52 protein-coding genes, 1 tRNA gene, 1 pseudogene and 1 riboswitch (2 of these 55 running past the window's edge) are annotated in these 56511 nt (G+C 69.2%); of the genes and pseudogenes, 31 read left to right on the top strand and 23 right to left on the bottom strand.

What is annotated here, in order from left to right:
- A protein-coding gene (locus tag AB0J71_RS35140; protein WP_352320014.1) for a VOC family protein crosses the window boundary here: on the bottom strand, window positions 1-162 show its 5' portion. Its footprint begins 228 nt before the window's first position; only the first 162 of its 390 coding nucleotides appear in the window; its start codon is at window positions 160-162; its stop codon lies off the left edge, out of view.
- Between the two features lie 64 nt (window positions 163-226).
- On the opposite strand from AB0J71_RS35140, the gene AB0J71_RS35135 reads away from it, so the two are divergent.
- From AB0J71_RS35135 to AB0J71_RS35105, 7 genes are all read left to right on the top strand, one after another.
- Window positions 227-655 carry a MarR family winged helix-turn-helix transcriptional regulator gene (locus tag AB0J71_RS35135; protein WP_352320012.1) on the top strand — a complete coding sequence of 143 codons (429 nt, stop codon included), beginning with the start codon at window positions 227-229 and terminating at the stop codon, window positions 653-655.
- 116 nt (window positions 656-771) lie between these two features.
- The gene (locus AB0J71_RS35130; protein WP_364418209.1) at window positions 772-1863 is read left to right on the top strand and encodes an ABC transporter ATP-binding protein; all 1092 of its coding nucleotides are present in this window, start codon (window positions 772-774) and stop codon (window positions 1861-1863) included.
- Window positions 1856-2950 (top strand): ABC transporter ATP-binding protein, encoded by a 1095-nt coding sequence (locus tag AB0J71_RS35125; protein WP_364418207.1) that lies wholly within the window; start codon window positions 1856-1858, stop codon window positions 2948-2950. Before AB0J71_RS35130 ends, AB0J71_RS35125 begins: the two co-directional genes overlap by 8 nt.
- Window positions 2947-3918, top strand: a complete 972-nt coding sequence (locus AB0J71_RS35120) for a sugar ABC transporter permease (protein WP_352320006.1) — start codon at window positions 2947-2949, stop codon at window positions 3916-3918. Before AB0J71_RS35125 ends, AB0J71_RS35120 begins: the two co-directional genes overlap by 4 nt.
- 62 nt (window positions 3919-3980) lie before the next feature.
- Window positions 3981-4733, top strand: coding sequence for a carbohydrate ABC transporter permease (locus AB0J71_RS35115; protein WP_364326154.1), 753 nt, complete (start codon window positions 3981-3983; stop codon window positions 4731-4733).
- Between the two features lie 11 nt (window positions 4734-4744).
- On the top strand, window positions 4745-5008 hold the full coding sequence (locus AB0J71_RS35110; RefSeq protein ID WP_352319691.1) for a DUF2160 family membrane protein: 264 nt from the start codon (window positions 4745-4747) through the stop codon (window positions 5006-5008).
- A 19-nt stretch (window positions 5009-5027) separates the two neighbouring features.
- Window positions 5028-6809, top strand: coding sequence for an ABC transporter substrate-binding protein (locus tag AB0J71_RS35105; protein ID WP_352319686.1), 1782 nt, complete (start codon window positions 5028-5030; stop codon window positions 6807-6809).
- Here the strand turns inward: AB0J71_RS35105 and AB0J71_RS35100 are convergent.
- The 6 genes from AB0J71_RS35100 to AB0J71_RS35075 all read right to left on the bottom strand — a co-directional run bounded on the left by AB0J71_RS35100 (window position 6781) and on the right by AB0J71_RS35075 (window position 13448).
- Window positions 6781-7869, bottom strand: a complete 1089-nt coding sequence (locus AB0J71_RS35100; protein ID WP_352319684.1) for a hypothetical protein — start codon at window positions 7867-7869, stop codon at window positions 6781-6783. The genes AB0J71_RS35105 and AB0J71_RS35100 overlap by 29 nt on opposite strands.
- Entirely contained in the window at window positions 7862-9142 is a 1281-nt protein-coding gene (locus AB0J71_RS35095; protein ID WP_352319682.1) for a Gfo/Idh/MocA family oxidoreductase, read from the bottom strand. The genes AB0J71_RS35100 and AB0J71_RS35095 overlap by 8 nt, the downstream gene beginning before the upstream one ends.
- A gap of 10 nt (window positions 9143-9152) precedes the next feature.
- On the bottom strand, window positions 9153-10433 hold the full coding sequence (locus AB0J71_RS35090) for an extracellular solute-binding protein (protein ID WP_364418205.1): 1281 nt from the start codon (window positions 10431-10433) through the stop codon (window positions 9153-9155).
- Window positions 10434-10478: 45 nt separating this feature from the next.
- Window positions 10479-11345 carry a carbohydrate ABC transporter permease gene (locus AB0J71_RS35085; RefSeq protein WP_352319678.1) on the bottom strand — a complete coding sequence of 289 codons (867 nt, stop codon included), beginning with the start codon at window positions 11343-11345 and terminating at the stop codon, window positions 10479-10481.
- Window positions 11329-12300, bottom strand: coding sequence for a sugar ABC transporter permease (locus tag AB0J71_RS35080; RefSeq protein WP_364418203.1), 972 nt, complete (start codon window positions 12298-12300; stop codon window positions 11329-11331). The genes AB0J71_RS35085 and AB0J71_RS35080 overlap by 17 nt, the downstream gene beginning before the upstream one ends.
- A gap of 194 nt (window positions 12301-12494) precedes the next feature.
- Window positions 12495-13448: a LacI family DNA-binding transcriptional regulator gene (locus AB0J71_RS35075; protein ID WP_364418201.1), complete on the bottom strand. Its 954-nt coding sequence runs from the start codon at window positions 13446-13448 to the stop codon at window positions 12495-12497.
- A gap of 192 nt (window positions 13449-13640) precedes the next feature.
- Between AB0J71_RS35075 and AB0J71_RS35070 the strand changes: the two genes are divergently transcribed.
- From AB0J71_RS35070 to AB0J71_RS35050, 5 genes are all read left to right on the top strand, one after another.
- Window positions 13641-14531 carry an NAD(P)-dependent oxidoreductase gene (locus tag AB0J71_RS35070; protein ID WP_352319673.1) on the top strand — a complete coding sequence of 297 codons (891 nt, stop codon included), beginning with the start codon at window positions 13641-13643 and terminating at the stop codon, window positions 14529-14531.
- Window positions 14528-15400, top strand: a complete 873-nt coding sequence (locus tag AB0J71_RS35065) for a 5-dehydro-4-deoxyglucarate dehydratase (protein ID WP_364418199.1) — start codon at window positions 14528-14530, stop codon at window positions 15398-15400. Before AB0J71_RS35070 ends, AB0J71_RS35065 begins: the two co-directional genes overlap by 4 nt.
- Window positions 15397-16446: a mandelate racemase/muconate lactonizing enzyme family protein gene (locus AB0J71_RS35060; RefSeq protein ID WP_352319670.1), complete on the top strand. Its 1050-nt coding sequence runs from the start codon at window positions 15397-15399 to the stop codon at window positions 16444-16446. Before AB0J71_RS35065 ends, AB0J71_RS35060 begins: the two co-directional genes overlap by 4 nt.
- The gene (locus AB0J71_RS35055; RefSeq protein WP_364418197.1) at window positions 16437-18440 is read left to right on the top strand and encodes a DUF6807 family protein; all 2004 of its coding nucleotides are present in this window, start codon (window positions 16437-16439) and stop codon (window positions 18438-18440) included. The genes AB0J71_RS35060 and AB0J71_RS35055 overlap by 10 nt, the downstream gene beginning before the upstream one ends.
- Window positions 18441-18513: 73 nt before the next feature.
- The gene (locus AB0J71_RS35050) at window positions 18514-19509 is read left to right on the top strand and encodes an acyltransferase family protein (RefSeq protein WP_364418195.1); all 996 of its coding nucleotides are present in this window, start codon (window positions 18514-18516) and stop codon (window positions 19507-19509) included.
- 447 nt (window positions 19510-19956) lie between these two features.
- On the opposite strand, the pseudogene AB0J71_RS35045 reads toward AB0J71_RS35050, so the two are convergent.
- A pseudogene (locus AB0J71_RS35045) lies at window positions 19957-20133 on the bottom strand (TetR family transcriptional regulator); the annotation flags it as partial.
- A 68-nt stretch (window positions 20134-20201) separates the two neighbouring features.
- Between AB0J71_RS35045 and AB0J71_RS35040 the strand changes: the two are divergent.
- Window positions 20202-21425, top strand: a complete 1224-nt coding sequence (locus AB0J71_RS35040; protein ID WP_352319665.1) for an acyl-CoA dehydrogenase family protein — start codon at window positions 20202-20204, stop codon at window positions 21423-21425.
- Here the strand turns inward: AB0J71_RS35040 and AB0J71_RS35035 are convergent.
- The 5 genes from AB0J71_RS35035 to AB0J71_RS35015 form a co-directional block, all read right to left on the bottom strand.
- Entirely contained in the window at window positions 21420-22181 is a 762-nt protein-coding gene (locus tag AB0J71_RS35035; RefSeq protein WP_364418193.1) for a polyphosphate polymerase domain-containing protein, read from the bottom strand. The two genes, AB0J71_RS35040 and AB0J71_RS35035, sit on opposite strands and share 6 nt — an antisense overlap.
- The gene (locus AB0J71_RS35030) at window positions 22178-22708 is read right to left on the bottom strand and encodes a DUF4956 domain-containing protein (RefSeq protein WP_352319689.1); all 531 of its coding nucleotides are present in this window, start codon (window positions 22706-22708) and stop codon (window positions 22178-22180) included. The genes AB0J71_RS35035 and AB0J71_RS35030 overlap by 4 nt, the downstream gene beginning before the upstream one ends.
- Window positions 22709-22795: 87 nt before the next feature.
- A complete protein-coding gene (locus tag AB0J71_RS35025) occupies window positions 22796-23458 on the bottom strand; it encodes a response regulator transcription factor (protein ID WP_352319662.1) in 663 nt (220 codons plus the stop codon).
- On the bottom strand, window positions 23455-24852 hold the full coding sequence (locus tag AB0J71_RS35020) for a HAMP domain-containing sensor histidine kinase (protein WP_364418191.1): 1398 nt from the start codon (window positions 24850-24852) through the stop codon (window positions 23455-23457). The genes AB0J71_RS35025 and AB0J71_RS35020 overlap by 4 nt, the downstream gene beginning before the upstream one ends.
- Window positions 24853-24864: 12 nt before the next feature.
- Entirely contained in the window at window positions 24865-25194 is a 330-nt protein-coding gene (locus AB0J71_RS35015; protein WP_352319658.1) for a hypothetical protein, read from the bottom strand.
- Between the two features lie 129 nt (window positions 25195-25323).
- On the opposite strand from AB0J71_RS35015, the gene AB0J71_RS35010 reads away from it, so the two are divergent.
- From AB0J71_RS35010 to AB0J71_RS34995, 4 genes are all read left to right on the top strand, one after another.
- Entirely contained in the window at window positions 25324-26121 is a 798-nt protein-coding gene (locus AB0J71_RS35010; RefSeq protein ID WP_364418189.1) for an SDR family oxidoreductase, read from the top strand.
- Window positions 26122-26221: 100 nt separating this feature from the next.
- A complete protein-coding gene (locus AB0J71_RS35005; RefSeq protein WP_364418187.1) occupies window positions 26222-27055 on the top strand; it encodes a hypothetical protein in 834 nt (277 codons plus the stop codon).
- Window positions 27056-27146: 91 nt separating this feature from the next.
- A complete protein-coding gene (locus tag AB0J71_RS35000) occupies window positions 27147-30236 on the top strand; it encodes a DUF3427 domain-containing protein (RefSeq protein ID WP_364418185.1) in 3090 nt (1029 codons plus the stop codon).
- 79 nt (window positions 30237-30315) lie between these two features.
- On the top strand, window positions 30316-31167 hold the full coding sequence (locus AB0J71_RS34995) for an SDR family oxidoreductase (protein ID WP_364418183.1): 852 nt from the start codon (window positions 30316-30318) through the stop codon (window positions 31165-31167).
- A 32-nt stretch (window positions 31168-31199) separates the two neighbouring features.
- On the opposite strand, the gene thiC is transcribed toward AB0J71_RS34995, so the two are convergent.
- Complete coding sequence (gene thiC, locus AB0J71_RS34990; RefSeq protein ID WP_352319650.1) at window positions 31200-32678, bottom strand: phosphomethylpyrimidine synthase ThiC; 1479 nt, start codon at window positions 32676-32678, stop codon at window positions 31200-31202.
- Window positions 32671-32783: riboswitch (TPP riboswitch) on the bottom strand. Its footprint overlaps the gene before it by 8 nt.
- Window positions 32784-32818: 35 nt before the next feature.
- Here thiC and AB0J71_RS34985 point away from each other — a divergent pair.
- Window positions 32819-33439: a class I SAM-dependent methyltransferase gene (locus tag AB0J71_RS34985; RefSeq protein ID WP_364418181.1), complete on the top strand. Its 621-nt coding sequence runs from the start codon at window positions 32819-32821 to the stop codon at window positions 33437-33439.
- A gap of 249 nt (window positions 33440-33688) precedes the next feature.
- Here the strand turns inward: AB0J71_RS34985 and AB0J71_RS34980 are convergent, their stop codons facing one another.
- Window positions 33689-34039 (bottom strand): glycoside hydrolase N-terminal domain-containing protein, encoded by a 351-nt coding sequence (locus AB0J71_RS34980; protein WP_364418179.1) that lies wholly within the window; start codon window positions 34037-34039, stop codon window positions 33689-33691.
- A 59-nt stretch (window positions 34040-34098) separates the two neighbouring features.
- On the opposite strand from AB0J71_RS34980, the gene AB0J71_RS34975 reads away from it, so the two are divergent.
- Both AB0J71_RS34975 and AB0J71_RS34970 read left to right on the top strand, forming a co-directional pair.
- The gene (locus AB0J71_RS34975; RefSeq protein ID WP_352319645.1) at window positions 34099-34449 is read left to right on the top strand and encodes a hypothetical protein; all 351 of its coding nucleotides are present in this window, start codon (window positions 34099-34101) and stop codon (window positions 34447-34449) included.
- A 2-nt stretch (window positions 34450-34451) separates the two neighbouring features.
- Complete coding sequence (locus tag AB0J71_RS34970) at window positions 34452-35288, top strand: universal stress protein (protein ID WP_364418177.1); 837 nt, start codon at window positions 34452-34454, stop codon at window positions 35286-35288.
- Between the two features lie 118 nt (window positions 35289-35406).
- On the opposite strand, the gene AB0J71_RS34965 is transcribed toward AB0J71_RS34970, so the two are convergent.
- The 4 genes from AB0J71_RS34965 to AB0J71_RS34950 form a co-directional block, all read right to left on the bottom strand.
- On the bottom strand, window positions 35407-36009 hold the full coding sequence (locus tag AB0J71_RS34965; protein ID WP_352319642.1) for a YbaK/prolyl-tRNA synthetase associated domain-containing protein: 603 nt from the start codon (window positions 36007-36009) through the stop codon (window positions 35407-35409).
- A complete protein-coding gene (locus AB0J71_RS34960; protein WP_364418221.1) occupies window positions 35999-36292 on the bottom strand; it encodes a winged helix-turn-helix domain-containing protein in 294 nt (97 codons plus the stop codon). The genes AB0J71_RS34965 and AB0J71_RS34960 overlap by 11 nt, the downstream gene beginning before the upstream one ends.
- A gap of 71 nt (window positions 36293-36363) precedes the next feature.
- A complete protein-coding gene (locus AB0J71_RS34955) occupies window positions 36364-37026 on the bottom strand; it encodes an AIM24 family protein (RefSeq protein ID WP_352319638.1) in 663 nt (220 codons plus the stop codon).
- Window positions 37027-37150: 124 nt separating this feature from the next.
- Entirely contained in the window at window positions 37151-37537 is a 387-nt protein-coding gene (locus tag AB0J71_RS34950) for a response regulator (protein ID WP_352319636.1), read from the bottom strand.
- Between the two features lie 114 nt (window positions 37538-37651).
- On the opposite strand from AB0J71_RS34950, the gene AB0J71_RS34945 reads away from it, so the two are divergent.
- Window positions 37652-37723: transfer RNA gene (locus AB0J71_RS34945), tRNA-Arg, on the top strand.
- Between the two features lie 874 nt (window positions 37724-38597).
- A complete protein-coding gene (locus tag AB0J71_RS34940) occupies window positions 38598-38990 on the top strand; it encodes a hypothetical protein (protein WP_364418175.1) in 393 nt (130 codons plus the stop codon).
- Window positions 38991-39026: 36 nt separating this feature from the next.
- Here the strand turns inward: AB0J71_RS34940 and AB0J71_RS34935 are convergent, their stop codons facing one another.
- Entirely contained in the window at window positions 39027-39851 is an 825-nt protein-coding gene (locus tag AB0J71_RS34935; RefSeq protein ID WP_364418173.1) for a hypothetical protein, read from the bottom strand.
- 194 nt (window positions 39852-40045) lie between these two features.
- Between AB0J71_RS34935 and AB0J71_RS34930 the strand changes: the two genes are divergently transcribed.
- Entirely contained in the window at window positions 40046-42061 is a 2016-nt protein-coding gene (locus AB0J71_RS34930) for a CehA/McbA family metallohydrolase (protein ID WP_364418171.1), read from the top strand.
- Between the two features lie 221 nt (window positions 42062-42282).
- Here AB0J71_RS34930 and AB0J71_RS34925 read toward each other — a convergent pair whose 3' ends face one another.
- Window positions 42283-43110 (bottom strand): class I SAM-dependent methyltransferase, encoded by an 828-nt coding sequence (locus tag AB0J71_RS34925; RefSeq protein WP_364418169.1) that lies wholly within the window; start codon window positions 43108-43110, stop codon window positions 42283-42285.
- Window positions 43111-43738: 628 nt separating this feature from the next.
- Between AB0J71_RS34925 and AB0J71_RS34920 the strand changes: the two genes are divergently transcribed.
- The 4 genes from AB0J71_RS34920 to AB0J71_RS34905 are packed head-to-tail and all read left to right on the top strand — an operon-like array spanning window position 43739 to window position 48118.
- On the top strand, window positions 43739-44443 hold the full coding sequence (locus tag AB0J71_RS34920) for a Crp/Fnr family transcriptional regulator (RefSeq protein WP_352319627.1): 705 nt from the start codon (window positions 43739-43741) through the stop codon (window positions 44441-44443).
- Between the two features lie 57 nt (window positions 44444-44500).
- Window positions 44501-45259, top strand: a complete 759-nt coding sequence (locus tag AB0J71_RS34915; protein ID WP_364418167.1) for a hypothetical protein — start codon at window positions 44501-44503, stop codon at window positions 45257-45259.
- Window positions 45256-47343 (top strand): hypothetical protein, encoded by a 2088-nt coding sequence (locus AB0J71_RS34910; protein WP_352319624.1) that lies wholly within the window; start codon window positions 45256-45258, stop codon window positions 47341-47343. Before AB0J71_RS34915 ends, AB0J71_RS34910 begins: the two co-directional genes overlap by 4 nt.
- A 4-nt stretch (window positions 47344-47347) precedes the next feature.
- Complete coding sequence (locus AB0J71_RS34905; RefSeq protein WP_352319622.1) at window positions 47348-48118, top strand: hypothetical protein; 771 nt, start codon at window positions 47348-47350, stop codon at window positions 48116-48118.
- A gap of 35 nt (window positions 48119-48153) precedes the next feature.
- On the opposite strand, the gene AB0J71_RS34900 is transcribed toward AB0J71_RS34905, so the two are convergent.
- Window positions 48154-48726, bottom strand: a complete 573-nt coding sequence (locus AB0J71_RS34900; RefSeq protein WP_352319621.1) for a Pycsar system effector family protein — start codon at window positions 48724-48726, stop codon at window positions 48154-48156.
- Between the two features lie 87 nt (window positions 48727-48813).
- On the opposite strand from AB0J71_RS34900, the gene AB0J71_RS34895 reads away from it, so the two are divergent.
- Window positions 48814-49347 carry a DUF4262 domain-containing protein gene (locus tag AB0J71_RS34895; protein ID WP_364418165.1) on the top strand — a complete coding sequence of 178 codons (534 nt, stop codon included), beginning with the start codon at window positions 48814-48816 and terminating at the stop codon, window positions 49345-49347.
- 545 nt (window positions 49348-49892) lie between these two features.
- Window positions 49893-52451: a tetratricopeptide repeat protein gene (locus tag AB0J71_RS34890; protein WP_364418163.1), complete on the top strand. Its 2559-nt coding sequence runs from the start codon at window positions 49893-49895 to the stop codon at window positions 52449-52451.
- Window positions 52452-52619: 168 nt separating this feature from the next.
- Here AB0J71_RS34890 and AB0J71_RS34885 read toward each other — a convergent pair whose 3' ends face one another.
- A complete protein-coding gene (locus AB0J71_RS34885) occupies window positions 52620-53972 on the bottom strand; it encodes a serine/threonine-protein kinase (RefSeq protein WP_352319615.1) in 1353 nt (450 codons plus the stop codon).
- Between AB0J71_RS34885 and AB0J71_RS34880 the strand changes: the two genes are divergently transcribed.
- Together AB0J71_RS34880 and AB0J71_RS34875 are read left to right on the top strand one after the other, a co-directional pair.
- Window positions 53962-55797: a PD-(D/E)XK nuclease family protein gene (locus AB0J71_RS34880; protein WP_352319613.1), complete on the top strand. Its 1836-nt coding sequence runs from the start codon at window positions 53962-53964 to the stop codon at window positions 55795-55797. The two genes, AB0J71_RS34885 and AB0J71_RS34880, sit on opposite strands and share 11 nt — an antisense overlap.
- A protein-coding gene (locus tag AB0J71_RS34875) for a hypothetical protein (RefSeq protein ID WP_352319611.1) crosses the window boundary here: on the top strand, window positions 55787-56511 show its 5' portion. The gene runs 190 nt beyond the window's last position; the window shows 725 of its 915 coding nt (coding positions 1-725); it begins with the start codon at window positions 55787-55789; its stop codon lies beyond the right edge, outside the window. The genes AB0J71_RS34880 and AB0J71_RS34875 overlap by 11 nt, the downstream gene beginning before the upstream one ends.

The following is a 56511-nucleotide window of genomic DNA, read 5'->3' as shown; positions in this document are numbered from 1 at the left end:
GTCGCGGCCGAAGAGCACGAGCCCGGCCTGGCCGTCGATGTCCCAGTTGGCGTACGCAGCCTCGGTCAGCACCTTCACCGGCTCCAGCCCGAGGGCGGCCCGGTAGAAGGCGACGCTCGCCGGGAAGTCGCGCACCAGCAGCCGAGGGTAGAGGGCGTCCATCCTGATCCTCCGAAATTAGTGGGTAGTCACCAACTGTTGGGAACAACCTACACTTCTCGATGAGATGGAACTGCCGCCCACCCTGCTCGGGACGACCACCTTCGTGCTGCACAAGGTCGGCGTCGCGGGCCGGCGCGCCCTGGCCGCGCGGCTCACCGCCGAAACGGGGCTGAGCCTGTGGGAGTTCGCGGCGCTGGCGACGCTCGACGACTTCGGCCCGGCCGCCCAGCGGGAGGTCGGCGACCGGCTGGGCCTCGACCCGAGCGACATGGTCCGCCTGATGGACGCCCTCATGGCCGAGGGGCTGGCCGCCCGGGAACGCGACCCCGCCGACCGCCGCCGCTACCGGATCTCGCTGGCCGCCGCCGGCCGGGACGCCCTGGAACGGGCCCGCGCGGTGGTGGCGGACGTCGAACGCGAGACCCTAGCCCCACTGACGGACGCCGAGCGCCGGGACCTCCACAGCCTGGTGACGAAACTCTTCTCACCCTGACAAATTGCATAACTCACGTCAACTGACGAACAACTGTCACAACAACTGCCCTCTTTGCACAAAGAATCAGATCATGTTAGATGGAGGGCAAGCTCCGGGAGAGAGGACCGGGCATTGTGACGCTGATCCTCGATGGCGTCCGCGTACGGCAGCGCGGGGAGACCTGGCTCGACGACATCCACCTGGAACTACCTCACGGACTGACCACCCTCGTCGGCCCGCTGAACTCGGGAAAGACCACGCTCATGCGGGTCGCCGCCGGATTGCGGCCACCCGATTCCGGGCGGGTGCTGGTCAACGGAAATGACGTCACCTCGATTTCCGTGCGAAAGCGCTCGGTCGCCTTCGTCTATCAGCAATTCATCAATTACCCGTCCCTCACCGTTTACGAGAACATCGCCTCGCCGTTGCGGCTGGACCGGTCGTACCGCAAGGACGGCATCGACCGGCGGGTGCGGGAGGTGGCCGCGGTCATGGGCCTCGGCGATCTGCTGGGCCGCAGGCCCGCGGAGCTGTCGGGCGGCCAGCAGCAGCGCACGGCGATCGCCCGCGCGCTGGCCAGGCCCGTGGACGTGCTGCTGCTCGACGAGCCGCTGGCCAACCTCGACTTCAAGCTCCGGGAGCAGTTGCGCGAGGACCTCAAGCGCATGTTCACCGGCTCGCCGGGCGTCGTCCTCTACTCCACCGCCGACCCCAACGAGGCCCTGGCCTTCGCCGCGCCCGCCGTGGTGCTCGGCGAGGGCCGGGTGCGGCACGTCGGCGACCCGGCCGCCATGTACGCCGAGCCGCCCACGCTCGCCGTCGCCGCCACGCTCAGCGACCCGCCGCTGAACCTGCTGCCCGGCACGGTCAGGGACGGCCGGATCGAGGTGATGGGCGCCTCCTTCCCCGCGCCGGACGCCGCCGCCGCCGGTCAGGATGTCGTGCTCGGCATCCGCCCCCACCAGGTGACGATCACCAGGACCGGCCCCGGCCTGCTGGAGCTGCCCGCCGAGATCAGGCTGGCCGAGGTGACCGGCGGCGCGACGTTCCTGCACCTGCTGCTGGCGGGACGCCGGCACCTGGTCGCCCATCTGCCGGGCACCCGCCCGTTCACGCCGGGCCAGGCGGCCACCGCGTACGTGGACCCGCGGCACGTCTTCGTGTTCGACGAGGCCGGGGGCCGATTACCGGTCGCCCCGGCGGCGGGGGCGGGACGGCATGGCTGACATCCGCCTGGAGGGCGTGGGCCACAGCTACGACGGCGGCCGCACGTGGGCGCTCAGGCCGACGACCTGGACCTGGCGCGGCGGCCGGGCCTACGCCCTGCTCGGCCCGAGCGGCTGCGGCAAGACGACGCTGCTGAACATCGTCTCGGGGCTGCTCACGCCCACGGCGGGCCGGATCTGGTTCGGCGACCGCGAGGTCACCGGGGTCCCCACGGCCGGTCGCAACATCGCGCAGGTCTTCCAGTTCCCCGTGCTGTACGAGGAGATGTCGGTCTACGACAACCTGGCCTTCCCGCTGCGCAACAGGAAGGTCCCGGCCGAGGAGATCCGGCGGCGGGTGCTGCGGGTCTCGGCCATGCTCGGCCTGGACGACGTGCTGCGCCGCCGGGCCCGCCGGCTCGACCCGGGCCGCAAGCAGATCGTCAGCCTGGGCCGCGGCCTGGTGCGCGAGCAGGTGGCGGCCGTGCTGCTCGACGAGCCGCTGACCGTGGTGGACCCGGCGCTGAAGTGGACGTTGCGCAGCAAGCTCAAGGAGATCCACCGCGACACCGGCCACACCCTGGTCTACGTCACCCACGACCAGACCGAGGCGCTGACCTTCGCCGACGAGGTGGTCGTGCTCAACGACGGCGAGATCGTGCAGGCCGGGGAGCCGGCCGAGCTGTTCCTGTCGCCCGCGCACGAATTCGTCGGCCACTTCATCGGCTCGCCCGGCATGAACGTGCTGCCCGCCGAGATCGACGGCGACGTGGTCAGGATCGGGGACTCGGAGGTCGGCGCCGTGGCCGGCGCGCTGCCGCCGGGGCCGGTGCGGATCGGCGTGCGGCCCGAGTTCGTCCGGGTCGGCGGGCCGTCCGACGGGCCGGGCGTGGCGGCCAGGGTGACCGGGATCGACCGCATGGGCTCGCACGACCTGGTGCGCGCCGAGGTCGGCGGCCATCCGGTGATCGCCAGGACCGAGGCGGGCTCGTCCTGGACGCCGGGCACGGTCGAGTTCCTGCATTTCCCCGCGGACCGGACGTTCCTGTTCCGCGACGAGGTCAGGTGCGGCTCGCTCGCACCCCTGGACGGAAGGGGGCAGGCGTGAGCGACCGGACCGCCGTCGCGGGCAGCCAGGCGGACGGCGAGGTCGTACCGGCCGCCGCCGATGCCGCCGCCGCAGAGGCCTCCGGAGCCGCCGGGCCGCGCGCCGATCCCCGCCCGCGCGACAACCGGGCCTGGCTGCTGGTGCTGCCGGTCGTGGTGTCGGTGGCCTTCACCGCGGTGATCCCGCTGATGACCGTCGTGAACTTCTCCGTCCAGGACGTCTTCAGCCCGGTGGACCGGGTGTTCGTCGGCCTGGACTGGTTCCGGCAGATCGCCCGCGACCCCGAGGTGCGCGCCGCGCTCGTGCGCACGCTGCTGTTCTCGGCGCAGGTGCTGCTGGTGGAGGTCCCGCTCGGGGTGGCCATCGCGGTCTGCATGCCGCGCCGCGGGTTCTGGGTGTCGGTGGCGCTGGTGCTGGTGGCGCTGCCGCTGCTCATCCCGTGGAACGTCGTGGGCACGATCTGGCAGATCTTCGCCCGCGGCGACATCGGGCTCGGCGGCTGGGTGGTCAACAACGTGCTGCGGGTCAACTTCAACTACACGCTCGACTCGGCCGACGCCTGGATCACCGTCCTGGTCATGGACGTGTGGCACTGGACGCCGCTGGTGGCGCTGCTGGCCTACGCGGGGCTGCGGTCGATCCCGGAGCCGTACTTCCAGGCGGCGCAGATCGACGGCGCGTCGGCGTGGGCGACGTTCCGGCACATCCAGCTCCCGAGGCTGCGCGGGGTGCTGACGATCGCGATCCTGCTGCGGTTCATGGACAGCTTCATGATCTACACCGAGCCGTTCGTGGTGACCGGGGGCGGGCCGGGGAACGCGACCTCGTTCCTGAGCATCCTGCTGTCGAAGATCGCCGTCGGCCAGTTCGACCTGGGCCCGGCGGGCGCGTTCTCGCTGCTGTACTTCCTGCTCGTGCAGATCGCCTGTTACGTCTTCTTCACCGTGCTGACCAGGTCGGGGAGGTGAGTTCCACGCGCCACCGGCTGCCGTGGGCGCGCACGGTCTTCTGGCTGTACGCCGCCACGCTGATGTTGCCGCTGCTGTGGATGTTCGGCATGTCCATCCGCCCGAACGAGGACATCCTGGGCAGCTTCTCGCTGATCCCGCAGCGGGTGACCTTCGACAACTACGTCACGTTCTTCACCGACCCGTCGTGGTATTCGAGCTACCTCAACTCGATCGTCTACACCTCGATGAACGCGGTCATGTCGCTCGTCGTGGCGCTGCCGGCGGCGTACGCGTTCTCGCGCTTCCGCTTCGCCGGGGACAAGCACCTGTTCTTCTGGCTGCTGACGAACCGGATGGCGCCGCCGGCGGTGTTCCTGCTGCCGTTCTTCCAGATCTACCAGGCGGTCGGGCTGTTCGACACGCATCTGGGCGTGGCGATCGCGCACATGCTGTTCAACGTGCCGCTGGCGGTCTGGATCCTGGAAGGCTTCATGTCGGGGATCCCCCGGGAGATCGACGAGACCGCGGCGATCGACGGCTATTCGCTGCCGCGCTTCTTCGTCCGGATCTTCCTGCCGATGATCCGGTCCGCGCTCGGCGTCACCGCGTTCTTCTGCTTCATGTTCAGCTGGGTCGAGCTGCTGATCGCCAGGACGATCACGTCGGTGGACGCCAAGCCCATCGCGGCCACCATGACGCGCACGGTGAGCGCGGCGGGCGTGGACTGGGGGCTGCTGGCCGCGGCCGGCGTGCTGACCATCGTCCCGGGGGCCGTCGTCATCTGGTTCGTGCGCAACTACATCGCCAAGGGGTTCGCCCTGGGGAGGGTCTGACCGTGCAGTGGATGGTGTGGACCGCCCCCACGGCCCTGGTGTTCGCCGGGCTGGCGCTGCTCCTGTGCGTGATGGCCGTCTGGGGGCGGCTCTCGCCGCCCGTGGCCAGGCGCGGGTTCCTGCGGATCGAGACCGACCGGGGCGACCGGCTGTACATCGGCCTGATCAGCGCGGCCGTCGTGCTGGCCCTGTGGATTGCAGTCACCGACCTGTCCATGTGGGCGGCGCTCGGCGTCGCGCTGCTGGTCATGGTCGTGATCGGGATATGGGGCTGAGAGGAAGAGGAGCCAGGCGATGAGGCATGCGGTGGGTGTCGCGGCGGCGGTCGCGGCGGCGCTGGCGCTGGTGGCGGCCGGTTGCACGGGCGGGGAGGAGAAGCCGAAGAGCGACTTCAAGGAGGCCGACGGCAGGGCCGCGGCGCAGCGGTGGGTGTCGGCGGAGTTCACGCCGAGCACCCTGTCCAAGGACCGGCAACTGGCGGAGATGGACTGGTTCATCAAGGCGGCGGCGCCGTACCGGGGCATGCAGATCAACGTGGTGTCCGAGACGATCACCACGCACGAGTACGAGTCCCAGAAGCTGGCCAGGGCGTTCACCGAGATCACCGGGATCAGGGTCAAGCACGACCTGATCCAGGAGGGCGACGTCATCGAGAAGCTCCAGACGCAGATCCAGGGCGACCAGAACATCTACGACGCCTACGTCAACGACTCCGACCTCATCGGCACCCACTCGCGCGGCACGTACGTGTTCCCGCTGTCGGACTACATGGCCGGAGAGGGCAGGAACGTCACCTCCCCCACCCTCGACCTGGACGACTTCATCGGCATCAGCTTCACCACCGGCCCCGACAAGAAGATCTACCAGCTCCCCGACCAGCAGTTCGCGAACCTCTACTGGTTCCGCTACGACTGGTTCACCGACCCGGCGATCAAGAAGCAGTTCAAGGACGCCTACGGCTACGACCTGGGCGTGCCGGTCAACTGGGCGGCCTACGAGGACATCGCCGACTTCTTCAGCAACAAGGTCAACGGCAACGGCACCGTCGAGGGCCGGAAGGTCTACGGCCACATGGACTACGGCCGCAAGGACCCCTCGCTGGGCTGGCGCTTCACCGACGCCTGGTTGTCCATGGCGGGCAACGGCGACCCCGGCATCCCCAACGGCCTGCCGGTGGACGACTGGGGCATCCGGGTGGAGAACTGCCGTCCGGTGGGCTCGTCGGTGACCCGCGGCGGCGACACCAACGGCCCGGCCTCGGTGTACGCGCTCACCAAGTACGTGGACTGGCTGAAGAAGTACGCGCCCCGCGAGGCCGCCGGCATGAACTTCAGCGAGGCGGGCCCGGTCCCGGCGCAGGGCAACATCGCCCAGCAGATCTTCTGGTACACCACGTTCACGGCCGACATGACCAAGAAGGGCCTGCCGGTCGTCAACGACGACGGCACCCCCAAGTGGCGCATCGCGCCCAGCCCGCACGGCGTCTACTGGAAGGACGGCAACAAGCTCGGCTACCAGGACGCGGGCTCGTGGACGCTGCTCAACAACACCCCGAAGGACCGCAGGGCCGCCGCCTGGCTCTACGCCCAGTTCGTCACGTCCAAGACGGTGTCGCTGAAGAAGTCGATCACCGGGCTGACGTTCATCCGCGACTCCGACATCAAGAGCGACTACTTCAAGGACAACGCCGCCAAGTACGGCGGCCTGATCGAGTTCTACAACTCCCCCGCCCGCAAGCAGTGGACCCCGACCGGCACGAACGTCCCCGACTATCCCAAGCTGGCCCAGCTCTGGTGGCAGAACGTGGCCACCGCCGTCACCGGCGAGACCACCCCGCAGCAGTCGATGGACAACCTGGCCAGGCAGCAGGACGAGATCCTGGCCCGGCTGGAACGCCTGTCGCGCGAACGCCAGGGCTACGGCGGCCAGTGCGCGCCCAAGCTGAACCCCGAGCGTCCGGCGCAGTACTGGTTCGACCAGCCGGGCGCGCCCGCGCCGAAGCTGGCCGACGAGCGCGGCGAGCCGGCCACGCTCGACTACGACAAGCTCATCGCCCGCTGGAAGGCGGGCGGCTGACCAGCTCCCGCGCCAGCCAGTCGAAGGCGCGCTCCTGCATGGGCACGTCGAAGCAGTGCGGGGACGGCGCGAACACGGCCTCGTAGCGGCCGGGGGCGTCGCGGTAGCGCTCGCCGATGCGGGCGTGCGCGCGGCGCATCCCGGCCCGCGGGAACAGGTCGTCGCGCAGGGCGTACTGGACCATGAGGGGGGCGGGGGCGCGGGCGGCCACCAGGTCGGGCCAGTCGCCCAGCCGTGACAGGCCCGGCGGGTAGAACATCCAGGTGTGCCGCTCGACGTGGCCGCCGGCCAGCAGGTCCGGGTAGGTCGAGGTCATCGCGGCGACCACGACCGCGCGCACCTCCGGGTCGAAGGCGCCGAGCAGCGCGGCCCGCAGCCCGCCGCCCGACACGCCGGCGCAGCCGACCTCGCCGACGTCCGGCCTGGAGCGCAGGTACGCCGCGGCGGCCAGGTCCTCGCCCGCCACCACCCCGGCGAAGGAGGTGCCGAGCAGGGCGCAGTGCTTGGCCACGACGTGCTCGTGCCGGGCCGCCGCGCGGTCGTACCGGTCAGGGAGGCCGCCCTCGCCCTCCGGGACGTCGAGCGCGAAGCGGCGGCTGCCCCAGGTGAGCACGTCGTGGGCGAGCACGGCGAACCCGCGGCGGGCCAGCTCGCCGGCGAACGCGCGGCCGCCGTAGACGTCCCGCCGCAGCCGCCGCACCTCGGGCGACGGCCCTTCCGGACCGTCGGCGATCTTCTCCTTGCCCGCCCACTTCATGCCCGCGTGGCAGTGCAGCGCCACCACCCCGGGCAGCGGGCCGCCCCGGTCGCGCGGTCTCAGCAGGTACGCCCTGGTCCGCGGCCCGAACCCGACCGTCCACGACAGTTCCTCGCCGTGCAGGTCGCCGTCGGTCCACGTGCGCTCGACCCGCACGTCCGCGGCGGTCAGGTCGGGCACCCCGATCGCCTGCCGGGCCGCCGCCCGCAGCCGCGGCCCCGGCAGGGACGGGAACAGCTCCCACTGCCCGCCGACGACCTCGGCCAGCTCCCCGAAGACCGCCGGGGCGGACCCGTCAGGCAAGTCGGGTGCCGGCGTCTGCCAGGTGCACGGGGGCGCCCGAGGCGGCCGACAGGTTGGCCGCGACACCGGTCAGGACGCTGCGGATGCCGTCCAGGTAGCCCGCCTGCCGGGCCAGCGGGTCGCCGGAAGGGCCGCGGAACACGTCGTCCAGCAGCAGCCGGTCGCCGCCGCCGTGGCCGCCCGCGCCCGCCTCGATCGGCACCTCGCGCGGCTCGGCCCAGTGGGGGCGCAGGGTGAGCCGCTCCCATGCCCCGGCGGCGTGCTCCTTGGACGCGGCGCTCGGGTCGATCGCCGCGTGCGGCGGCGTCCAGGCCCGCTCGACCACCTCCAGCTCCAGCCGTCCCGCCGTGCCGTTGAAGGCCACCCGGTAGCCCTCGAAGGGCGCGTGGGCGTTCAGCGAGTACGTCAGCAGCGCCCCGCTGTCGTACCGGACCAGCACCGCCATGTTGTCGTCGATGGTCACGCCGTCGCCGAAGACGTCCTGGTCGCGGACGTAGCCGTCCTCGTGCTCGGCGTCCAGGTAGAGGCGCTTGAGCCGGGGATCGGCGGCGATGTCCAGGATGAACGGGTCGCTGCCGAGGCCGGGCGCGCCCTGGCCGCGTTCGGGACGGTCGGCCAGCCCCCGCGACCGCGCGTTGGCCGAGCCGTAGAACCGCAGCGAGGTCTGCGCGAAGACGGTCTCCGGCGCCGCCCCGAGCCACCAGTTGACCAGGTCGAAGTGGTGGGTGGACTTGTGCACGAGCAGGCCGCCGGAGCTGGCCCGGTCGCGGTGCCAGCGGCGGAAGTAGTCCGCGCCGTGGATGGTGTCGAGCGTCCACTCGAAGTGCGCGGACGTCACCTCGCCGATCGCGCCGTCCATGAGCAGGCGGCGCACGGCCGAGTTGCGCGGCGAGTACCGGTAGTTGAAGGTGACGATCAGCCTTCCGGTGCTGCGCCGCGCCGACTCGGCGATGGCCGCGCAGCTCCCGGCGTCCACGGTGAGCGGTTTCTCCACGATGACGTCGCGGCCCGCGTCCAGGGCCGCGCACACGTAGCGGGCGTGCGCGGCGTCCACGGTCGCGACCACGACCGCGTCGGCGAGTTCGAGCACCTTGCCGAACTCGGCGGGGGCGAAGCACGGCACCTCGTGGCCGATCCGCTCGGCGTAGTAGTCCATGCGGGTCCGGTTGGTGTCGCACAGGGCGACGACGGCGCCGGTGTCGCGCCACTCGCCGAGCAGCGCGTCGACGTACAGCTGCGCGCGGTGCCCGAGCCCGACGAACGCGTACCTCATGGTCGTCCTCTCAGCCGCCGAGGGCGGCGTTGGCCTCGGTCAGGAACTTCTGGGCGGCGACGTCGGGGGCCATCCGGCCGAAGAGGACCTCCTCGGTGTACCGCTTGAGCATGTCCTCCAGGGCGCTGGCGCCCTTCGGCGGCGCGGCGGGCGGGTCGGCCAGCTCGCCCTTGATGGACTCGACGAACTGCAGCGTCTTCTGGTCCGCGGGCGGCAGCTTGTCCTTGACGGCGGCCAGTACCTTCGAGCTGGCGGGCAGGCCGCGGTCGCTGAGGATGATCCCGCCGACCTCGGCGTCGTTGATCATGAAGTCGATGAACTTGGCGGCCTCGGCGGCGTGCTCGCTCTTGGCGGAGGCGGTGTAGAACATCGCCGGCTGGAGGAACATGCCGCCGGTGGTGGCGCCCTCCGCCTTGGGCAGGCGCAGCAGGCTCATCTCCTTGCCCGACGCCTTGGCGACCGCGCCGAGCTGGTTGCTCCACCACATGCCGGACGCGCCGGTGTTGGTGGCCAGCAGCGACTGGTCCACGCTGGTCGCGCCGACCTCGGCGGTCTTGGCGGCGTCGGGGCTGCCCTTGGCCTTGATCGTGTCCAGCATGACCTGCCACCAGGCCACGATCGTCCCGGGCGTGACGGCGATCTTGTTGCCCTGGTAGAAGGGCTCGCCGCGCTGGGCGGCGAAGATCTGCAGGAAGGCGGGGTTCCAGTTCAGCTGGGTGCCGTAGACCGTGCCGCCGCCCTTGGCGGTGATCTTCGAGCTGAGGTCGACGTAGTCCTTCCACGTCCACTTCGTGTCGTCGGGCACCTTCTGCCCGGCCGACTGCACCAGGGCCGGGTTGAGCACCACCGAGAAGACGTTCGCGCCGGTGGGGACGGCGAACTGCTTGCCGTCGATGCTGCCGGTGCCGAGCAGCTTGGGGTCGATGTCGGCGGTCTGCACCTTGCCGGTCAGGTCGGCCAGCGTGCCGCGGTCGGCGTACTCGCGCAGGCCGCGGATCTCCAGGGTGATGACGTCCGGGGCGTCGCTCGCGGCGACCTTCGTGGACAGCGTCTCGTAGTAGCTGGCGAAGTCGGAGAACTCGCCCTCGACGTCGATGCCCGGGTTCTTGGCCTCGAACTTCTTGATGGCCTCCTCGGTCATCTTCTGCCGCGCGTCGCTGCCCCAGTAGGAGAAGCGCAGCCTGACCTTCCCGCCGGCGCCGTCGTCGCCGCCGCTGCCGCAGGCCGCGGTGACCGCCAGCACGGCGGTGGCGAGCAGGGCCGCCGACCACGTCTTCTTGCCAGAGCTCACGGCTCTACCTCCTGTGGGATTCGTCTGTGTCGGGGGGTGGGGGAACTACTTCAGTCCCGTGGTGGCCACACCACGGATCAGGTACTTCTGGCCGGCCAGGAAGAAGCCGAAGATGGGCCCGAGCGCGACGATCGACATGGCGAACATCGGGCCCCACGACGAGTCGCTGCTGGCGTCGAGGAAGGTGCGCAGTGCCACCGGAGCGGTGAAGTTGTCCGGGTTGTTGAGGTAGAGGAGCTGGCTGAGGAAGTCGTTCCACGTCCAGATGAAGGTGAAGATCGCCGTCGTGGCCAGCGCCGGGGTGCAGAGCGGGATGATCACCCTGATGAACGTGCGCCAGTAGCCGGCGCCGTCGATCTCGGCGGCCTCGTCCAGCTCCCTGGGGAGCGAGCGGATGAACTGCACCATCAGGAACACGAAGAACGCGTCCGTGGCCAGCACCTTGGGCATGACCAGCGGCCAGATCGTGTTGATCAGCCCGAGCTTGGAGAACATGACGTACTGCGGCACGATCAGCACGTGGTGCGGCAGCATGATCGTGCCCAGCATGAGGGTGAACCACAGCTTCTTGAGCGGGAAGTTCAGCCGGGCGAAGGCGTAGGCGGCCAGCGAGCAGGCCACCAGGTTCGCCACCACCGACAGCACGGTGATGACCGCGGAGTTCCACAGGTAGTAGCCGAAGGGGTGCTTCAGCGCGGTCCAGCCCTCGGTGTAGTTCTCCAGCGTGACCTCGCTCGGCCACAGGCCGGGCTGCCGGAAGATCAGCTCCTCGGGCTTGAGCGAGCTGGAGATCATCCACAGCAGTGGATAGAGCATGACCAGGCCGAACCCGATCAGCAGCACGTGCTTGACCACCCGGCCGCCCCTGAGCGGGCGGAACAGGACGGGCAGCGGCCTACTTGGTGTCGCCATAGAAGACCCAATACTTGGACGCGAGGAAGTTCACCCCGGTGAGACCGGCGATGATGAGCAGCAGGACCCACGCCATGGCGGCCGCGTAGCCCATGTCGAAGCTCTTGAAGCCCTTGAGGTAGAGGTAGAGCGTGTTGAACATCGTGGAGTCGGCCGGCCCGCCCGAGCCGCCGCTGACGATGAACGACTGCGTGAACGACTGGAACGACTTGATGATCTCCAGCACCAGGTTGAAGAAGATGATCGGCGTCAGCAGCGGCAGCGTGATCGAGCGGAACTGGCGGAACACGCCGGCGCCGTCCACCGCGGCGGCCTCGTAGTAGCTGGCGGGGATCTGCCGCAGCCCGGCGAGGAAGATGATCATCGGGGCGCCGAACGTCCAGACGTGCAGGATGATCAGCGTGCCGAGGGCGGTGTCGGGGTCGCTGACCCAGCCGGGCCCCTCGATCCCGAAGACCGCCAGCACGGCGTTGACCAGGCCCTCGGCCCCGAAGACCTTCCGCCACAGGATCGCGATCGCCACGCTGCCGCCCAGCAGCGAGGGCAGGTAGAAGATCGACCGGTAGAGCGACAGGCCGCGCAGCCCGCGGTCGAGCACCAGGGCCAGCGCGAGCGCGAAGGCCAGTTGCAGCGGCACGGAGACGACCACGTAGATCGTCGTCACCTTCAGCGAGTTCAGGTAACGGGGATCCTCGGTGAACATCTTGACGTAGTTGTCGAACCCGACCCACGTGGCCTCCTCCAGGAGGTTGTAGTCGGTGAACGACAGGTAGAGCGAGGCGACGATGGGACCGATCGTGATGACGAGCAGACCGGCGAACCAGGGCGCCAGGAACAGGTAGGCGGCCCGCGCCTCGCGGCGGGAACGTCTGGACGCGCGAGGCTCTCCCCGCTCGGGCGGGGTCGCGGCGTCCGGGAGTCGCACCGCCACCGAGTCAGCCATGACGGAACTCATTCGTCATCACGGACCTTCCGGCGAGATGTGAATGGATAGCGCTTTCCTATAGCTGCGGGGAAAGTTCCGTCAACCCTTTGCAGGCGTTACATCGCCGTTATCGATATATCGACACCGTGTTTTCCCTGGTGACAAGCGCTTACCACGTAGAGGTAGGACGAATATTGCTGTCATTTAGTACAACCGTTTGCAGGTCATCGAGGCGGTGCCGTCGACTCCCGCACGACCAGCCGGGTCTCCAGCGAGGTCGTGGCGCTCAGCTCCTGGATCAGCAGGTCGACCGCCAGCCGCCCGGCCGCCGCGGTGGGCATGGCGACCGTGGTGAGCTTGGGACGGTTGAGCCGCCCCGGCACGATGTCGTCGATGCCCACCACGCTGACGTCCGCCGGCACGCTCAGCCCGAGCTCGCCCAGCCCCTCGACCAGGCCGATCGCCATGAGGTCGTTGTAGGCCAGCACCCCGGTCACCCCGGCCTCGCGCACCGCGGACGCGGCGGCCAGGCCGCCCTGCTCGGTCGGCGCGTTCGGCCCGAGGACGACCAGCTCGACGCCCGGCACCCGCTCGGCGGCCGTCCGGATCTCGCCGCTCGTCCAGGAGCCCGGCGGGCCGGACAGCAGCGCCACGCGGCGGTGCCCGAGCCCGGCCAGGTGCTCGACCGCCAGCCGCGCGCCGTGCCCGACGTCCATCAGCACCGTGGCGGCGCCGCGCAGCCGCCGGTTGACCACCACGAGCGGCACCCGCTCGGCCAGCCGCTCCAGCACCTTGTTCGACGAGCGCGGGCTGCACAGCACCACGCCGTCCACCTGCTTGGAGAACGCCTGGATCAGCTCCTCCTCGGCGGCCGGCTCCTCGTCGGTGTCGGCCACGAACAGGTGGTAGTCGCGCTGCCGGGCCGCGGCGTGCGCGGCCTTGATCAGCGGCGGGAAGAACGGGTTGGCGATGTCGGCCACGATCAGGCCCAGGTTGTGGGTGCGCCCGGTCGTGAGCGCCCTGGCCGCCCTGTTGGGCCGGTACCCCAGCTCCTCGGCCACCGTCAGCACTCTGGTGCGGGTGGCGGCGTTCACCATGTGTGGTGCGGAGAACGTCCGCGACACGGTCGATACGTGCACACCGGAAGCGCGGGCCACATCACGAATCGTCACTGTCACAACCACCCACCCTAACGCAACCGCTTGCAGGCACCTGAGCAACGGTGAAAGCGCTTGCCGCTCGGGTCGACATCTGAACGTCACGCATATCCGCAGCTAGACGCCCTGATCGAAAATCGGCTCTTGACGCCTCGCCCTGCCTGGCCCATAGGTTTGGTGCAACTGTTTGCAGTCCTGAAGGAGTCCCCCACGGTGAGCAGAGTGCTCGTCACCGGCAGCGCCGGACGCCTCGGCCGCAGCGTCGTCACCACGCTCGCCGCCGCCGGGCACGAGGTGATCGGCGTGGACCAGGCCCCCGGCACGCCGGTCGAGGCCGCCGCGACCTCACCGGCCGACCTCACCGACACCGGCCAGGCGTACGAGGTCGTCGCCCGGTTCCGGCCGGAGTCGGTGATCCATCTGGCGGCCATCGCGACGCCGTTCAGCCGGCCGGAGTCAGTGATCTTCCAGGTGAACACCCGGCTCGCGTTCAACGTCTGCGCGGCCTCGGTGGAGCTGGGCGTGTCCGGCGTCGTGGTGGCCAGCAGCCCCACGGTGATCGGGTACGGCGCGCCGGGCGGCTGGCGGCCGTCGTACCTGCCGATCGACGAGGAGCACCCGGCGCTGCCCTGGAACGCCTACAACCTGTCCAAACTGGTGGCCGAGCAGACCATGCGCACGTTCGCGCGGGCGGGCCGGACGAGGATGGCGGCCGTCCGGCCGTGCTTCGTCATCCCGCCCGAGGAGTGGGCGGGCGCGCCCACGCAGTCGGGGCACACCGTCAGGGAGCGGCTCGACCAGCCGGAGATCGGCGGCGTCTCGCTGTTCAACTACATCGACGCGCGCGACGCCGGCGAGCTGTTCGCCGTGCTGGTCGCGGCGTTGCCCGAGCTGCCGGCCGGCGAGGTCTTCTTCGCCGGCGCGGCCGACGCCCTGGCCAGGAAGCCGCTGGCCGACCTGCTCCCGCAGGCCGTGCCGGGCACCGAGGAGCTGGCGGCGGCCCTCACCGGCACCGCTCCCGCCTTCTCCACGGACAAGGCCCGCCGCCTGCTCGGCTGGGAGCCCAAGCGAAGCTGGCGAACCGAACTCAAGGAATCCGAATGAATCTCAGCGGTGTGCTGTTCTTCCCCGTCACCCCCTTCGACGCCGGCGGCGCGCTCGCCGAGCAGGTGCTGGCCGAGCACATCCGGCGCGGCATGGCGCACGGCCCCGGCGGCGTGTTCGTGGCCTGCGGCACCGGCGAGTTCTCCGCGCTGTCGGAGGCGGAGCACGCGCGGGCCGTCCGGGTCGCGGCCGAGGTGGTGGGCGGGCGGGTGCCGGTGTTCGCCGGGGCGGGCGGCCCGATCGGCGCGGCGCTGAACCAGGCGCGGGCGGCCCGCGCGGCCGGCGCCGACGGCCTGCTGCTCATGCCTCCCTACCTGACGCAGGGGCCGGCGCGCGGCTTCGCCGCGTACGTGGCCGCCGTCGCCGCCGAGCTGCCGGTGATCGTCTACCAGCGCGGCCCGGTCGTGCTCGCCCCGGACGCCGCGGTGGAGCTGGCCGGCGTCCCCGGCGTGATCGGGCTCAAGGACGGGCTCGGCGACATCGACCGCATGCAGCGGACCGTCCTCGCGGTCCGCGAGCAGCACCCGGACTTCCTGTTCTTCAACGGCCTGCCGACCGCCGAGCTGACCATGCCCGCCTACCGCGGCATCGGCGTCGACCTGTACTCCAGCGCGGTCTTCGCCTTCGCCCCCGAGATCGCCGTGGCGTACCTGAACGGCGACGAGCGGCTGCTGACCGAGTTCTACGCGCCGCTGGTCCGGCTGCGCGACCAGGTGCCCGGCTACCCGGTGGCCCTGGTCAAGGCCGGCGTACGGCTGCGCGGCCTCGACGTCGGCCCGGTGCGCCCGCCGCTGGTCGACGTGGCCGAGGGCCACCTCGCCGAGCTCGACGCGCTGATCAGGTCCGGGCTCGCCCTGGCGGCCTCGTGATCACCGGCCTGCGGACCGAGCTGCGCACGGTCCCCCTGCCCCGCCCGTGGGGCCCGGACGTGCCCGCCAACCACGTGATCGTCTGCCACGTGACGCTGGCGGACGGCCGCACCGGCACCGGGTTCTCCTGGACGCCCCAGATCGGCGCGCACGCCGTCCATGCCCTGCTGGAGCACGACCTGCGCGCGGCGTTGATCGGCCTGCCCGCCCGTCCCGAGCTGGTGTGGGACCGGTTGTGGCGGCACCTGCGCGAGGCCGGCCCCGGCGGGATCACCACGGTCGCGCTGGCCGGCATCGACCTGGCGCTGTGGGACCTGCGCTGCGGCACGGCCGGGCTGGCCGACGTGCTGGGCCGGCGCCGGGACCGGGTCCCGGCCTACGGCAGCGGCGTCAACCTGCACTACTCCCTGGAGGAGCTGACCGAACAGGCGCGGCGCTGGGTGGCCGCCGGGTACCGCGGCGTCAAGATCAAGGTCGGCCGTCCCGACCTGGCCGAGGACGTGGCCCGGGTGGCCGCCGTCCGGGAGGTGATCGGGCCCGACCGGCTGCTGATGATCGACGCGAACCAGCGGTGGGACCTCCACCGGGCCCGGCGCGCCCTGTCCGCGCTGCGCGAGTTCGACCTCCACTGGATCGAGGAGCCGCTGCCCGCCGACGACGTGGCCGCGCACGTCGAGCTGCGCCGCTCGACCGACGTGCCGGTCGCGGTGGGCGAGAACGTCTACACCGTCTACGGCTTCCGCGACCTGCTCACCGCGGGGGCCTGCGACGTCGTCCAGCCGAACGTGGTGCGCGTCGGCGGCGTCACGCCGTTCCTGCGGATCGCCGAGCTGGCCAGGGCGTTCGACGTGCCGGTCCATCCGCACCTGCTGGGCGAGGTGTCCGGGCAGCTCGCCCTGGCGCTGCCGCTGCCGCCGCTGGCCGAGGACGTCGAGGACGCCTCGTTCGCCCGGCTGGGGCTGCTGGCCGAGCCGTACCCGGTGCGGGTCGAGGACGGCGTGCTGCGCGTGGGCGGCCACGCGGGACTGGGGTTGCGATGGGCGTGAGGACGGACCCGGTGAAGGTCGTCCTGGCCGGGGCGACCGGGCACGGGCGGCACCACCTGGACAACCTGCGCAGGCTCGCGGCCACCGGGCTGGTCGAGCCCGCCGGGATCTGCGACGTGCGGCCGGTGGAGCTCGACGTGGAGCTGGGCGTGGAGCTCGGCGGCCCCCTGCCGCAGTCGGCGGACCTGGGCGAGCTCGTCGCCGCCACCGGCGCGGAGATCACGATCGTCTGCACGCCGATCCACACGCACGCCGACCTCGCGGTCACGGCGTTGCGCGCCGGATCGCACGTGCTGCTGGAGAAGCCGCCCGCGGCCAGCCCCGAGGCGCACGCGCGGATCGCCGCGGCGGTGGCCGAGACCGGGCTGGCCTGCCAGGTCGGCTTCCAGAGCCTCGGCTCGCGGGCGGTGCCCGCGCTGCGGGAGCTGATGGCGAGCGGCGCGCTCGGCCGTATCCGCGGCATCGGCGGCGCGGGCGCGTGGGAGCGGCCCTCGTCGTACTTCACCCGCTCGGCCTGGGCCGGACGGCGCAGGCTGAACGGCGCGGACGTGGTGGACGGCGCGCTCACCAACCCCTTCGCGCACGCCGTCGCGACCGCGCTGGCCCTGGTGGACGGCCCGGTCGAGGCGGTCGAGACCGAGCTGTACCACGCCCATCCGATCGAGGCCGACGACACCTCCTGCCTGCGGGTCCGGATCGCGGGCGGGCCGGTCATCACGATCGCGGTGTCGTTGTGCGCGACCGGCCGCAGCGAGCCGTACCTGGTGGTGCACGGGGAGGCGGGGCGGGCGACGCTCACGTACACGCTGGACGAGCTGCGGGTCGAGCGGGCCGACGGCTCGGTGGAGACCACCGTGCACGAGCGCGACGGGCTGCTGGAGAACCTGGTCGCGCACATCCGCACGGGGGCCGAGCTGCTCGTCCCGCTCTCCCGCACCGAGACGTTCACCCAGGTCCTGGACGCGGTGCGGCTGGCCCCCGAGCCGCTGCCCATCGCCGAACGGCACCAGGTCGTGGAGCGCGACGGCGACGGCGAGGTCACTCACCGGTTCCTGCCCGGCATCGCCGAGCTGACCGCGCGCAGCGCCGCGGAGCTGGCGCTCTACTCCGAACTCGGCGCGCCCTGGACGGAGGTCGAGCTGCGGGTGGCGGGCACGCCGGTCGCGGCCTACGAGTGGCGGCCCGACCTGCCCGCCGCCGACTCGCCGCGGCCGTACCTGCATCCGGTGCGCACGCTGGGCGGCGTCACCGTCACCGAGGTGCGCCCCGACGACCACGTGCACCACCTCGGCGCCGGCGTGGCGATCGCCGACCTGGGCGGCGCGAACTTCTGGGGCGGCCGCACCTACGTCAGAGGCCGGGGACCGGCCTGGCTGGACGACCACGGCAGGCAACGGCACGTCGCGTTCACCCGGCTGGCCGACGACGGCTTCACCGAGGAGCTGGAGTGGATCGGCCCCGGCGACCGGCTGATCGCCCGCGAGCGGCGCACGGTCACCGCCCGGCCGGTCGGCGGCGCGTGGGCCCTCGACCTCGCGTTCACGCTGACCAACCTCACCGGCTCGCCGCTGGAGGTCAACAGCTCGGCCACCAAGGGCCGGGCGGGCGCGGGCTACGGCGGGTTCTTCTGGCGCGCGCCCGGCGCCTCGACCGGCCGGACGGCCTTCCCCGGGGACGAGGAGGCCGTGCACGGCAGCCGGGGCCGCTGGGTGGCCATGGCCGGGACCGGCCCGGACGGGCGGGACTGGACGCTGGTGTTCGTGCAGGCCGGCGACGACCCCTGGTTCGTGCGGGTGGCGGAGTATCCCGGGGTCGGTCAGGCGCTCGCGTGGGACCGTCCGCTCGTCGTAACGGACACGCTGACCAGGCGGGTCGTCACGGTCGTGGCCGACGGGCGGCTCGACGGGCCGTCGGTCTCGGCGCTGGCCGCCGCCGCGGAGGCGACGATCGCGGAGGCGACGATCGGGGAGGCGACGATCGGGGAGCGCGCGTGACACCCGCTCTTCGGTGAGCCCTCATTCCCGGTTTCCCGGCGGTTCGGCGGGCCGCGGCTAGGGTGCGGAGTCTGTGAACGCACCCGTCATCGCCCGGCCCGCCACCGCCAGGGACCCGTTCTTCGACCACGCGAAGTACCTGGCCATCGTGCTGGTCGTGTGCGGTCACCTGATCGAGGACCAGCGCGACGCGCCGCTCGCCCACGCCTTGTACTTCTACGTGTACGTCTTCCACATGCCGCTGTTCATCGTACTAAGTGGCTATTTGTCCCGAAATTTCACTTTTTCGGGGGGCAAGGCGCGCAAACTCCTTTCCACCCTCGCCGTCCCCTACCTGATCTTCGAGCTGGCCTACTCGCTCCCCCGCCCGATCCTGTACGGCACGTTCGAGCTGAGCCTGCTCGACCCGTACTACCTCACCTGGTTCCTGCTCTCGCTGTTCCTGTGGCGGCTGTCCACGCCGGTGTGGCAGCAGCTCAAGTGGCCGCTCGCGGTCGCGGTCGCGCTGTCCCTGCTGACCGGGCTCGACCGGTTGCCCGGCGAGCTGGCCATGAACCGCACGTTCGCGCTGCTGCCGTTCTACGTGCTCGGCCTGATGGTGCGGCCCGAGCACTTCGCCCTGCTGCGGCGGCCCTCCGTGCGGCTGGCCGGGTTCTGCGTGCTGGGGCTGGGGCTTTCGGTCGCGCTGCTCGTGCACGAGCGGGTGCCGACCGAGTGGATCAGGTGGCGGCACTCCAACGCGGCCATCGGCGTGGACGACCTCACCGGCACCGCGATCAGGCTGGGACTGCTGACGGCGGGGGCGGTGCTGGTGGCGGCGTTCCTGGCGGTCACCCCGGCCCGGCGCACCTGGTTCAGCGGGCTGGGCTCGGCCACCATGTACGCGTACCTGCTGCACGGGTTCGTGGTGAAGGGCGCCGAGCGGCTCGGCCTCGGGCTGCCGCTGTCACTCCTGCTGGGCGTCCTGACCGCCACCCTGCTGTGCACGCCCTGGGTGCGCCGGCTCTTCCGCTGGGCCGTCGAGCCCCGCATGACCTGGGCCTTCACCCCGCTCCGCCGCCCCGCCTGAGTCGTGCCTGAGCAGCCGCAGCGCGCCCCTGGACAGCGCGACCAGGATGTCGGCGCACTCGTCCAGGTCGGGGTAGCGGCCTTCGAGGTGGCCGATGGCCAGGGCGTTCGTGGCCGCGTTGACGCCCTCGGCGATCATCTCGAGGCGGCGCCGGTCCCGTTCGTCCCCGGCCGTGTAGCCGAGCGCGGCCAGGTCGGCCGCGTGGTGCTCGCGGTAGGCCGCGGCCGTACGGGCGGCGAAGTCGCGCAGCGAGGAGGACGGGTCGTGCCGCGCGCGCAGCTGGATGCGCAGCAGCTCGGGGTGGCGGCAGATCGCCTCCAGCGGGATGCGGAAGGTGTCGCGGTGGCGTTCGAGGTCGCCGGGCGCCTCGCGGGCCCTGCGCCGGGCCTCCCGCATCTCGCCGCGCAGCCGGTCGCCGCTCTCCTCGGCGAGCACCCGCAGCAGCTCCTGCATGTCCTTGAAGTGCACGTAGAAGCTCGACTGGGCGATGCCGGCGGCCTTGGCGACCTTGCCCGTGGTCAGGCCGGTCTCGCCCTCCTCGTCGAGGATGGTCAGGGCCGCCCCGAGCAGCCTGCGCCGGGTCAGGTCCTTCGCCTCGCTCCTGCTGAGCGGTGTGCTGGTCACGATCGCCTCACGGGACTTGTGCCTGATTTCACCGATAGTACTATCGGTGAAATCGCCGAAGGAGAGTCATGGCCATCGATTTCACTCTCGCCCCCGAGCACGAGGAGATCCGCAAGCGGGTCAGGTCCTTCGTCCAGGAGACCGTGATCCCCGCGATGTCCGGCGTGGAGGAGGGCGACCGGGACGCCTACCTCCGCACGATCTTCGAGCTGCGCCGCCGGGCCAGGGCCGAGGGCCTGTGGCTGCCGCACATGCCGAAGGAGTGGGGCGGCATGGGCCTCGGCCACGTCGAGCTGGCCATGGTGCAGTCGGAGGCGGCCAAGACCCGCATCGGCCCGTGGGTGCTCAACTGCCAGGCCCCCGACGAGGGCAACATGCACACGCTGCTCCACTGGGCGGACGACGAGCAGAAGGAGAAGTACCTGCGGCCGCTGCTGGACGGCGTCCAGATGTCGTGCTTCGCGATGACCGAGCCCGAGGTCGCCGGGTCCGACCCGACCCTGATCCGCACCGAGGCGGTCAAGGACGGCGACGAGTGGGTGATCAACGGCCACAAGTGGTTCATCTCCAACGCCCGCCGGGCGAGCTTCGCCATCCTCATCGCGCGCACCGAGCAGGACGTGCCCGAGGGCTCGCGCGGCGCGAACACGGCCTTCCTGGTGGACCTGCCCAACCCGGGCTGGAAGGACGTGCGCGAGGTCGAGACGATGCACGGCTCGACCGGCCACAGCGAGATCGTGATCGAGGACCTGCGGGTGCCCGACAGCGCGATCCTCGGCGGCCGGGGCAACGGCCACCGGCTGGGCCAGTACCGGCTGGGCCCGGCGCGGCTCGCCCACTGCATGCGGTGGATCTCGCAGGCCGAGACGGCGCTGGACATGATGGTGGACCGGGCGCTCAACCGCTACAGCCACGGCTCGCTGCTGGCCGAGAAGCAGGGCGTGCAGTGGCTGATCGCCGACTCGGCCATGGAGCTCTACCAGTGCAAGCTCATGGTCCTGCACGCCGCCTCCAAGATCGACCGGGGCGAGGACTTCCGTACGGAGGTGTCGATGGCCAAGCATTTCGTGGCCAACAGCCTCAACCGCATCGTCGACCGGGCGATCCAGGTGCACGGCGCGCTCGGCTACTCCACCGACACGCCGCTGGCGAGCATGTTCCAGCACGCCCGCTGGGCCCGCTTCGCCGACGGCGCCGACGAGATCCACCAGATGCGCATCGCCGAGCGCACGATCGCGGCCTACCAGGCGACCGGTTCGACGAGCGCGGCGACCGGCGGCCTGCCGCTATAGCGCAAGATATCCCCGTATGACGGGCTGCCAGCGGTTGGCCGGGACGCCCCGGAGCGCGGCCACCGCCAGGCAGTACTTGCTCACGCTGACCGGCCGCACCCCCAGCCCGCGCAGCACCCGGTCCACCAGCGCCCGCCCGTCGGCCGACTTCGACTCCAGCAGCACCCGGTCGCGGCGGGCGGGCACCCGGCGGCCGCCGTCGTGGCAGAGCAGGCCGGTGTCGCAGGTCAGCCGGGCCTGCCCGGCCCGGTCGACGAGCGTGACCCGCCGGTAGTCGGTGGACAGCACGGGCCCGAGCGCGTCGGGCACGACGACGCTCAGCTCGCTGCTCAGCGTGTCGCCGACGAACTCCATGGCCTCGCGGGTCAGCTCGCCGGCCGGTGCGGCGTCGTACGGGATGCGGTGTTTGTCGGTGTTGCCGCGGGTGCCGTTCAGTTTCAGCTCCAGCCACCGCCCGCCCCCGTCCAGGTACGTACGGGTGCGCAGCTTGAAGCGGCGCCGCCGGTCCTGCCGGTGCTGGCGGAAGGTCAGCAGGTCGGGCGTGTCGAAGTAGGTCGAGGTGTAGCGGAACTGGCGCAACGCCCCGATCCGCAGCACCGACAACCGGTCACCGAGCACGGCCACCAGCTCGGCCATGGCCGGGACGCTGACCACGTACTTGCGGTCCACCCGCCTCATCAGCTCCGGCACGTCGTCCAGCCCGACCGGCGGCAGCCCGGCCGCGACGCCCGCCATCAGCGCGCCCGCGTCCCTCATGGGGCCACCTCGGCGATCTGGAAGCGCACGTCCACGACGGTCACGTCGCGCACGTAGTCCACCTGGGTGACGACGCAGTGCAGGACGCGGCCCCGCAACCGGCTCTCCAGGTCGGCCCTGAGCAGCTCGGGGTCGGCGTGCACGACGTCCAGCGTCACCACCTGCTGCCTGGTGCGGCCCAGCAGGCGGGGATGGTCGGCGACGTGCACGACGGCCAGCAGCACGCCGTCCAGGAGCAGCGCGGTCAGCGGCAGCTGGGAGGCGATGCCGTTCACCAGCCCGAGGACGATGGCCACGAAGTAGTAGGCGATCTCCTGCTGGGTGATCTCGCTGGACCGCAGCCGGATGATCGACAACACCCCGAACAGCCCGAACCCGACCGCCAGGTCCACCCGCTGGACCAGCAGCAGGGAGACCACCGCGAAGATGCCCACGTTCAGCGCCACGTAGGCGAACAGCAGGTCGCGCCGGTGGTGCCGCCGGTAGTACAGGCCGTAGGCGAGGACGGTGATCGCCGCCAGGTCCATCGCCAGTCCGGCCGTCACGGTGTCTTGCCCCTCGTTCTCATGTCCACCAGCCTGCGGCCCGCCGGTGAGGGAGCCGTGAGGCGCCCATTAGGCGGCTCTCATCCGGTAGCCGGTGCCGCGCACGGTCTCGATCCGGTCGGGGCCGATCTTCCTGCGCAGGTAGCGGACGTAGACGTCCACGACGTTCGAGCCGGGGTCGAAGTCGAAGCCCCAGACGTGGCTGAGCAGCTGCTCACGGGTCAGCACCTGGTCGGGATGCCGGCAGAAGATCTCCGCCAGCGCGAACTCCCTGGTGGACAGGTCCACCACGCGGTCGCCGACGTGCGCCCGCCGGGTCCGCAGGTCGAGCGCCAGGTCCCCGACCCGCAACACGGTCGGCTCGGGCGTGCGGTCGGCCCGCAGCCGCAGTCTGACCCGGGCCAACAGCTCCTCGAAGGCGAACGGCTTGGCGATGTAGTCGTCGGCGCCCCCTTCGAGCCCGGCGACCGTGTCGGTCACGCCGCCCCGGGCGGTCAGGATGATCACCGGGATGGCCACCTTCGCCTCCCGCAGCCGCCGCAGCACGGTGAACCCGTCGCTGAGCGGCAGCCCGATGTCCAGCAGTAACAGGTCGAACCCGCCCGAACCGGCCAGGTCGTAGGCCGCGACGCCGTCCGTGACCACGGCCGTGACGAAGCCGTTCCCGCGCAGGCCCTTCTCCAGGAAGGCCGCGATCCTGCTCTCGTCCTCGGCGATCAGGATCCGGTTCATGTCCTGGCCAGCGGCAACGTCATCACGAAACAAGCGCCCCCCGCCGGGACGTCCGCCACTCTCACACCGCCTCCGTGCGCCTCGGCGATCGACCTGACGATCGCCAGCCCCAGTCCTGCCCCGTCGTGCCCGCCCGTACGTCCCGCGCCCCTGACGAACCGGCGGAAGATGCGCTCCCGGTCGGCGGGCGCGACGCCCGGCCCGCTGTCGCGCACCCACAACTCGGCCCGCCCGTCCCGCACGGCCGACCCGACCGCGATGAGGTCGTCGTCCATGGTGTGGCGGACGGCGTTCACCACCAGCTGCATGAGCGCCTGCGTGAGCCGTTGCCGGTCGGCCGGGATCCGGGCCTCGGCCACCTGGTCGACCCGCCACCGCCGGTCGCCCAGCGGCCGGGCCTTGGCCACCACGCTCACCGTCAGGTCGGCCAGCTCGACCTCCTCGACCGCGAGAAAGCCGGGCTGCTCGGCCTTGGCCAGGGTGAGGAGGTCGTCCACGATCCGGTTCATCCGGTCCAGCTCGTCGGTGACCAGGGCGAGGGTCTCCGCCCGTTCGGCCGGGTCGTCCCCCATCAGCTCCAGATGCCCGCGGATGACCGTGATGGGGGTGCGCAGCTCGTGCCCCGCGTCGTCCACGAACGTGCGCTGGACGGCGAAGGAACGTTCCAAGCGGTCGAGCATGTGGTTGAACGTGGCGGCCAGCGCGGCCACGTCGTCGTCGCCGGTCACCTTGAGCCTGCGGGTGAGGTCGGCCGAGTCGCTGATCTGCTCGGCCGTCTGGCTCACCAGCCGCACCGGGGCCAGCACCCGCCCCGCCACGAACCATCCCGCCGCCCCCGCCAGAGCCAGCGCGGCCAGCGCCGACAGCCCGAGCACGCCGACCGCGTCCACGATCTCGCCCCGGTGGCGGTCGTAGAAGACGGCGGCGACGAAATGGCCGGGACGGGGGTCGGCCGCCACCCTGACCGGGATGACGGCGTACCTGACCGTGCCCTCGACGCTCTCGGTGTCGCCGTAGGCGGGCCTGGTGGCCGCAGCCAGCGCCTTGACCAGCTTCTCGTCGGTGTCGAGCCGGGCCGGGGGCGTGACGGCGGTGATGCGGTCGGCCCGGCCGCCCACCATGGTGAAGAAGGTCTCCCAGCGGTCGGGCGCGTTGATCGCCAGGTAGCCGGTGAGCAGTTCCCGCACGTCGGAGACCGGCCGGCCGGTACGGGGATCGTGGGCGGTGGCGGCGTACCTGCGCAGTTTCTCGGCCTCGTTGGTGAACTCCAGGTTCATCCGGTCGTCGAGGCGGGCGAGCAGGACGGTCCAGGTCGCGAAGATCGAGACCGCGAGGGCCAGGCCGACGACGGCGAGCATCCAGCCCACGATCCGGGCGCGGGCACTCACCCGCATCCGGCTCCCCGCTCAGTCGTCGTCATCGTCGTCGTCGCGGTCGTCATCGTCATCGTCGTCTTCGCGATCGTCATCGTCGGCGTCTCCGCCCGCCCAGGCGCGATGGTGGTCGTCATCGCCATCATCATCGCCGCCTCCGGGCTTCGGCGCGGGCGGCTTGACGGGTTCCGCCTCGGTTCCCGGCGACGTGAACGGCCGTGCGTCGCCGGCCGACGTCCCCGGCGAGGTCGAGACCGTGACGGACTCCCCCAGATCGGGCCCGTCGCCGGCAGCCCGTACCCAGCCGGCCGAGAGGAACCCCGCCGCCGTCAGCGCTACGAGAATGAGCATCACGCGTTTCATGAGGTAGAGCGTCTGCCGCGCCGAGGAGACCACCCTGAGGCCAGGATGAGGAACTTCTCATCCCTTCCCATCCGGCCCGTCGTCATTAGAATCATGTTCTGATACCGGCTGGTCGGTCAGGAGGTTCTCATGCGGGTGCGGGACAAGGTGATCGTCGTGACGGGCGCCGCCGGCGGCATCGGACGGGCGATGGCCCTGCGCTTCGCCGCCGAGGGAGCCGCCGGCATCGTCCTGGCCGACCTGGACGAAGCCGGCGCGAGGGCCGTGGCCGACGAGATCGGCGAGCGGGCGGTGGCCGTCCGCGCGGACGTCTCCGTCGAGTCCGACGTGGCCGCGCTGGCCGAGCCCACCCCGTTCGGCCCGGTGGACGTCTTCTGCTCCAACGCCGGCATCATCGGCGGCTCCGGCCTCGACGCCCCCCTCCGGGAATGGACCTCCCTGTACGCGGTCAACGTCCTGGCCCACGTGCACGCCGCCCGCGCCGTCATCCCCGGCATGATCGCCCGCGGCGGCGGCTACCTGCTGAACACCTGCTCGGCGGCCGGCCTGGTGAGCTGCCCCGGCGACGCGCCGTATGCCGTCACCAAGGCCGCGGCCATCGCCTTCGCCGAGTGGGTGGCCATCCACTACGCCGCGCACGGCATCAAGGTCAGCGTGCTGTGCCCGCAGGGCGTGCGCACCGGGATGCTGGAACGCGGCGTCGAGGAGGACCATCTGACCGCGCGCGCCGTGGGGGCGTCGGGCGCGATCCTCGACCCCGCCGACGTGGCGACCGCCGTGATCGACGGCCTGGCCGCCGAACGTTTCCACATCCTGCCCCACCCCGAGGTGGCCGACTTCTACCGCCGCAAGGCCGAAGCCCCGGACAGATGGCTAGCCGGAATGTCCGCCTTCATCACCACCCTCCAATCCCCTCCGACCACCTGACCACGGCCGAACTCCTCCACCTCCCGCACCCCGCACCCGGCAAGCGCTCCCACCAGGGGCTCCCCCTCGCCGTCGCCCTTCGCGAAAGGCCCGCCCGACCATGGACCAGCACCTCGCCCGGACCGCCCGCCAAGCCTGGCGCCGCCTGGAACCCGTCCACGGGATGATCTACTTCGTCCCCGAGGCCACCACCCGGTACGCCGCCCTCGGCCTCACCGGTATGTCCGGATATTTCACCTCACGCTCCGCCCCCTTGGGCCTCGCCCCCGCCGACCTCGTCATCGCCACGTTCTACAACTTCAACCCCGACCTCGTACGCCGCTCCCTCCCCTGGGACAAGGTCACCCCCGCCCAGGTCCTGCAGGCCCGCCTCGAAGCCGCCGGAGAAGCCCTCCGCCGGGCCGCCGTGCACGAACTGCCCGACCTCGTCCCCGTACTGACCCTGGCCAGGCGCGCCGCCGAGGCCGCCTGCGACCACCCCCAGGGCCGCCCCCTGTTCGCCGCCCACGCCGCCCTCCCCTGGCCCGACGACCCCGTCCTCCAGCTCTGGCACGCCCAGACCCTCCTGCGCGAGTTCCGCGGCGACGGCCACGTGGCGACACTGCTGGCCGAGGGCATCACCGGCCTCGAAGCCCTCGTCCTGCACGCGGCCAGCGGCGAGGTCGCCAAGCCGTTCCTCACCATGAGCCGCGCCTGGCCCCCGGACCAGTGGGCCCACGCCGAGACCGCCCTCCGCACCCGCGGCCTCCTGACCCCCGACAACGACCTGACCCCCGAAGGCAAGTCCCTGCGCCACCACCTCGAAACCCGCACCGACACCCTGGCCATGCCCGCGTACGGCGCCCTGGGCGAGCCCGGCTGCGAACGCCTCGCCGAACTCGCCCGCCCCTTCGGCCGCCGAGTGGTGGACGCCGGCCTCCTCAAGCTCACCTGATCACCTGCGCCCCGGCCGGCGCCCGATCTACGCTGATCCTCCCGATCCAGGATCCAAGGTCCAGGCGCCAGGAATCAGGAGGCAGCGACCCGTGCCCGACACCCCCGTCCCCGGCCTGTACGACTCGCTGCTCACCCGCGGACTCCAGGAGCGCGCGGCCGCGTGGCGGGACGCGGATCACCTCGTCGAGATCTCCCCCGTCGACAAGGAGGAGGTCAGCCACCTGCTGGGCCGGTTCCTGGGCGAGACGGCCACCCGGGCGTTCGCCGCGCTCAAGGACCCCGACGACCAGGTGCGGCTGGCCAACCGGCTGCTCGGCCTGCTCGCGGACGCCGAGGTGGAGGTCGTCTCCGACGGGCCCGCCCGCCTGCTGTCCGTCGTCAGGAACGAGCCCGGCGCGACCGCCCCCGCCAGGCCGCTGACGTCGCTCTCCGAGGCCGCCCTGCTCACCAACGCCCGCGAGGACCCCAACCTGGCCCACGAGCTGGCCACCGAGCTGGCCAGCGCCGACCGGGTCGACCTGCTGTGCGCGTTCGTCAAGTGGTCGGGGCTGCGCATCCTCGAACGTGCGCTGGCCGAGCTGGGGCGGCGCGGCGTGCCGGTGCGGGTCATCACCACGACCTACATGGGCGCGACCGAACGCCAGGCGCTCGACCGGCTGGTCCGCGACTTCGGCGCCGAGGTCCGTGTCAGTTACGAGCAGAACTCGACCCGGCTGCACGCCAAGGCGTGGCTGCTGCGCCGCCGTACGGGCTTCGACACCGCGTACGTCGGCAGCTCGAACCTGTCCCGCGCGGCCCTGCTGGACGGGCTGGAATGGAACGTGCGCCTGTCGTCGGTCACGACGCCCCGGCTGCTGGACAAGTTCGAGGCGACCTTCGACTCCTACTGGAACCGTCCCGAGTTCGAGCCGTACGACCCGGAGACGGACGGCGGCCGGCTGGCCGAGGCGCTGTCCCGGTCGCGGAGCGGTGAACGGATCTTCGACATCCCGGCCCTGGTCCCGCATCCCTTCCCGCACCAGCGGGAGATGCTGGAGGACCTCGACGTCGAACGGACCGTCCACGACCGGCACCGGAACCTGCTCGTGGCCGCGACCGGCACGGGCAAGACCGTCGTCGCCGCGTTCGACTACCGCAACCTGCAACGGCGTCTCGGCCGCCGGCCGAGCCTGCTGTTCGTGGCGCACCGCAGGGAGATCCTGGCCCAGGCCATGCACACCTACCGGCAGGTGCTGGCCGTCCCGGACTTCGGCGAGCTGCACGTCGGCGACGAACGATCCCGGCACTGGCAGCACGTCTTCGCCTCGGTCCAGTCCCTCAGCAGGATCATCGACACCTTCGCCCCCGACCGTTTCGACGTGGTCGTCATCGACGAGTTCCACCATGCGGCCGCCCGCACGTACCGCCAGATCATCGGCCGTCTCCGGCCCAGGGAGCTCCTCGGCCTGACCGCCACTCCCGAACGCGCGGACGGCACCTGGGTGCAGGACGAGTTCTTCGACGGCCGCATCGCCTCGGAGCTGCGCCTGTGGGACGCCCTCGACGCCGACCTGCTCTGCCCGTTCCACTATTTCGGCATCAACGACGAGACCGACCTCAGCACGGTGAAGTGGTCGCGCGGCTCCTACGACCTGGCGTCGCTGGACAACGTCCTCACCGGCGACACCGCGCGGGCGCGGCTGGTGTTCAACGCGCTCCTGGACAAGGTCAGCGACGTGGCGGCGGTGCGTGGGCTCGGATTCTGCGTCTCGGTGGGACACGCGCGTTTCATGGCCGACTTATTCACCAAGGCGGGGCTGCCCTCCCGGGCGGTGGACAGCGGCACCGACGACCTGTCGCGCAAGGACGCGCTGAAGGCCCTGCGCGAGGGGAAGGTCACCTTCCTGTTCGCCGTGGACCTGTTCAACGAGGGCCTCGACGTGCCCGACGTCAACACCCTGCTCCTGCTGCGTCCGACCGAGAGCGCCACCGTCTTCCTGCAGCAGCTCGGCCGCGGCCTGCGCCGCACGCCCGACAAGGACGTGCTGACCGTCCTCGACTTCGTCGGCCAGCACCGCAAGGAGTACCGCTTCGGCAACCGCTTCCAGGCGCTCACCGGCTTCGTCCGAGGGCGGCTGGAGACGCAGGTCAGGAACGACTTCCCGCTGCTGCCGTCGGGCTCGCAGATCGTCCTGGACCGGGTCACCAAAGACCGCCTGCTCGACGAGCTGCGGATCCATCTGAGCGCGACGGTCACCATGGTCACGCAGGAGATCCGGTCGCTCGCCGAGACGTCGCTCGTGAAGTACCTGGAGGCGAGCGGCCGCGACATCGACGACCTGTACCGCAACCGCCGCTACTGGACCGACCTGCTGCGCCGGTCCGGCCTGCTCACCGCCCCCGCCTCCCCGCTGGAGAACGCCCTGGGCCGCCGGGTCCGCGCACTGCTCCACGTCGACGACCGCCCGCGGGCCGCGGCCTACGCCGGCCTGCTGCGTCCCGACGGGCCCCGCTACGACGACTGCCCGCCGATCACGCAGGCGTTCGCCCGCATGTTGTTCTTCTCCTTCTGGCGGGACGGCGGCGGCTTCGCCACCTACGACGAGGGTCTGGACCGGTTGCGGGCCGAGCCGGACCTGTGCGCGGAGATCCTGGACGTCCTCGCCTACGGCGTGGAGCGCCCGCGCCACGTGACCAAGCCGCTCCCCGCGACGCTCGCCGGCGTGCCGCTGGTCCTCAACGGCCACTACTCGGCCGACGAGGTCCTGGCCGCTCTGGGCTGGGCGAGCCTCGGCGGTTCGGTGCCCGCCACCATGCGGGAGGGCGTGGCGTGGTGCCCGGCCACCCGCTGCGACGCCCTCTTCGTCACCCTGCGCAAGAACGAGAAGGAGTTCTCCCCGCAGACCATGTACCGCGACTACGCCCTGACCCCGGAGCTGTTCCACTGGGAGTCCCAGAACCGGACCGGTGCGGGGTCGGCCACCGGCCTGCGCTACCAGAGGCACGAGCGCACCGGCAGCCACGTCCTGCTGTTCACCAGGGAACGCACGGAGAACGACCACCGTCACCCCGAGCCGTACGTCTTCCACGGCACGGCCCGCTACGTCGAGCACAAGGGCGAACGCCCGATGGCCGTCACCTGGAGGCTGGACGAGGAGATGCCCGCGGACCTGTTCCGGCGCGCGGCCATCGCCGGCTGACCGCCCCAGCCCTTCCAGAAGGGGTGATCTGGGCAAAGCATGACGTTACCGATACCCCGTCGAGGGAAGATCGCCGGACATGTCGGAGACACCACCACCCCAGACCCAGCCGTACCCGGGCCGTACGGACGAGATGTCCCCCGAGCCGCGCGACGAGATGCGCGGCTACGAGGGCAGGAACCTGCTGGCGGGCAAGAAGGCGCTGATCACCGGCGGTGACTCGGGCATCGGCCGGGCGGTCGCGGTGGCGTTCGCCAAGGAGGGCGCGGACGTCGCCATCGCTTACCTCGACGAGCACGACGACGCCAACCACACCCGCGGCCTGGTCGAGCAGGAGGGGCGGCGCTGCGTGCTGCTGCCCGGCGACCTGGGCGACCGCGACCACTGCGCGACGGTCGTGGAGCAGGCGGTCGCCGAGCTGGGCGGCCTGGACGTCCTGGTCAACAACGTGGCCTACCAGGCGCCGGTCGACTCCCTGGAGGAGCTGACGGACGAGCAGTGGGAGCACACGTTCGCGGTCAACATCCACAGCTACTACCGCGTCACCAAGGCCGCGCTGCCGCACCTGCGGGAGGGCAGCGCGATCGTGAACACCTCCTCGATCAACGGCCTGCGCGGCAACAAGACCCTCATCGACTACGCCGCGACGAAGGGCGCGATCAACGCCTTCACCTACTCCATGGCCCAGAACCTGGTCGAGCGCGGCATCAGGATCAACGCCGTCGCCCCCGGCCCGGTCTGGACGCCGCTGATCCCGGCCACGATGCCGGAGGAGAAGGTGGAGAAGTTCGGCGCGCAGGTGCCCATGAAGCGGGCCGCCGACCCCGACGAGATCGCCCCTTCGTACGTGTTCTTCGCCGCCGACCGGCTGTCCTCGTACTACACGGGCGAGGTGCTGGCCCCGATCGGCGGCGAGACGCTCCCGGGCTGACCGCGCGGGCCGGCCCCCGGGCTTCACGAAAATCAGAGGTAGATCGAGCCGCCCTTCCCGAGGAACTCGGCCGCCTTGTCCGCCATGCCCGCCCGCACCTCGTGGCTGAGCTTCATCGAGCAGAACTTCGGGCCGCACATCGAGCAGAAGTGCGCGGTCTTGGCGGGTGCGGCCGGCAGGGTCTCGTCGTGGAAGGCGCGGGCGGTGTCCGGGTCGAGCGACAGGTCGAACTGGTCCTCCCAGCGGAACTCGAACCGGGCGTCCGACAGGGCGTCGTCCCACGCCTGGGCCTGCGGGTGCCCCTTGGCCAGGTCCGCCGCGTGCGCCGCGATCTTGTACGTGATCACGCCGGTCTTGACGTCGTCGCGGTTGGGCAGGCCGAGGTGCTCCTTGGGGGTGACGTAGCAGAGCATGGCGGTGCCGTACCAGGCGATCATGGCGGCGCCGATGCCCGAGGTGATGTGGTCGTAGCCGGGGGCGATGTCGGTGACGAGCGGGCCGAGGGTGTAGAAGGGCACGTCGTCGCAGAGCTCGCGCTGCAGGTCGACGTTCTCCTTGATCTTGTGCATGGGCACGTGGCCGGGGCCCTCGATCATCACCTGCACGTCGTGCGCATGTGCGATCTTGGTCAGCTCGCCCAGGGTGCGCAGCTCGGCGAACTGGGCCTCGTCGTTGGCGTCCGCGATCGACCCGGGGCGCAGCCCGTCGCCCAGCGAGAACGTCACGTCGTAGCGGGCCAGCAGGGCGCACATCTCGTCGAAGTGCTCGTACAGGAAGCTCTCGCGGTGGTGGGCCAGGCACCAGGCGGCCATGATCGAGCCCCCGCGCGAGACGATCCCGGTCTTGCGGCGGGCGGTCAGCGGGACGTGCGCCAGCCGCACGCCCGCGTGCACCGTCACGTAGTCGACGCCCTGCTCGCACTGCTCGATCAGGGTGTCGCGGTAGACCTCCCACGACAGCGCCTCCGGACGCCCGCCCACCTTCTCCAGCGCCTGGTAGACGGGCACGGTCCCGACCGGGACGGGCGAGCTGCGGATGATCTGCTCGCGGGTCTCGTGGATGTTCGGCCCGGTGGACAGGTCCATGACGGTGTCGGCGCCCCACCGGGTGGCCCACGTCATCTTCTCGACCTCCTCCTCGATCGAGGAGGTGACGGCGGAGTTGCCGATGTTGGCGTTGATCTTTACCAGGAAGTTCCGGCCGATCGCCATCGGCTCGGACTCGGGATGGTTGACGTTGGCGGGGATGACCGCCCGCCCGGCCGCGACCTCCTGCCGGACGAACTCGGGGGTCATACCCTCCCGGACGGCCACGAACTCCATCTCCTTGGTCACCAAGCCGCGCCGCGCGGCGCCGAGCTGGGTGACCGGCGACCCCCACGCCGAGCGGTCGGTGCGCGACGGCCCCGAGGTGTCGTAGAGCCGCACCGACGTGCCGTTCGACAGCCTGACCTCGCGCATCGGCACCTGAAGGTCACCGATGTGGATCTTGGAAAAGCGCGCGTCGCTCATCGCGCAAACTCCCTTCGCCGGCATTATCCGGAGCAGGTTCTGGCGGTCGGCGGCTGACAGCCGTCCTCTCAGCCCGGTCCGCACCGGGCTCCCGCGTTGGTCACCGCGATCATAACCCCGCGCGTGGCAGGATCAAGGGGATGTCTGATCCCATTGCGCACACGACCGCCACCTACGACCGCATCGCGCGCCAGTACGACGAGCAGGTCGCCGATCCGTCACCCTCCGTCGCGGGCTTCCGCGACCGGTTCGTCTCAGCCCTGCCCGCCGGAGCCACGGTCGCCGACCTGGGATGCGGCCCGGGGCGCGAGTCGGCCTGGTTCGCCGGACGCGGCCTGACCACCGTGGCCGTGGACCTGTCGCTCGAGATGGCCAGGCTCGCCACCGGGCGCGGCGTGCCCACCGTCCTGGGCGATCTGCGGCGGCCGCCGCTGTCGCCGGCGTCCCTGGACGGCGTCTGGTCGGCCGCGGCCCTCGTGCACGTGCCGTCCGAGCAGACCAAGGCGACGCTGCGCGCCTGGCACGCGGCGCTGCGCCCCGGCGGGGTGCTCGCGCTGATCACCGCCCTGGGCGACAACGAGGGCTGGGAGCCGGTGCCGTACCGGACGGAGTACGAGCGCTGGTTCGTCCACCGCGACGCGGGCGACCTGCTCGCGGTGCTGGACGCGGCCGGGTTCGCGGTCGCCTGGCACGAGACGAACGTCACCCACCGCACGTGGTTCAGCGTGCTGGCGACAGCGCGCAGCTCCCCCCTGCCCTAGTCCCAGGTCGAGCTCTCCCCTGGCCTGGTCTCCAGGTCGAGCTTTCCTCTGGCCTGGTCTCCAGGGCGAGTGCGAACCCGGGGCCGCGCAGCCGCGCGGTCCCGCCGCGCGCCGACACCGGCCTGACCTCGACTGGCACGCCGTCCGCCCAGGTCAGCCGTCCGGCCTCGGCCGTCATCTCGTCCTCACCGCCGTCATGCGCAATGCCAATGCGCAACATGAACCCCACCGGTCCCGGAAGTCGCGCCGTCAGCCTGCCGACGATGGCGTGCGCCGGGTAGGAGGCGAAATTCCCCGTGCTGTAGGACGGGTTTCCCAGGATCGCGGCCACCTCGCGGCCACCTCCTCCGGCGCCATCGAACCCCGCTCGTCGATGACCCGCCGCACGCCGCCCGGAGCGCCGGGACGGTCCGTCGGCCAGTTGCCGGATCCGCCGGGCTCCGCGCTGCCCGGACCGCCGGTCCGCAACGGCTTCTCGTCGAGCTGGACGCGCTCGGTCGCAAGCGCCCCGAACACGCACGCGCCGAGCGCTCTGTTGCCGATCGGCAGGACGTGTCCTTCCCAACCGGGGGCGGGCTCGTCGCACCGGAGCGTCAGCATGGCGATCACCCCAAGGTTTGGCGATCGCCCCTGGCGGTACGGACTCCCTCAGGGGAACTATGATGAAGATCGCCGCTGTGGCCGCGATCGTGGCTCTCACCACGATCGGACCGGCTGCCGCCTCTGGGGACGGCATCGAGCAGCAGGAAGTGAGCAAGCAGCAATACCGGACGCTGACCGCCCAGTGCCGCTACGCCGACACACAGGCCCTGCGCCAGAAGTGCAGGCAGGCGGTCAAGGACAACTACCGTATCGGCCGGCGCAACCGTTCACTCGACTGCCGGACGTACTCCGGCGTGACGGTCTGCGGCGAACTGCTCCTCAGCAAGGCCGAGCGCGCGTGCATCGACGAGTCCACCAGACAGGGCTTGGCCTATCGCCGCGCCGAAGTGGAATGTTACGTGGCCTGACCATGATCGTCGCAGGTGTCGACGGCTCGCCGACCGGACTGCTGTCCGTCGACTGGGCCGCCAAGGAGGCAGTGCTGCGCGGGGTGTCGCTGACCGTGGCCCACGTGGTGCCCGACTGGGTCTGCCGCCCCATCTCCGGCCGGTACGCGGAGGTGGGCAAGTGGATGCGCGACGGCGCCAAGGAGGTGCTCGCGGCCGCCGAACGGCGGGCCCGCGAACTGGGCGCCGAGGTGACCACGGAACTCGTGCCCGGCGATCCCCGCGCCGCGCTGATCAAGACCGCCGAAGAGGCCGACCTGCTCGTCGTCGGCAGTCGTGGCCTGGGCGGCGTACGCGGGCTGCTGCTCGGCTCGGTCGCCCACGGGGTGGCCGCGCACGCCCAGACGGACGTCGTCCTGGTCCGCGACCCGCCGACCGTTCCGCGCGGTGAGCTGGTGGTCGGCGTCGACCGTTCCGAGGGCAGCCTGCGCGCGCTGAAGTTCGCCTTCGCCGAGGCCGAGCTGCGCGGCGCCAGGCTGCGCGCGGTGGAGGCCTTCGCCTGGCCGCGCCCCTCGGGTTTCGGGCCCGCCGATCCGGAGGCCGAACGCGAGACCCGCGAGGCCCTGCGGACCTTCCTCGCCATACCTCGGCAATGCCATCCCGGCGTGGAGGTGATCGAGGACGTCGTGCACGGCCACCCCGTCGAGGTGTTGCGCGAGGTGGCGGCCGGGGCCGACCTGCTGGTCGTCGGCAGCCGAGGCCACGGCACGCTGAAGGGCATGCTCATCGGCTCGGTCAGCCAGGCCATGCTGCACCACGCGCCCGGCCCGCTCGCGATCGTGAAGGCCACCTCCGCCTAGGGGACGTTCCCCCAGGTCACGGCCTTCGCCGTCTCCTCCGCCCGCTCCCGTCCTCCTGGACCGCCCCCCTCACCTGCACCTGCATGTGCCCCCGGTCGCCCCGGGCGTCCGCCGGCGGCTAACCGGCGGACGGCACCGCCGCCGCCACGATGCCGGCCACGCGGGGCGCGGCCAGCCGTACGTAGTCGTCGGTGGCGAGCGCCAGGGAGCGGTCGAGGCGCGCGGCGTTGAAGTAGATCTCCGGCAGCTCCAGCAGCGAAGGATCGACCACCAGCTCAAGACGGGGGTCGTAGCTGAACGGCAACACCGTCCCGCTGACGCTGCCCGCCAGCTCCTCGGCCCGGTCCTTGTCGGCGAAGGCCACGTACGTGCCCTCCAGCAGCCCCTTGACCGCCTGCAGATCCAGCCGCGCGTCCCCCGGCACGACGGCCAGCACGTGCCGGGTGCGCTTCTTGCCGATCTTGACCATCACGATCAGGCACTTGGCCGCCTGCTCGACACCGTGCCCGCGCAGGGCGCTCACCTGCTCGGTGCGCCCCTCCGCCGGATGATCGATCACCCGGTACCGCGCCCCGCCGGCATCGAGCTCGGCGATCAGACGCTCATAGGCGTCCGGCCGCCGGTCGCCCTCAGGGCCTTCGGCGACCTCGAAACCTCTGGCGGCATCGGGACCTCCGTCGGCGTCGGGACGTTCGTAGGCGTCAGCCGCGTCACCAGTCACTGCTCAACATCTCCTTGGCCTCGGCGATCCGGCCCTCGTCGCGCTGGTAGAACACCCACTGCTTGATCTTCGTGCCCCGGATCAGCCCCGCCTGGGCCAGCACCTTGAGATGCTCGCCGCACGTGGGCCGGCTCACGCCCAGCTTCTCGGCGATGAACAACGAACAGACGCCGTCGCGTACGAGATCGCCGTCACGCTGCGGACCGAAGTGCCGCTCGGGGTCGCGCAGCCACTCAAGGATGAGCAGCCGTTTCTCACTGGCCAGCGCCTTGACCAGATCCATATCCACCGAGCCAGTATGGCAATAAGCTAATTACCTGTCCACGCCCGGCGAGCCCCCTGAGCCGTACGGCCTCAGGACGTCTGCACCACCGGCGCCCCTTCGCTGGCCTGCACCAGGACGAACCCCTGCCCCCGGAACGCCAGCTGCATGGCCTCGCCGCTCCCCCGCCCGATCAACGCCCCGACCTTCATCGTGCGGTTGACCCCGACCTGCAACCCCGTGCTCCAGCACACCGCCGCCTGCCCGTCCACGAACGTCGGCATCCGCGCCACGTCCAGCAGCACCGGCGTGCCGTGCGTGGTCACCGCCACCCAGCCCGTGCCCGTCACCGTGGTGTTGAACAGCCCGCCGGCCGCGACCCCGGCCCCCTGCACCCGCTGGATGTCCCATCTGAGCTCCGGCCCGAACGCCAGCAGGTTCCGCCCGTTGACCGTCAGCCCCTCGTTCTCCAGGTAGAAGAGGTGGATGTCGTCGGCGTTGTCGGCCAGATAGAGCTGCCCCTGGCCGCGTACCCGCATCAGGGAGGCACCCTCCCCCGTCACGGCCTTCTTCAGCAGCCTGCCGAGCCCGCCGCCCTCGTAGTCGAAGTCCATCTGCCCCTGGAAGGCGACCATGGACCCCTGCTTGGCGAGCACCTCGTGCGGCAACTGGACCCGCAGCATCTTGTGGTTCTCCAGCGCGAACCCGCCGGGAAGCGGCTGGCCGGCCAGGTTGCCGAAGATCGAACTACGCACGTCGTGCCTCTCACGTCGATGGTCGTGGCCGCCGACGTGCATCCGGAGCCGGCCCGAGCGGCGTCACCTCTGCCGCTCCCCCGCCACCTCCGGCACACCACCCCGGCGCCGTTCTACAAACCCATCAACTCTGCGCCCCGGAAGCGAGTTCCCGCACCACCTGAATGAGCTCGGCCGGATCGAACGGCTTTGTCAGGTACGCGTCGACCCCGATCCCCAGCCCCCGCCTCCGGTCGTCGTCCTGCGCCCGCGCCGTGATCAGGACGACCTTGATGTGACGGGTCGCCTCCTCCGTACGCAACTTCTCCGCCGTCGCCCACCCGTCCAGGCAGGGCATCATCACGTCCAGCGTGATCACATCCGGCATGACGTCCATCACGCGATCCAGACAGTCCTGCCCATCGGTGGCGGTCGACACCTCGAACCCCTCAAGGTTCAGGTTGACCGCGATGAGCTGCCGGATGACCTCGTCGTCATCCACGACCAGTACTTTGCCAAGAACGTCGCTCACGGGCGCAAAGCTAGCCCGTAGCGGGCCGGTCACGTGGGGTTTTCGCGGGATGCGTTCAAGGAGCGTTATCTGGTGCCGAGTGGTCCCCGGATGCTGATAGCCTTATCACTCGTCGCCCCCTTAGCTCAGGGGATAGAGCACCGGCCTCCGGAGCCGGGTGCGTAGGTTCGAATCCTACAGGGGGCACAAGATCTTGATCAGCGGTTCAGGCCGCTGACCAGGGAAAATAGCGTACGAACGGGCGGGCCTCCAGTCTCACGGAGTCCCGCCCGTTCTCGTTGAAGTTCACCGACCGTGAATCGATCGGCGTCGGGAAGCGGTCGCGACCGCCCCGAGGAAGACCCCATGCCCTGCGGGTGAGCTTGGGCAGCCGCGGCCGCCACCAGGTGGCGGAGGCCGGCAGGCCGGGGCTCACTCTGACCCCCGGCCGCAGCGGCATCGCTTGGCGGCCCACGAACTCCGGCTCACCTGCAAATCTCACCTCATCTCGTGCCGAGGTCACCAAGGGCGCCGGAATTTCCGGGGGACGGAAACGGTGCCGCGAATTGGTTCACGTTTCCCGGGACGCGGATCCGGAAGACGCGTCGCTTCCCAGATTCCGCGCAATAAGCAGAAGGAGCGCCCGACGAGGACGTTCGCCGCGCTTTCTCTCCGGAGTACGACCCGGCACTCCATCGCCTTGCTTCTTGAGCGCATCATCACAGCAACCGAGCGCGGCCACAGAGTATGCCAGCTATTCCGGCGGACCTCGCCGATGAAGAGAGCCTTCCCAGGTGGGCAGGCACTGTCAGCCGTGGGGCCGTTTACTCCAGCCACAAGGAATGCAGTCTCGACGAGGCGCTGAAGCTGTACCACTTGCAGGACAACGGCAAGAAAACGGCCGACGTCGGCTACAATTGATCACCTTTGCCGCGAAACTCGTGCGGCGAGTTCTTCCAAGCGGCCGAAGACCCTGCCCGACAATGAGGTACGGAAAAGAGGGCCCATGCGGTACGCCGGCGCCGGTTCGACGGAGGCGCGGGCGCATTTTCGCCGGACCCTCGGTTGCGGGGGTGTTCTGGTGGCGGTCGTGCTGCTCGCCGCCGCGGTCGCGTGGGCGGACAGCCGGCTCGTCGACAGCGCGCTCTCGTACTGTTTCGGCGATCTCGACGGAGGCCAAGCGCTGGCCGGGCTGATTCTTCTCGGCGGCAGGTGGCTGCTTTTCATGGCCGTCTTCCTGTGCGGCGCGCTTCTCCTCGCCGGGTTCCGCGCGCTCGTGAGGCGGGCCGACGGCAGAGCCGCCGTCGTGGCCTTCCGGGTGGGCTTCTGGGTCACCGCCCCGCTGCTGGTGGTCGTCCCGGCCGGCCTGATCCTCTACGATTTCGCGACGACCGGCACGCCTACCGGCGCGACAGGGCTCAATTGCGGCGTGGGCAACGTGCCTCCCTGGTGGCCGGACTGGCTGCCGTCCTGAGGGCGGCCGGTGATTGCCGGGAAGCGCGGCGTGTTCTCAACTCGGAAGACGCCAGTGGCAGACCTCGCCGTTGATGCACAACTCAGTTGTCGTGTCGCGAGGGTTCGGCGGCTTGACGGACACCTTTTCACCCCACCCCTGGTACTGGGTGTCGGCGGAGAAGGTTCTGCCCACCAATTCATCAAGGCCGCCGGCGAGGGTGTACCTGCTCCGCACTCTGCTGATCGATCCCGTCGGGGTCAGCGTGAGGGTGTAGGAGACTTTCGTACCGACGAGGCCCCATGAACCCTGGGTGGAATGGCGGAACCAGACGGAGCGAGCCTTGCCGAGCTGCTTGAAGGTGATCACGCCGGTGACGCTGTTCCCGTTCCTGTGGCCGTTCTTCAGCAGGGCCGCCACGGTGGCCGGCTCTGTCGGATTGAGAAGCTGCTCATCGTATCCGAGCAGCTCGGTGTGCCAGAGGTACAACTGGTGAGAGTTCTCCCACCAGACCTTGCCGTCTTTCAGCCACTTCCCGATGAGCCCACCGGATTGGTAGCTGGTGCCGCCGGGCTCGTGATTGAAACCAATGCCGCGTTCGGTTCCATGAGCGCCTCCGGTCGTGGTGACGTCCAACGCCTTGACGCCTCCGTTGAGCGCGTTGAACTCGAAGGTGCCTTCACGTCGGCGTTCAGTGACTTTCTTCGTGCCCTTCGAGACGATGGCAGTTTCGGTGAAACGCACGCCGTGTCCGCTTGCCAGAACGCTTTTCAGTGCCTGGACAGGCTCTTGGGATACTTCTCGCTCCGAGGAAGCCTGGGCTGGAGCAATCCCTGCCAGCAGAGCACCGCAGGCCACCAACGTCATGAGCGTGTTTCTCATGATGAAGAGAATGCCTCCATCAGGACACGCGCGGAACACGGACCGGATGCGACTGCCGAAACACGACGGGGAGGCCGGTGGACGTGCTGGGTTCGGGGCGCCGATCGCCTTGAGGTCTTGCCCTTCTCCGCAAAGCGGGACACAGCGGGAGGTCCATGTCAGTATGACCATGGGTCCCCTCCGAGGAGTGTCCGATGTGTGACGATGCGTTGCTTCCTGGCCCTGTATCCGCTGCCCTGGCTGACTACCGCGCGCTCCGTGACGCGCACGGTCCCTGTTGGGGCGAACCGTCTCTGTCCTACGTCGTCCAGGCATGGGCGACCGTCTTCCTCGACCGCCGCTACGACTTCTACAACACCGGGCTGCGCCAGCTGGCCGGACGCCACCCCGACCTGCCCGCCGCCGAACTGGAGGATCACCTCGGCGAGGTGGACCCCGACCGGGTGGTGCGTGACGCGCTCGCCGGCGACGTCGTGGACAACCTGCCCGTGCTGCGCCTGACGCCCGGCGGCTGCGCGGTGGAGGCCGTCACGCGCACCGTGCTGGAGGGCGAGCCGTTCCGTACGGCGTTGTTGCTCGACTCCAGCAGGGACGAACCGGTCACCGTGCTCGTGGACGGCACCTGGTGCACGGTGGAGGCGCGCGGGGCCAAGGTGGTCGAGGTCGCCGAGTCCGTCGTCGTCGACGGGCGGCCGGTCGACCTGGCGCCGCTGAGCAGGCGGGTGGCGGCGGCCGGCTTGCGGTTGCGCGCGGGGTTCCCGTGCCGGTGGAGCGTGACGAGCGCGAACGGCCAGGGCTGGTACCCGGGCGGCGCGCCGCCCAAGCTGGACGCGCACCGCCGGCCGTTCTTCCACGGCGACGACCTCGTGGTCCCCGTCCCCGCCGAGCCCGTCACCGTGACCGTGGCCAGGGGGATGGAGTACGGCACCGCCGACGTGACCATCACTCCGCAGGCCGGCGTGGAGACGCTGGTGGAGCTGACGCCCGAACGGCTGTACGACGCGGCCGCCCGCGGCTGGTACGGCGGCGACCTGCACGTGCACCTCAACTGGATGGGCGAGGAGCCCGCCGCGCCCGAGCTGGCCGCCGCCGCGCAGCACGGCGAGGACCTCCACGTGCTCAACCTGGTGGCGGGCAACGTGGCGAGCGAGCGCGTCTACGACGCGGAGGCGCTGGAGCAGTGGGTGGGCAAGGACCTGCCGTGGTCCGACGCCCGGCACGTGGCCAGGATCGGCGTCGAGTACCGCAACGACGTGCTCGGCCACTGCACGGCGTTCGGGCTGCGCGGGCTGCCGGGCCGCTACCACACGGGGTTCGGCGGCACGGCCGACTGGCCGCCCAACGCGGCGGCGTGCGAGGAGCTGAGGGCGCTCGGCGGGATCGTGTCCTACGGTCACCCGTTCCACACCGCGTTCGGCGACGACGACCCGCCGGACGTCGTACTCGATCGCGGGCGGTCCTGCGCGGCCAGGGAGATCGTGGCCGACGCCGCGCTGGGCCTGATCGACTCCCTTGACGTGCTCAACCACTCCTCCGTCCTGGCCACGGCGGCCGTGTACCGCCGTCTCATCGGCGCGGGCAACAGGCTGGCGGTGACGGCGGGGACCGACGCCGTGCTGTCCTTCTGCCGCCGCGGCACCGCCTCCGCCCCGCCCGGCTGGGAGCGGGTGTACGCCAACGTCGCCGGCCCCCTCACCGCCGAGTCCTACGCCGAGGCGATCCAGCTCGGGCGTACGTTCGCCACCACCGGGCCGTGGCTGGAGCTCACGGTGAACGGGCACGGCCCCGGCGACACGCTGGTGCTGCCGCCGGGCCAGGAGGTGGAGATCGTGGTCTCCACGATCGGGCCGGAGGTCGAGGAACTGGAGATCCGCACCGCTGCGGGCGTGCTCGCGCAGGGGCCACCCGGGCGGCTGGTGGCCACGCTGACGGCGGACGAACCGACGTACGTGGTGGCTGTGGCGACCGGCGGCCCGCATCCGCGCTCCCAGCACCGGCGCGGCGCCTACGCCCACACCAGCCCCGTGTACCTGGACGTCACGGGCGGCCACGTGGCCAGGGAGGCGGACGTGCGCTGGTGCCTGGCCTGGCTGGACCGGCTGGAGTCGATCCTGCGCGAGTCCGGCCGCTTCGACACCCCCGCCCAGGTGGACGACCACCTGGCCCTGTACGAGCGAGCGAGGCAGGTCTACCGCAACCGCCTGCCCTGACCTCGCCCAGCCAGGTGTGCTAGCGGGATCAGGGCCTCCCCAGGCGGGCACGCAGGTTTGAATTGCCCCGGGGGCACAAGATCGTGACCGGCGGCTCTCTCACCAGCGGCCAGGGCAAACATCACAGGTACGGGCGGGCCCCAGTCTCACGAAGCCCCGCCCGTTCTCGTTGACACTCGCCGGTTGCGGGGCTCACAGCTGGAACATTCGTGGGGGGGCGGTTACCCCTGCCCCCGGACACCCTCGCTTTCCGAGGATGCCGGGCAGTACTGCCAGACGAATTCCAGCCACGGCGGGGCCACCCCCGTGAAGTGCGCCCAACTGCCCGGTTCCGCCCCCGGGTAGTCACCTCGGACCTCGGAAAGGAGCCTCAGCAGGAAGCCTTCCCGGATCAGGCTGTTGACTATCCGGCTCAGTGTCTGCCTGTACTCCAGGGGTTCGCGAATGTGGCGGCCGGCCGGCTTGCGGTCGTAGACCCAGTCCTGGTCGGGATAGCAGGTCGCGGCCTCGTCCGTGTAGGGGTGCTTCAGCGTGTAGCCCTCCCCGTTCCACGAGTGGTGAGTGAGCCCGGAGAAGAACGGGTTGGCGCACATCAGGTAGTAGTAGCCGCCTTCGTCGACGACCCTCGCGACCTCACGAAAAACGATCCGGGAGTCTGGGACGAAGGTCAGCGAGTACGGATGCCAGACCAGATCGAACGAGGAGTCGTCAAGGGCCGACAGGTCCCGCATGTCTCCCTCGATCGTGCGGATGTCGACGCTGTAGTGCTCAGCGGCCAGGCGGTCCCGCTCCAGCTGCCCGGACGAGATGTCGAGAACCGTCACGTCGGCCCCGAGCAGAGCGAAGGCCGCAGACTGCTGCCCGCCCCCTCCCGCCAGGCAGAGCACCTTCCGGCCCGCCAGGTCGCCGGGGATGCCCAGCCTCTCCAGACCCAGATAGGCCTGAGCCTTCTCCGCGTCCAGGTCGAGCATAGGACGGGTGAACAACGCCTCCGCCCCCGCAAGGGCTTCCCAGCGTTCCTTGTTGTAGTGGTAGACCTCGTCCTGCATGGCGGACACCCTAGCTGTCGTCCAACGGCCGGGACGAACCATATTCGGTCGGGCCTTGTTCCTCCGCCGTCCTCCTCCACCAGTCCATCCGCCATGAACTGCCACTTTCGGATGAAAAAGCCTCATTGAGGCATCGCGGTAACGACCAGAGAAACATAGCGGCCAACGCGAAAAAGGAGATGGCGAAACCAGAACGGTCGTCACTATCGTCACCATGCTGGAGTCGCGCCAGTCCGGCACGGCCGGATCCCAATCCTGATTAGCAGGCAAGAGGCTGGCCACACACGCAAGCAACCCAAGCATCCTGTGAACACACCCATGGCGATGCGCGTCACCCTGGAGCTTTCATGTGCCGCCACCAGGCAACGCCACTCTTCCAATTCCCAACGATCGGCCGAATCGGATAAGTCATCAAATGACGCCAAGCCTTCTCCTGGTATTTCGATCCGGCGCCTTGCAATAATCAGAGCCTCGACCGGCGGGTTTCAGGTCACCGACCAACATAAGCGACGTGCCTTCAAAGGTGTGAACAACCGCCGTAAAGGCCACTGAAGGGACCGAACGCCCGACTCCCTTGCCGACGTGGCCCAGCCGGCGTATGCGTGGGACATCGCCTACTGGAGGAAACTTGGCTTCCAACCGATGGCCGCTCGGCACCTTCATGCACCGGCTGACGGATGAGCTCCGCTCGGAGCTCATCGGGCTCGGGACCTTGTGCACGGTCCCTCCCGGACACGTGCTGATCAGGCAGGGAGATCGCGGCACATCGGTGTGGATTCTGCTGGATGCGCTGGTCAAGGTGACCGGAGGTGTTGAGAACGGTGTTGAGGCGACCCTGGCGATCCGGGTGTCGGGCGACGTCGTGGGCGACATGGCGGCCATGGACGGGTCGCCGCGGTCAGCGACCGTGACCACCTGCGGACGCGCAGTTCTCCAACAGGTCAAAGGCCCGGTCTTCCGCTCTTTCGTGACCCGGCGGCCGGCGGCGGCACTGGCGTTGACGCAGGTCGTGGCCGAGCGCCTACGTTGGGCCAATCAGCGCCGCCTCGACTTCGCCGGCTACGAAACGAAGATCTGCCTGGCACGGGTACTGATCGCCTTGGTCGCGCGGCACGGCTGCACCACGGACGACGGCGTGAGCATCGGAGTACCGCTCACAAGAGCCGAGCTCGGCATGCTGGTGGGCGCCAAGGAGATCACGACGCAGAAGGCGCTGCGCGAACTGGCCGCGGAAGGGGTCATCCGGCGAGGCCACCGTGACGTCGTGGTGAAAGATCTGGCGGGACTGACCGCGCTCGCCGACCTGCCGATCCTCGCCAAACCATATTTCTAAGGCTTCTCCCACCGGGTCGTGCCGCACTGTTGAGCGCACCCGCTCATTGGAGATGCCATGGTCACGCACGATTACCGCGTCCTGCTCACAGCCGACGTCGAGAACTACGGCGGCCGTACCGACGCCCAGCAGCGAAACCTTCAGTTCGGACTGATCAGCACCATCGAGACTGCGGCGGACCGCGTCCAGCTGGACCATGGGGCGTGGGAGCGTCAGGTGGGCGGCGATTCGCTGACCGCCCGTCTTCCCGCCGAGCCGGGCCCCTTCGTCACGATTCCTCTCCTCCTCGACCAGTTCCTGACCGAGCTGGATCTGGCCATCGCGGCCCACAACAGTCAACGCTCCGATCCCAGCTGGGCCCGGATGAGAATGAGGCTCGCCGTACATGTCGGACCGCTGCAGCTGGACGGCGCGGCCGGGTGGCCTGGGCAGCATGCGGTACAGCCCGCGAGGTTGCGTGACTCGGCACCGATCCGGACCGCTCTCGACACCTTCCGCGACGCCGATCTGGCGCTGATCGTCTCCCGTGAGGTCTTCCGCGACTACGTGTCACAGGGGCCGGGGCGGCCTAGACCGTCGGAGTTCCTGGAGGTCGCGGTGGCGGAGAAGAAGCAGGAGTACACGGCGTACGTGTACGTGCCGCACTTCGACGTCCACGCCATGGAGATCCCGGCGTCTCCGCCGTCCGGCAACAACACCCCGTCGTCACCGCCGCCGAGCACCGGGTCGATCAAGAACCGGGTCAAGAAGGGCGAGATCTTCTTCGCACAGGGAGACATGCACGTCACTCGTGAACCGAAGCGGAGGGAGAAATGAGCGACTCTCCACCTGAGGAATCGACGTCCAGCCCCTCGCAGCAGCAACTCCCGGCGATCGAGGCCGCCGTTCCAGATGGAGCAGACGAGGCATCGCAGGAGTCCGACAACCAATCGATCCGCACCGAGATGACCGCCTCTGGGCAGGAGTGGCTGGAACGTGAGCAGAGCCTGGACGACCTGTTCGCCGACGAGCGGCCCAGCGCCGGCACCCGGGATTTGTTCGGCCGCGTGCACAACCGCGTCAAGAAGGGGAACGTCTGGTTCGCCCAAGGCGACATCCACGTAAATCAGGGACGGGCCCAACCGACCGCGACGATTCACGAGCTGACGGAGAACGAGATCGAGGGCCTACGGCGAACGCTGGTACCGACCCGGTCGCAAGCCGAAACACGCAGGCTGCTGGACAGCGAACGCCTCGTCCTGCTCGGCGGCCCGGCGGAGACCGGAAAGGCGACCACGGCCGCGGCGGCGCTGCTCGACTGGTGCGGCAGGGCGAGCTGGATCAGTCCGCACGGAGCGAGCACGCCGGACCCCCGCGAGTGGAAACTGGAAGCGGGACACGGCTATTTGCTCGACCTGGTCGATTCGCCCGACGCCGTGGACAAGGTGACCACGACTCTCAAGCGGGCCGGCGTCAACGCGGACTGCAGGGTGATCGTCCTGGTGCCGGGGCACATCAGCTCCACCGTCGCGCCCGTGATCGAGCATGACGCCCCGCCGAACGCCCAGATCTTCGCCAGGCACCTGTCCGTTCAGACCTCAGGCACGCGGCTCGGCCCGGACGATCAGCGGCTTCTGGACGAGGAACTCCGCGCCCACTCCGCTCCCTGGCAGGTGGTCGAACTGGCCAAGCAGGTGGCCGCCACCTTGGAGGCCGGCACGTCCATCGAGGTCATGCTGAACCGGCGGTTCCACCGGATGCGCGCGAAGGTCGGCGAAGACCTGGAGAAGCGAAGGCCGACCTTGGGCCGGTGCTTCATGACGAGCATCGCCGTCCTCCATGGGCTGCCCGAGGCGGAGATCTCCGGCGCGGCGCTGGCTCTGGCCGAACGGCTCGACGAGAAGTGGCGCCGTGACCACTCTCCGAAACCGGTCCAGCTCTGGGAGAAGCTCCCTCTCTGGTTGCGTTACGTGGATGCCGAGGCCACACCCGCCGGGCCCGGTGGCGGACGGACCATCAGGCTGAGACGTCCCCAACTGGCGGCCGTCATGCTGCGGGTGATCTGGGAAGACCAGCCGACCATTCGCGACTCCCTGGTCGACTGGCTGCTCTGGCTCGGCGGCGAGGGCTCGTCGCACACCAGGATCAAGGTCGGGCACGCGGTCGGGAAACTTGCGACCTTCGACTTCGCCCTCGTGAACGAGCGGTTCCTCCAGGTGTGGAGCCGGTCCCGCCGCATGCGGGATCACCAGCTCGCTGCTCTGGCGCTGGAGGCCGCCGCCGAAGACCCGTCGATGACCCGCCGCGTTCACCTCCATCTCCGTTCGATGATCCAAGGCAACGACGTGACGAAGGCGATCGCCATCCGCGCCTATGCCTCCTCTGTCGGCCTCTCCGCCCCCGACCAGGCCCTCGCCGCGTTCAGAACCCTGGTCCTCACCAGGGGCGACAAGTTCCACCAAGACGTGGCTCAGTCCGTCGCCTATCTGTATCGCACGGACACCGCACACACCATCCTGAACAACCTCGCCGATTGGGTCGACGAAGGAGGACCCGCAGGTCATCGCAGCGCCGCCGTCGCCTTCGGACGGCTGACGGCGCTACCCGTCCCGAGCCCTGAACGGCCGCATCTGAGCCGGCTGGATCCTCATCCCTCGCTGGTGACGCTCTGGCGCAACGCGCTCAGCCATGAGGTCGATGGCCGCCTGGTCGTGCCCGAGTCCTGGGACCTGCTGCTGAGCGAATGGCTGCGTCACTACGACGAGCGGCGCACCGTACGGGAGATCACGGACCAGGTCTTCAGCCTGATCGACGGGCGGAACGCCAAGCGGGCCCTGCTCTACCTCCGGCTCTGGCGGCACCAGGGCGAGATCGCCGCCGATCTTTACCATCACCTGCGTCAACTCGTTCACAGGAGCTGATCCCATGCGCAAATGGCTGGCCCCCATGCTTTATCACGTCCAGCAGAACGAGCCCGAGCCCGAACCGCCCGTCAACATCGAGCCGTTCGTCCTGACCGCGCCCGCCAAGGGCGACGCCTACGACTTCTCCGTCACCCTGTTCCGGACCGCGGCCTCAGCCGGGAAACTGGCCCACGCTCTGCTCAACGACGAAGTGCCCGAAGCGGAAGCGGTTCTCCAGCGCGCCTGCCAGGAGATACGTGTGATCACCCGGCAGTTCGACATCACCGAGCCGGGTGCGGCAGAGCGGGCCGCGAACGAGAAATTCCGATCGATCTCCGGCGCGATGACGGGTGTCTTCAGATGGACGGTCCGCGCCGAGGTGGACGTGCCCGACGAGGTCCGCCAGCTCAACCGCGACAGCCACAGGAAGCTGCACGGCATCAGATCCGACGCCGACGCGGCTCTGCTGCATATCAGCAGCACCGACGAGGTCCGGCAGAAGTGGCAGGAGTTCCTCGCCGCCGTGGAGGGAAGCGCCCGCGTGGTGCACGCGATCCAACTGGCTGTCGCTCCAGAGCAACTGCCGCAGATCATCGCGAAGCTCGACGAGCAGCGGCAGCAGGGCGCGCAGAAACTGCTCGACACGGTCGACAAGATCATGCAGAGCTACGAGAAGGTGGACATGCTCGACTTCGTCGTCCGGAACGAATCGGTGCTCCGCAGCACTCTGGAACTCCTCGGCCTTCCCGTGCCTCCGCTGGAGGACAACACCCTGCTGGACGGCAGGGCGTGACCCACCGTGCAGGCGCTGTACTTACGCCTGCACGGTCACGACGGGAAACCGGTGAGCACCACGTCGATGAGCGCCGCGCTCACCGTGGCCGCCATTCCCCCCAAGAGCAGCCAGAACCCCCAGCGGATGAGACGATACTTCTGCCCCACAATGTGACTGACCCGATACAGCTGATCAGCGACTCGCTCCAGGTCGAGTGCCGATGACCGCATCAGAGCGCCGGCGACGGTCGCCGTGGAGTCGAGGTGAAGGACATCGGCGTAGTACATGACGGCGCGGCTTCCCTTCCGCCGATCCAGGCGCGGATAGACCGCACCGGCGAGCACGACCACGGACGCCACAGCTGCCGCTGCCCCTGCCCACCACAGCCACTCGACGGCGTTGGACATCTCGAAAGGTGACCAGCTACCCGCGAGCAGGCCGCCTGCGACAGCGCCGAGAGCGATGCCGACGATGCCGAGAAGGACCTGGGCCTTGGTGTCCGCCCGGTTGAGCTCCTCACGGGCTTCTGTGAGTAACTGTGTTCCGTAGGCACACGCGTCGTCCTCGGCTGTCTGCCGTTCGTCCGCGGGGGACTGGGTGAAGGCTCGCACGATCTTGCGGAACACGAGAAACCTCCTCGCCGGGGGCGATCACAACGCAGAGCATTCCACGACTGGCATCAGAGTTCGCAAGGGTTCTGTACGCTGACGCCCATGCCTGTCGGCCTGGCCGCGTGCCACTGCGTTCTCTGCAGCGACCGTGGCGACCTGGATCGTCGTACCCACGCCACGGTCGAGAAGGTTCAGCGGTACGGCTGGCAGGTCGTGATGGTCCCTCATGACGAGTCCGGGCCGGGCTGGGCCTTCTCCATCGGGCTGTGGCACAACCATCGTTCGCCCGAGCTGGCCATGTTCTGCCTGGACATCCACGACATGCAGACCTGCCTCAACGCCCTCGGCGAGAAGGTGGTCGCCGGCCTGGCGCTGGAGGCCGACCAGGAGTGGGGGGACGTCATCGACCACCATTCCGTCGCTCTCAAGGCCGTCGACTATCGCTGGTACCGGGCCTTCTTCGGCACAGCCATCGGGTTCTACCGACAGCCTCCCTTCCCGTTCCTCCAGGTCGTCTGGCCTGACCGGGATGGCACGTTTCCCTGGCAGTCGGACGGCAATGATCACGGCCACCAGCCACAACTGTGGTTGAGGCCGGACGAACACCCTCCTGGCATATGGACACAGGACTTGTAAAGGCCGATGCGGGCAGCACCGACGCGCCTGGCGCTGGCGGCTCTGTCGACACCATCGTGTGGCGCTACGCCCAGAAAGCGTGCCGCGCGCCAACTGGTGTGGGCCTCGCCAACACTGCCTGGCTGGAATCGCTTCTCGGCCGGAGTGTTGCAAGGGTACGGCGGCGATGAAGTCCCTGGGTTCGCAGATGATCGCGGCGAGCGTTGTATGAGACGTTCGGCGTCACGCTGCCGCTGAACCAATGAAAGAACCCTGGCGTGCCGAGGAGCCTTTGGCTTCCGCGGACACCTCGCATGTTGCCTATGAAAGCCCCAGGATGGACTCGCAGACGGGGTAGGACTACGACCTGTGTAACCATGCGCCAAGGGAGGGTTAGCATGCCTAGCGCAGCGGAGTCGTCAGCCGGCGGAGCCCGAGCGGCCCGCGGCTTCGGCTTTCAGGCACAGGTCTTCGCCTGGTGGGCCGTACTGGCAGTCTGCGACCTGCCCCCGGGTCTTGGGCTGGATAGCCGCATACGGATCAGGTCAGTCGGCAGCGAGACAGCGTTGGCGCTGGACGATGTCACCGTGGAGCTCACCAGCGGCTTTCTCCTGCTGCAAGCGAAGAAGGGGATGCAAGCAGTCTCCCCCTCATGCAATCCCCTCGCACAGGCGATCGAACAGGTCGTCCAGGCCATGATCACCGGAATTCCTACACAGCATGGTCCACGGCCGGTCGATGCCGCCCTCGACCGACTGGTGATCGCAACCAGCGAGGACGGCAGCAAGAGTTTTGATGAATTAGGGACGGTTTGCAGACGACTGCAAGGACATCCCTTCTCCATTCCCTTGGAGTATGCAGCGAAGACAGTCGTCCAGAGACGAGCGTTGCGGACGATAATCGAGATGATCACACGCGAGTGGTCTCGAGCGACCGGGAGCCCGCCAACCGAGGTCGAACTGCGACAGCTTCTCAAGGTTCTCGAAGTCGTCCGGTACGACTTCGCCGAGGAAGGGGGAGCTGATCTTGCCAGGCTACGAATGATTCTCCGGAATTGCACCGATTTCCCCATGATCGATCGCCCCCTCGAGACCTTGACCCAGTTGGGGCATGCATCGCAGCAGAAACAAACATGGTTCCCTCTGGAAGACCTTCGGCGTGCCGTCCAAGCGACCCCGGCGGCAGGTAACAAATCTTACACAAATCACCTTCGCCCCATGCCGGATCCATACATTCCGCGCACCGAGTATGTTGCCGAGTTTCCGGACGGACAGGTCATCGTCTTCTCCGGCGGCGCCGGCTGCGGGAAGACGACTCTGGCCCTTCATCTCGCCCATCACTCCATCGAAGACTTTCCGGACGCGCAGCTTATGGTCGACATGCGCGGTTACGGGACCGGGGTCCCGATGTCGTCAAAGGAGTGCGTGGATACTCTCCTGGCGCAGCTCGGAGAAGAACCGACCGATGCCTGTACGGATATCCAGAAGCGTCAACTTCTCATCAACCTCCTGAACGACAAACGGTGCATCGTTGTTCTGGACAACGTCGCCGAATCTCCCGACATTGTTTTCCAATTGCTACGGAAAGGATCAAGCAAGATAATCCTCACCAGCCGAAGGGCGCTCGCCAACCTGTCCCGGGAGAGCGGAGTGAGAAGTGTTCAGGTGGATGCCCTTCAAGCGGTCGAGGCATACAGGTTGTTCGCCGCTTATGTCGATGAAGAACGTATCGCCAAAGAACCGGAAAGCGCACAGAGGATCCTCGACGTCTGCGGCAACCTGCCCTTGGCGGTCGAGATCGCCGGCGCGCACGTCCGCAGCCTCGGTCACCAGAGCCTAGCTCGGATCGCTACAGGACTTACGGATTCAGAAGCCCGCCTCGACTTCCTGGACCTGGGCGAACCAGCCAGCTCGATCGGCACCATCTTCTCGTGGACCTACGACACCCTGAGTGATGCGCAAAAGACGACCTTCGTCATGGTCGGGAACGCGTTGGGACCCGATCTGCCCTCCGAAGCGGTTGCGGCGCTCCTTGGTACCGGCCGAGCCATCGGGCGCCTTCGCGAGCTTCGGCACCTCAACCTCGTGCAGGAGGATGCGGACGGCGTCTTTCACATGCACGATCTGTTACGAGACTATGCGTGCTCCCTGGCGCGGCAAGACCGCCAGCTTTTCGAGGCAAGCAGCAGAGCCAACCGCGAGCTGGTGCGGTGCTACACGGAGTACGTCAAGGAGTCGCTGCCCTCAGCAAGAGTCGAAGGCAAGGCTGAGATGTGGCTGGACAAGAATGTGGAGCGAGTCCTTTGCGCCATCATTCAGGGCGTGAAGCGTGATGGCCTCTTGGACTGCATGGCACTCGCGGACGCGCTCATCGAACACATGTGGCGCTGCGGCCGGTCGTCTGAGTACGTCGATATCCTCCGGGCCTGCGTGTCCCTGTCCCGGGAGGCCGGCGATATCAAGAGCGCAGAGTATTTCCTGCGGCAAGCCGCCATCACACTTCGCCGCATCGGCAGTCACGAGGAGTGTGTTGAGCATGCGGAAGCAGCGCTCGACCTGGTCGCCCCGCACACACTCGAGGCCGCGGACAGTCATGGAATCATCGCGGCCGCGCACTCCTACGCCGGGAATCACGAGGCAGCGCTGGCGAACTATTACAAAGCGCTGGCCCTCTTCGGTCAACTCGACCAGGACGAAGCCGCAGGCGACATTCACAATGGCCTGGGGTGGAGTCTCCTCCAACTCGGCCGCACAACGGAAGCCCTGTACCACTGCGATGAGGCACTGACCATTCATCGGGCTGTCGGAAACCTCAACAGCATGGCCGCCGACCTGGACAGTCTCGCTTTCATCCGGCGGGAGATGGGGGATCGGGAGGCAGCGCTCAGGCATTTCGAGGAGTGTCTGAGCATCTATCGACGGCTCCGGTACACCACAAATACGGTACGTACCCTTGACTCCATGGGCGACCTGCACGAAACAGCAGGTCACCTCCGGGAGGCCCGTGACCACTGGAGCGAGGCTTTGAAGATCACGAAAGACGCCGGGCTCGCGGAGCTCCCAGAGGCTGTCGCCCTCAGCCGAAAGCTGAAAGCCTTGGAAGGCAAGAATGTCACACCCTCTTGATATGCTCGTTGCGCAAACGAAGGAGGGAGAAACATGCCACATTTGCGACGCCCCACTAATCCGAAGCGTCCCCCGGCTTAGCTTGCGGGTGATTTGTTAATCGATTTCATGTCTCCAGCCGCCCGGGAGCGCGGAACGCGGGCCCGGGCGGCCGGAGAAATGTCAACCCTACCGGCTGCGACGGCGGCCAGACCCGTTGTTGTACGTTCTGAACGCTGCACGGGCCTCTTCGAGAAAGCTGTCATCTCTTGCGATTCCGTTTCCCCGGCACCTCGTGATCATGTCCTCCCACAACAGCTTCGCGTGATCAAAGTCATCGCTCTCCAAGAAGATCCTGATCCCACGGGCCAGCAGCCTGCGGACATCGGTACCGGCGACCCCCTGTGCCGCCTCCACCATGGCCAGCATCCGCTTGATCAGCCCCCATCCTTCTTCCTGCCGGCCCGCCTTCAAGAGATCGCTCACGTTGCGCAGATTCTCAATGAACGCCGTTGGTTCCACCCTGACCGCGCCGACGGTCACAGGCGGTAGCGTCCGGTCTCGGCTCGTGCCGGCGATGTCTTCCGGTGGACGGCACGGATCTCGGAACGGAAGGGTGAGATCGTAGGGCCGAACGCGTTCGATGCCTTCGGGCACGGGGCCTGGAAGCAGAGAGCGTAGGTGGGCGAAGACCTCGTGGGCGCTGCCGGGACGCTGCGCGGGCTGCTTTTCCAACAGTCGCATGACCAGCCGGTTGATCTCCTCGGGAACCGCAGAATTTCGGGCCTTCAATGAAGGAGGCTTCTCCTTGCGGTGGGCCTGGTCCAGGTCACTGTCGTTCTCGTAGACGAACACCGGGCCGGCCAGCGCCTCATAGATGATGCAGCCGAGAGCGTACAGGTCACTCAACGCCGCTGGGCCCGTTCTGCCTTCCAGGACCTCGGGGGCGGTGTAGCCACTAGTGCCAGGCGCGATCCTGCTGCGGGTAGTCACCCGAGGTTGATGTGGATCCATGATGAACGCCGACCCGAAGTCGATGAGGCTTACCCTGCCACCATCGGTGACCATGATGTTTCCGGGCTTGAGGTCGCGATGGAGAATACCGCCACCGGCGCCGTGCATCGCCGCCAGGCTCGAGCTGAGCTGTGCGCCCAGGCACACTGCCTCCACTACGGTAAGACGTCCGCCGACCTCCTCCTCCAGCACTGCCTGCAGCGTCTTTCCCACGACATACTGCATCGCGAGATAGGGCGGCTCGCCTGTTTCTGGGTCTCCGCTCGACCAGTCGTATACGGCGGGAATTCCGGGATGGTCGAGACCGGCGACCGCCCGGGCCTCGACCGCGAACCTTTTGAGTAGTTCGCCCTTTTTCCAGCGGTCCTCGTCCGAATCCTGGCCATCCAGATCAAGAAGCACCTTTACCGCCACCAAACGGTCAAGGCGCTTCTCTTGTGCGAGCCAGACACGCCCGATCCCCCCCTTGCCCAACTCCCGGACGAGGCGGAAACGGCCCCCGATGGTCTCTCCAGCCTTGAACTTCATCACTGCCCTCAAGTACGGAATCGCATCACTTGCACTGCGTATCAACAACTATCGGAAAAACTCACCGCGCCGTGGCATTCTCCTGTCGAAGGAGGGAGCCATGCCTGTGTCGTCCCACGATCACCCAACAAGGGCGGTCCGCATCTACAGCAGTGCGGTGCGCGGCGACTCCGAAGATCATGACGGTCCAGAGCAGGCCAAGGTTCTCGGATGCTCGATGTTCCACGTGTTGAAGGCCGACACCGCTCGTCCCCGTCCTCGATCGCGCCGAGCACGGCACGTGGAGATGCTCTTCGAGCCGTTCAACCAGGTTCTCGATCTGATGGAGTTCGGTCAGCGCATCAGCGAGGCCGAGGCACTGGACCAACTGTCACCACCGAACCGGATCGGCTCCGAGCTCGTGCACGAGGGTCTGGCGACCTGGGTCAGGCAGGCTGTATCCCGATACCACACCAGGCTGACCTCCGACATGGCAGAGATGAATGCCCGGAACGTGGTCGCCGTTCGGCCGTGGGTGCACCAGATCCTTGCTGACGACCCACGCTCCCGGACGCACGAACTGTGTGTGTGGGGGCGGGCCTACAGCTACCAGACGCCAGGCGGCGTCGTGCGCGAACTGCGTGTCCCGGTCGTGGGATCAGCAGGAGAGAGAACACGCAGTGACGCCGAGAAGTCCGTCATGGCCTATGTGGTGGCAGTCGGCGCGCTGATCGATTCGGTCAGGTTCGAGGAGGCCAGAGGGCTCTACTGGGGCGGCAGGCCCTTTCCGCTGGTGCCAGGCTCCACGAGCGAGCCGACCGACCAGGTGCGCGTCCTGGAAGTCGGTTGTTCCACCGGCAGGGCGGTCGCTCCTCTGTTCCAGGGCAGTGTCGAAGAGGCCACGGCATATTTCGCCGACCATGGACGACAGGCGATCCGCGAGTTGTTCCGGTCTCCCGAGCGGACGCCGGGCTATGACTGCCTTTCCTGCAAGGAGCGGGACGTGTGTGCCCGGTTGCCTCGAGGCACGGGGATGCTCGGTATCCGCGACAGGCGTCGCCCCCGGCGGATATTCACAGTCACCAGCGGGCGCTACCAGACTGAGTGCGCCGCCAAAGAACACTTTCGTGCTCTTCGGCTGCCCGTGGATCAGACCAGGGAGAACACGCCTGCCGTGCGGCTGGGAAAAGGGGTTCACGCCTGGCTGCAGCGCCTTCACGATCGTTCCCCCCGCCGCCCTTGCACAATCACCGACCTTCCGGAGGACTCAGGGCACTGGCAAGCGAGCCGATGGCATTTCGACGGCGACGAGGCGCGGGAAGGCGCTGCCATGCTCGCCGCCCACCTTGAAGTGTGCCCATACATCGGCGTCTCACCGGACACGCTCGCCCATACCGAGCAGGTAATCGTCGCGGATGACGCAGACTGCGACACACTGGTTGTCGCCCATGCGGACCTGGTCTACCAGCGGAATGGTTCATGGTGTTATCGCGAGGTCAAAACAACCTCCGCCGAAAAGATCATTGATGGCGAGCGATTGCTGAGCCGGTATCCACAAGCGGCGCTGGCGGTCCTGCTCTATAGGGCGGGCGCGATCCCACTCGGCCCGCTTTCTGCCATAGAGGTGGAGATCCTGACCCCGAACGGCGCCGATCTGCGCGTTCTCGACCCCAGATCACCCGCACTGCTCGACGTAGCTCGCCAGAAGATCCTTCCTATGGCGGTCGCCTGGCACGGGGATGCCGACCACCTTCCCAATCCCGGCAAGAATTGCCGGCGTTGCCCCTACCCCCAGTGGTGTCCGTCCGCTCAGAACGCCTCTGGGGAGACCAACGATGACCGATGAGGAGAACTTCTGGGAAGAGGAAACAGAGCCCCAACCTGCCAATCCGCTGGAGCAGTTGACAGGACCGGCGTTCAACCAAGACGAATCTCTTCGCATTCTCGGTCTGGTGGCCGTTACTGTGGTCCGGCTCGCGGAATGGCCGTCCGCCAAGGAGTTCACCGCTCCCTACGACTCGGTGGCCCAAATGGCGGTTGACCGCATTTCTCTGGCTGGGCTGCAGCGGTTTCCTGGCGACCAACCGGGCAGAGAGCAGCGGTATCCCCGCTCCCTGCCAGATCTGCTCGCGTGGTGCCGTGACCGCGAGGTTCAGACCTGGAACTTTCTTGACCTACCTGCCGGCCTCTCCATCCGCGGGAGACTGCTGGACCGGGACACCGCCGCGCCGACACGACTGTGCCAGGAGCTCGCGCTTCGATCGGAGGACCCGGATCCGGCCGGAAAGAGCGTCCAAGATCTCCTTTTGGCGAGAATCCGCGAGATATATGAACAGGCCGGCAATCCGGGAGGTCATGTGGCCTTCATTGGCAAACTCGTAGAGTCACCCGTCCTCTCCTCCGCCGACATCGCACGTCTCAAGATCAGCAGGATGCGCATCCCGGCTGATGCCGTTGCCACCTGCTATGTCGCAGTCCACGACCGGTACTTCGACAGGCAGGAACGTGCCAATATCTGCTGGTACTGCGGGCTCCTCCGGATCCCCATGGAGAAGGGGTG

It is taken from the genome of Nonomuraea sp. NPDC049637 (genome assembly GCF_040675235.1).
In the GTDB taxonomy this organism is placed as follows: domain Bacteria; phylum Actinomycetota; class Actinomycetes; order Streptosporangiales; family Streptosporangiaceae; genus Nonomuraea.
The sequence above is the reverse complement of the archived record's forward strand: the minus strand, read 5'-3'. Positions and strand labels throughout refer to the sequence as shown.

Excerpts from the sequence above, each read along its gene's own strand:
- AB0J71_RS35010 (WP_364418189.1), top strand. The coding sequence starts at position 25,324 with ATGCGGGTGCGGGACAAGGTGATCGTCGTGACGGGCGCCGCCGGCGGC.
- AB0J71_RS34885 (WP_352319615.1), bottom strand. The coding sequence starts at position 53,972 with ATGAAGTTCAAGGCTGGAGAGACCATCGGGGGCCGTTTCCGCCTCGTC.
- AB0J71_RS35005 (WP_364418187.1), top strand. The coding sequence starts at position 26,222 with ATGGACCAGCACCTCGCCCGGACCGCCCGCCAAGCCTGGCGCCGCCTG.
- AB0J71_RS35080 (WP_364418203.1), bottom strand. The coding sequence starts at position 12,300 with ATGAGTTCCGTCATGGCTGACTCGGTGGCGGTGCGACTCCCGGACGCC.
- AB0J71_RS35095 (WP_352319682.1), bottom strand. The coding sequence starts at position 9,142 with ATGAGGTACGCGTTCGTCGGGCTCGGGCACCGCGCGCAGCTGTACGTC.
- AB0J71_RS34930 (WP_364418171.1), top strand. The coding sequence starts at position 40,046 with ATGTGTGACGATGCGTTGCTTCCTGGCCCTGTATCCGCTGCCCTGGCT.
- AB0J71_RS35125 (WP_364418207.1), top strand. The coding sequence starts at position 1,856 with ATGGCTGACATCCGCCTGGAGGGCGTGGGCCACAGCTACGACGGCGGC.
- AB0J71_RS35055 (WP_364418197.1), top strand. The coding sequence starts at position 16,437 with ATGGGCGTGAGGACGGACCCGGTGAAGGTCGTCCTGGCCGGGGCGACC.
- AB0J71_RS35105 (WP_352319686.1), top strand. The coding sequence starts at position 5,028 with ATGAGGCATGCGGTGGGTGTCGCGGCGGCGGTCGCGGCGGCGCTGGCG.
- AB0J71_RS34980 (WP_364418179.1), bottom strand. The coding sequence starts at position 34,039 with ATGCTGACGCTCCGGTGCGACGAGCCCGCCCCCGGTTGGGAAGGACAC.
- AB0J71_RS34910 (WP_352319624.1), top strand. The coding sequence starts at position 45,256 with ATGAGCGACTCTCCACCTGAGGAATCGACGTCCAGCCCCTCGCAGCAG.
- AB0J71_RS34935 (WP_364418173.1), bottom strand. The coding sequence starts at position 39,851 with ATGAGAAACACGCTCATGACGTTGGTGGCCTGCGGTGCTCTGCTGGCA.
- AB0J71_RS35035 (WP_364418193.1), bottom strand. The coding sequence starts at position 22,181 with ATGAGGGACGCGGGCGCGCTGATGGCGGGCGTCGCGGCCGGGCTGCCG.
- AB0J71_RS35110 (WP_352319691.1), top strand. The coding sequence starts at position 4,745 with ATGGTGTGGACCGCCCCCACGGCCCTGGTGTTCGCCGGGCTGGCGCTG.
- AB0J71_RS34995 (WP_364418183.1), top strand. The coding sequence starts at position 30,316 with ATGTCGGAGACACCACCACCCCAGACCCAGCCGTACCCGGGCCGTACG.
- AB0J71_RS34975 (WP_352319645.1), top strand. The coding sequence starts at position 34,099 with ATGATGAAGATCGCCGCTGTGGCCGCGATCGTGGCTCTCACCACGATC.
- AB0J71_RS35065 (WP_364418199.1), top strand. The coding sequence starts at position 14,528 with ATGAATCTCAGCGGTGTGCTGTTCTTCCCCGTCACCCCCTTCGACGCC.
- AB0J71_RS34960 (WP_364418221.1), bottom strand. The coding sequence starts at position 36,292 with ATGGATCTGGTCAAGGCGCTGGCCAGTGAGAAACGGCTGCTCATCCTT.
- AB0J71_RS35015 (WP_352319658.1), bottom strand. The coding sequence starts at position 25,194 with ATGAAACGCGTGATGCTCATTCTCGTAGCGCTGACGGCGGCGGGGTTC.
- AB0J71_RS35040 (WP_352319665.1), top strand. The coding sequence starts at position 20,202 with ATGGCCATCGATTTCACTCTCGCCCCCGAGCACGAGGAGATCCGCAAG.
- thiC (WP_352319650.1), bottom strand. The coding sequence starts at position 32,678 with ATGAGCGACGCGCGCTTTTCCAAGATCCACATCGGTGACCTTCAGGTG.
- AB0J71_RS34925 (WP_364418169.1), bottom strand. The coding sequence starts at position 43,110 with ATGCAGGACGAGGTCTACCACTACAACAAGGAACGCTGGGAAGCCCTT.
- AB0J71_RS34905 (WP_352319622.1), top strand. The coding sequence starts at position 47,348 with ATGCGCAAATGGCTGGCCCCCATGCTTTATCACGTCCAGCAGAACGAG.
- AB0J71_RS35085 (WP_352319678.1), bottom strand. The coding sequence starts at position 11,345 with ATGGCGACACCAAGTAGGCCGCTGCCCGTCCTGTTCCGCCCGCTCAGG.
- AB0J71_RS34895 (WP_364418165.1), top strand. The coding sequence starts at position 48,814 with ATGCCTGTCGGCCTGGCCGCGTGCCACTGCGTTCTCTGCAGCGACCGT.
- AB0J71_RS35115 (WP_364326154.1), top strand. The coding sequence starts at position 3,981 with ATGTTGCCGCTGCTGTGGATGTTCGGCATGTCCATCCGCCCGAACGAG.
- AB0J71_RS35025 (WP_352319662.1), bottom strand. The coding sequence starts at position 23,458 with ATGAACCGGATCCTGATCGCCGAGGACGAGAGCAGGATCGCGGCCTTC.
- AB0J71_RS34915 (WP_364418167.1), top strand. The coding sequence starts at position 44,501 with ATGGTCACGCACGATTACCGCGTCCTGCTCACAGCCGACGTCGAGAAC.
- AB0J71_RS34985 (WP_364418181.1), top strand. The coding sequence starts at position 32,819 with ATGTCTGATCCCATTGCGCACACGACCGCCACCTACGACCGCATCGCG.
- AB0J71_RS35020 (WP_364418191.1), bottom strand. The coding sequence starts at position 24,852 with ATGCGGGTGAGTGCCCGCGCCCGGATCGTGGGCTGGATGCTCGCCGTC.
- AB0J71_RS35135 (WP_352320012.1), top strand. The coding sequence starts at position 227 with ATGGAACTGCCGCCCACCCTGCTCGGGACGACCACCTTCGTGCTGCAC.
- AB0J71_RS35030 (WP_352319689.1), bottom strand. The coding sequence starts at position 22,708 with ATGGACCTGGCGGCGATCACCGTCCTCGCCTACGGCCTGTACTACCGG.
- AB0J71_RS34970 (WP_364418177.1), top strand. The coding sequence starts at position 34,452 with ATGATCGTCGCAGGTGTCGACGGCTCGCCGACCGGACTGCTGTCCGTC.